The organism is Acinetobacter sp. 778_lipA (assembly GCF_058242985.1).
Window position 1 is genome coordinate 2,764,958 of record NZ_JBZAYT010000001.1, and the last position, 57,671, is coordinate 2,822,628.

General features: G+C 37.8%; 65 protein-coding genes and 1 tRNA gene (1 of these 66 cut by a window edge). 26 read left to right on the forward strand and 40 right to left on the reverse strand.

Annotated features, from left to right (window positions below; genetic code table 11):
* A protein-coding gene (locus AC4CUY_RS13205) for a hypothetical protein (protein ID WP_336953990.1) crosses the window boundary here: on the reverse strand, positions 1-144 show its 5' portion. Its footprint begins 597 nt before the window's first position; 144 of the gene's 741 nt are visible here — the first part of the coding sequence; the start codon lies at positions 142-144; the stop codon falls past the left edge of the window.
* Between the two features lie 492 nt (positions 145-636).
* Between AC4CUY_RS13205 and AC4CUY_RS13210 the strand changes: the two genes are divergently transcribed.
* Genes AC4CUY_RS13210 through ruvB form a run of 4 tightly spaced genes read left to right on the forward strand, consistent with a single transcriptional unit; the run spans position 637 to position 4,270 of the window.
* Positions 637-1,977, forward strand: a complete 1,341-nt coding sequence (locus AC4CUY_RS13210; RefSeq protein WP_490774224.1) for a deoxyguanosinetriphosphate triphosphohydrolase — start codon at positions 637-639, stop codon at positions 1,975-1,977.
* Positions 1,977-2,639 (forward strand): hypothetical protein, encoded by a 663-nt coding sequence (locus AC4CUY_RS13215; RefSeq protein WP_336953992.1) that lies wholly within the window; start codon positions 1,977-1,979, stop codon positions 2,637-2,639. The genes AC4CUY_RS13210 and AC4CUY_RS13215 overlap by 1 nt, the downstream gene beginning before the upstream one ends.
* A gap of 9 nt (positions 2,640-2,648) precedes the next feature.
* Positions 2,649-3,251, forward strand: coding sequence for a Holliday junction branch migration protein RuvA (ruvA, locus tag AC4CUY_RS13220; RefSeq protein ID WP_004724404.1), 603 nt, complete (start codon positions 2,649-2,651; stop codon positions 3,249-3,251).
* Between the two features lie 17 nt (positions 3,252-3,268).
* Positions 3,269-4,270 carry a Holliday junction branch migration DNA helicase RuvB gene (ruvB, locus tag AC4CUY_RS13225; RefSeq protein WP_262086242.1) on the forward strand — a complete coding sequence of 334 codons (1,002 nt, stop codon included), beginning with the start codon at positions 3,269-3,271 and terminating at the stop codon, positions 4,268-4,270.
* 224 nt (positions 4,271-4,494) lie between these two features.
* Here the strand turns inward: ruvB and AC4CUY_RS13230 are convergent, their stop codons facing one another.
* On the reverse strand, positions 4,495-6,684 hold the full coding sequence (locus AC4CUY_RS13230; RefSeq protein WP_490774225.1) for a TonB-dependent receptor domain-containing protein: 2,190 nt from the start codon (positions 6,682-6,684) through the stop codon (positions 4,495-4,497).
* Between the two features lie 920 nt (positions 6,685-7,604).
* Between AC4CUY_RS13230 and AC4CUY_RS13235 the strand changes: the two genes are divergently transcribed.
* A complete protein-coding gene (locus AC4CUY_RS13235) occupies positions 7,605-9,014 on the forward strand; it encodes a short-chain fatty acid transporter (protein WP_419327933.1) in 1,410 nt (469 codons plus the stop codon).
* A gap of 1,488 nt (positions 9,015-10,502) precedes the next feature.
* Here the strand turns inward: AC4CUY_RS13235 and AC4CUY_RS13240 are convergent.
* The 34 genes from AC4CUY_RS13240 to AC4CUY_RS13405 form a co-directional block, all read right to left on the reverse strand.
* A complete protein-coding gene (locus AC4CUY_RS13240) occupies positions 10,503-10,976 on the reverse strand; it encodes a hypothetical protein (RefSeq protein WP_490774226.1) in 474 nt (157 codons plus the stop codon).
* Complete coding sequence (locus AC4CUY_RS13245) at positions 10,973-11,413, reverse strand: lysozyme (RefSeq protein WP_419331756.1); 441 nt, start codon at positions 11,411-11,413, stop codon at positions 10,973-10,975. The genes AC4CUY_RS13240 and AC4CUY_RS13245 overlap by 4 nt, the downstream gene beginning before the upstream one ends.
* A complete protein-coding gene (locus tag AC4CUY_RS13250) occupies positions 11,400-11,693 on the reverse strand; it encodes a phage holin family protein (RefSeq protein ID WP_004817412.1) in 294 nt (97 codons plus the stop codon). Before AC4CUY_RS13250 ends, AC4CUY_RS13245 begins: the two co-directional genes overlap by 14 nt.
* Positions 11,694-11,797: 104 nt before the next feature.
* Positions 11,798-12,802 (reverse strand): acyltransferase family protein, encoded by a 1,005-nt coding sequence (locus tag AC4CUY_RS13255; protein ID WP_490774227.1) that lies wholly within the window; start codon positions 12,800-12,802, stop codon positions 11,798-11,800.
* A 241-nt stretch (positions 12,803-13,043) separates the two neighbouring features.
* Positions 13,044-15,173: a hypothetical protein gene (locus AC4CUY_RS13260; RefSeq protein ID WP_490774228.1), complete on the reverse strand. Its 2,130-nt coding sequence runs from the start codon at positions 15,171-15,173 to the stop codon at positions 13,044-13,046.
* Positions 15,174-15,250: 77 nt separating this feature from the next.
* Positions 15,251-17,758 (reverse strand): hypothetical protein, encoded by a 2,508-nt coding sequence (locus AC4CUY_RS13265; RefSeq protein WP_490774229.1) that lies wholly within the window; start codon positions 17,756-17,758, stop codon positions 15,251-15,253.
* A gap of 135 nt (positions 17,759-17,893) precedes the next feature.
* Positions 17,894-18,154 carry a hypothetical protein gene (locus tag AC4CUY_RS13270; protein ID WP_490774230.1) on the reverse strand — a complete coding sequence of 87 codons (261 nt, stop codon included), beginning with the start codon at positions 18,152-18,154 and terminating at the stop codon, positions 17,894-17,896.
* Positions 18,155-18,194: 40 nt separating this feature from the next.
* Positions 18,195-19,502, reverse strand: a complete 1,308-nt coding sequence (locus AC4CUY_RS13275) for a hypothetical protein (protein WP_490774231.1) — start codon at positions 19,500-19,502, stop codon at positions 18,195-18,197.
* 8 nt (positions 19,503-19,510) lie between these two features.
* Complete coding sequence (locus AC4CUY_RS13280) at positions 19,511-20,152, reverse strand: hypothetical protein (RefSeq protein WP_490774232.1); 642 nt, start codon at positions 20,150-20,152, stop codon at positions 19,511-19,513.
* Position 20,153: 1 nt separating this feature from the next.
* The gene (locus tag AC4CUY_RS13285) at positions 20,154-20,609 is read right to left on the reverse strand and encodes a GNAT family N-acetyltransferase (RefSeq protein ID WP_490774233.1); all 456 of its coding nucleotides are present in this window, start codon (positions 20,607-20,609) and stop codon (positions 20,154-20,156) included.
* On the reverse strand, positions 20,606-21,181 hold the full coding sequence (locus AC4CUY_RS13290) for an aspartyl/asparaginyl beta-hydroxylase domain-containing protein (RefSeq protein WP_490774234.1): 576 nt from the start codon (positions 21,179-21,181) through the stop codon (positions 20,606-20,608). Before AC4CUY_RS13290 ends, AC4CUY_RS13285 begins: the two co-directional genes overlap by 4 nt.
* Positions 21,181-21,516: a hypothetical protein gene (locus AC4CUY_RS13295; RefSeq protein ID WP_490774235.1), complete on the reverse strand. Its 336-nt coding sequence runs from the start codon at positions 21,514-21,516 to the stop codon at positions 21,181-21,183. Before AC4CUY_RS13295 ends, AC4CUY_RS13290 begins: the two co-directional genes overlap by 1 nt.
* The gene (locus AC4CUY_RS13300; RefSeq protein WP_490774236.1) at positions 21,517-21,885 is read right to left on the reverse strand and encodes a hypothetical protein; all 369 of its coding nucleotides are present in this window, start codon (positions 21,883-21,885) and stop codon (positions 21,517-21,519) included.
* Positions 21,886-23,283 (reverse strand): packaged DNA stabilization protein, encoded by a 1,398-nt coding sequence (locus AC4CUY_RS13305; protein WP_490774237.1) that lies wholly within the window; start codon positions 23,281-23,283, stop codon positions 21,886-21,888.
* 2 nt (positions 23,284-23,285) lie between these two features.
* Positions 23,286-23,738, reverse strand: a complete 453-nt coding sequence (locus AC4CUY_RS13310; RefSeq protein WP_490774238.1) for a hypothetical protein — start codon at positions 23,736-23,738, stop codon at positions 23,286-23,288.
* On the reverse strand, positions 23,731-24,213 hold the full coding sequence (locus tag AC4CUY_RS13315) for a packaged DNA stabilization gp4 family protein (protein WP_490774239.1): 483 nt from the start codon (positions 24,211-24,213) through the stop codon (positions 23,731-23,733). Before AC4CUY_RS13315 ends, AC4CUY_RS13310 begins: the two co-directional genes overlap by 8 nt.
* 183 nt (positions 24,214-24,396) lie before the next feature.
* Positions 24,397-24,846, reverse strand: a complete 450-nt coding sequence (locus AC4CUY_RS13320; protein WP_490774240.1) for a hypothetical protein — start codon at positions 24,844-24,846, stop codon at positions 24,397-24,399.
* On the reverse strand, positions 24,846-25,100 hold the full coding sequence (locus AC4CUY_RS13325; protein WP_490774241.1) for a hypothetical protein: 255 nt from the start codon (positions 25,098-25,100) through the stop codon (positions 24,846-24,848). Before AC4CUY_RS13325 ends, AC4CUY_RS13320 begins: the two co-directional genes overlap by 1 nt.
* Positions 25,101-25,163: 63 nt before the next feature.
* On the reverse strand, positions 25,164-26,438 hold the full coding sequence (locus AC4CUY_RS13330; protein WP_490774242.1) for a P22 phage major capsid protein family protein: 1,275 nt from the start codon (positions 26,436-26,438) through the stop codon (positions 25,164-25,166).
* A 12-nt stretch (positions 26,439-26,450) separates the two neighbouring features.
* A complete protein-coding gene (locus AC4CUY_RS13335; RefSeq protein ID WP_490774243.1) occupies positions 26,451-27,326 on the reverse strand; it encodes a hypothetical protein in 876 nt (291 codons plus the stop codon).
* The gene (locus AC4CUY_RS13340; RefSeq protein ID WP_490774244.1) at positions 27,319-29,382 is read right to left on the reverse strand and encodes a portal protein; all 2,064 of its coding nucleotides are present in this window, start codon (positions 29,380-29,382) and stop codon (positions 27,319-27,321) included. The genes AC4CUY_RS13335 and AC4CUY_RS13340 overlap by 8 nt, the downstream gene beginning before the upstream one ends.
* A gap of 16 nt (positions 29,383-29,398) precedes the next feature.
* Complete coding sequence (locus AC4CUY_RS13345; RefSeq protein WP_490774245.1) at positions 29,399-30,937, reverse strand: terminase; 1,539 nt, start codon at positions 30,935-30,937, stop codon at positions 29,399-29,401.
* A gap of 4 nt (positions 30,938-30,941) precedes the next feature.
* Complete coding sequence (locus AC4CUY_RS13350; protein ID WP_419335332.1) at positions 30,942-31,697, reverse strand: terminase small subunit; 756 nt, start codon at positions 31,695-31,697, stop codon at positions 30,942-30,944.
* Between the two features lie 298 nt (positions 31,698-31,995).
* A complete protein-coding gene (locus tag AC4CUY_RS13355; RefSeq protein ID WP_004725001.1) occupies positions 31,996-32,220 on the reverse strand; it encodes a hypothetical protein in 225 nt (74 codons plus the stop codon).
* A 55-nt stretch (positions 32,221-32,275) separates the two neighbouring features.
* Entirely contained in the window at positions 32,276-32,446 is a 171-nt protein-coding gene (locus AC4CUY_RS13360) for a hypothetical protein (protein WP_490774246.1), read from the reverse strand.
* Positions 32,447-32,743, reverse strand: coding sequence for a hypothetical protein (locus AC4CUY_RS13365; RefSeq protein ID WP_490774247.1), 297 nt, complete (start codon positions 32,741-32,743; stop codon positions 32,447-32,449). It lies immediately after the preceding gene.
* Positions 32,744-33,161: 418 nt separating this feature from the next.
* On the reverse strand, positions 33,162-33,434 hold the full coding sequence (locus AC4CUY_RS13370; RefSeq protein ID WP_490774248.1) for a hypothetical protein: 273 nt from the start codon (positions 33,432-33,434) through the stop codon (positions 33,162-33,164).
* A 104-nt stretch (positions 33,435-33,538) separates the two neighbouring features.
* Positions 33,539-33,615, reverse strand: a tRNA-Arg gene (locus AC4CUY_RS13375).
* Positions 33,616-33,929: 314 nt separating this feature from the next.
* Positions 33,930-34,442, reverse strand: coding sequence for a hypothetical protein (locus AC4CUY_RS13380; RefSeq protein WP_419318449.1), 513 nt, complete (start codon positions 34,440-34,442; stop codon positions 33,930-33,932).
* A gap of 381 nt (positions 34,443-34,823) precedes the next feature.
* Positions 34,824-35,264 (reverse strand): hypothetical protein, encoded by a 441-nt coding sequence (locus AC4CUY_RS13385; protein ID WP_490774249.1) that lies wholly within the window; start codon positions 35,262-35,264, stop codon positions 34,824-34,826.
* Between the two features lie 2 nt (positions 35,265-35,266).
* Positions 35,267-36,712, reverse strand: a complete 1,446-nt coding sequence (locus AC4CUY_RS13390) for a replicative DNA helicase (RefSeq protein WP_490774250.1) — start codon at positions 36,710-36,712, stop codon at positions 35,267-35,269.
* On the reverse strand, positions 36,709-37,590 hold the full coding sequence (locus tag AC4CUY_RS13395) for a hypothetical protein (RefSeq protein ID WP_490774251.1): 882 nt from the start codon (positions 37,588-37,590) through the stop codon (positions 36,709-36,711). Before AC4CUY_RS13395 ends, AC4CUY_RS13390 begins: the two co-directional genes overlap by 4 nt.
* Positions 37,591-37,656: 66 nt before the next feature.
* Positions 37,657-37,932, reverse strand: coding sequence for a hypothetical protein (locus AC4CUY_RS13400; RefSeq protein WP_490774252.1), 276 nt, complete (start codon positions 37,930-37,932; stop codon positions 37,657-37,659).
* 50 nt (positions 37,933-37,982) lie between these two features.
* Entirely contained in the window at positions 37,983-38,234 is a 252-nt protein-coding gene (locus tag AC4CUY_RS13405) for a Cro/CI family transcriptional regulator (RefSeq protein WP_314340173.1), read from the reverse strand.
* A 107-nt stretch (positions 38,235-38,341) separates the two neighbouring features.
* Between AC4CUY_RS13405 and AC4CUY_RS13410 the strand changes: the two genes are divergently transcribed.
* The 9 genes from AC4CUY_RS13410 (at position 38,342) to AC4CUY_RS13450 (ending at position 43,801) form a co-directional block, all read left to right on the forward strand.
* Complete coding sequence (locus AC4CUY_RS13410) at positions 38,342-39,124, forward strand: S24 family peptidase (RefSeq protein WP_314340171.1); 783 nt, start codon at positions 38,342-38,344, stop codon at positions 39,122-39,124.
* A 276-nt stretch (positions 39,125-39,400) separates the two neighbouring features.
* Positions 39,401-40,129, forward strand: a complete 729-nt coding sequence (locus AC4CUY_RS13415) for a hypothetical protein (RefSeq protein WP_490774253.1) — start codon at positions 39,401-39,403, stop codon at positions 40,127-40,129.
* A 235-nt stretch (positions 40,130-40,364) separates the two neighbouring features.
* Entirely contained in the window at positions 40,365-40,946 is a 582-nt protein-coding gene (locus AC4CUY_RS13420) for a hypothetical protein (protein WP_490774254.1), read from the forward strand.
* Entirely contained in the window at positions 40,946-41,185 is a 240-nt protein-coding gene (locus tag AC4CUY_RS13425; RefSeq protein ID WP_296277764.1) for a hypothetical protein, read from the forward strand. The genes AC4CUY_RS13420 and AC4CUY_RS13425 overlap by 1 nt, the downstream gene beginning before the upstream one ends.
* Position 41,186: 1 nt before the next feature.
* Entirely contained in the window at positions 41,187-41,789 is a 603-nt protein-coding gene (locus AC4CUY_RS13430; RefSeq protein WP_490774255.1) for an HNH endonuclease signature motif containing protein, read from the forward strand.
* Positions 41,786-42,448, forward strand: a complete 663-nt coding sequence (locus AC4CUY_RS13435) for a hypothetical protein (RefSeq protein ID WP_490774256.1) — start codon at positions 41,786-41,788, stop codon at positions 42,446-42,448. The genes AC4CUY_RS13430 and AC4CUY_RS13435 overlap by 4 nt, the downstream gene beginning before the upstream one ends.
* Positions 42,445-43,254 (forward strand): ORF6N domain-containing protein, encoded by an 810-nt coding sequence (locus AC4CUY_RS13440; RefSeq protein WP_419259039.1) that lies wholly within the window; start codon positions 42,445-42,447, stop codon positions 43,252-43,254. Before AC4CUY_RS13435 ends, AC4CUY_RS13440 begins: the two co-directional genes overlap by 4 nt.
* Positions 43,255-43,256: 2 nt before the next feature.
* Complete coding sequence (locus AC4CUY_RS13445; RefSeq protein WP_419259040.1) at positions 43,257-43,544, forward strand: hypothetical protein; 288 nt, start codon at positions 43,257-43,259, stop codon at positions 43,542-43,544.
* Positions 43,541-43,801: a DNA-binding protein gene (locus tag AC4CUY_RS13450; RefSeq protein WP_419309991.1), complete on the forward strand. Its 261-nt coding sequence runs from the start codon at positions 43,541-43,543 to the stop codon at positions 43,799-43,801. Before AC4CUY_RS13445 ends, AC4CUY_RS13450 begins: the two co-directional genes overlap by 4 nt.
* A 14-nt stretch (positions 43,802-43,815) precedes the next feature.
* On the opposite strand, the gene AC4CUY_RS13455 is transcribed toward AC4CUY_RS13450, so the two are convergent.
* The gene (locus AC4CUY_RS13455; protein WP_490774257.1) at positions 43,816-45,045 is read right to left on the reverse strand and encodes a site-specific integrase; all 1,230 of its coding nucleotides are present in this window, start codon (positions 45,043-45,045) and stop codon (positions 43,816-43,818) included.
* A gap of 168 nt (positions 45,046-45,213) precedes the next feature.
* Here AC4CUY_RS13455 and ybgC point away from each other — a divergent pair, with 168 nt between their 5' ends.
* The 7 genes from ybgC to pal all read left to right on the forward strand — a co-directional run bounded on the left by ybgC (position 45,214) and on the right by pal (position 50,928).
* On the forward strand, positions 45,214-45,621 hold the full coding sequence (ybgC, locus tag AC4CUY_RS13460; RefSeq protein WP_004724526.1) for a tol-pal system-associated acyl-CoA thioesterase: 408 nt from the start codon (positions 45,214-45,216) through the stop codon (positions 45,619-45,621).
* A gap of 24 nt (positions 45,622-45,645) precedes the next feature.
* Complete coding sequence (tolQ, locus tag AC4CUY_RS13465; protein WP_336953995.1) at positions 45,646-46,344, forward strand: protein TolQ; 699 nt, start codon at positions 45,646-45,648, stop codon at positions 46,342-46,344.
* Complete coding sequence (gene tolR / locus AC4CUY_RS13470; protein ID WP_336953996.1) at positions 46,344-46,793, forward strand: protein TolR; 450 nt, start codon at positions 46,344-46,346, stop codon at positions 46,791-46,793. The genes tolQ and tolR overlap by 1 nt, the downstream gene beginning before the upstream one ends.
* 3 nt (positions 46,794-46,796) lie before the next feature.
* Positions 46,797-48,233: a cell envelope integrity protein TolA gene (gene tolA / locus AC4CUY_RS13475; RefSeq protein ID WP_336953997.1), complete on the forward strand. Its 1,437-nt coding sequence runs from the start codon at positions 46,797-46,799 to the stop codon at positions 48,231-48,233.
* A gap of 67 nt (positions 48,234-48,300) precedes the next feature.
* Positions 48,301-48,747, forward strand: a complete 447-nt coding sequence (locus AC4CUY_RS13480; RefSeq protein ID WP_490774258.1) for a hypothetical protein — start codon at positions 48,301-48,303, stop codon at positions 48,745-48,747.
* Between the two features lie 276 nt (positions 48,748-49,023).
* Positions 49,024-50,307, forward strand: a complete 1,284-nt coding sequence (tolB, locus tag AC4CUY_RS13485; RefSeq protein WP_004724537.1) for a Tol-Pal system beta propeller repeat protein TolB — start codon at positions 49,024-49,026, stop codon at positions 50,305-50,307.
* Positions 50,308-50,358: 51 nt separating this feature from the next.
* On the forward strand, positions 50,359-50,928 hold the full coding sequence (pal, locus tag AC4CUY_RS13490; protein WP_004822680.1) for a peptidoglycan-associated lipoprotein Pal: 570 nt from the start codon (positions 50,359-50,361) through the stop codon (positions 50,926-50,928).
* A gap of 163 nt (positions 50,929-51,091) precedes the next feature.
* Here pal and AC4CUY_RS13495 read toward each other — a convergent pair whose 3' ends face one another.
* Positions 51,092-51,697: an SMI1/KNR4 family protein gene (locus AC4CUY_RS13495; RefSeq protein WP_490774259.1), complete on the reverse strand. Its 606-nt coding sequence runs from the start codon at positions 51,695-51,697 to the stop codon at positions 51,092-51,094.
* 75 nt (positions 51,698-51,772) lie between these two features.
* On the reverse strand, positions 51,773-51,958 hold the full coding sequence (locus tag AC4CUY_RS13500; protein WP_004724542.1) for an NF038105 family protein: 186 nt from the start codon (positions 51,956-51,958) through the stop codon (positions 51,773-51,775).
* 175 nt (positions 51,959-52,133) lie between these two features.
* Between AC4CUY_RS13500 and AC4CUY_RS13505 the strand changes: the two genes are divergently transcribed.
* The 5 genes from AC4CUY_RS13505 (at position 52,134) to AC4CUY_RS13525 (ending at position 55,486) form a co-directional block, all read left to right on the forward strand.
* Positions 52,134-53,108 (forward strand): class 1 fructose-bisphosphatase, encoded by a 975-nt coding sequence (locus AC4CUY_RS13505; protein ID WP_004724544.1) that lies wholly within the window; start codon positions 52,134-52,136, stop codon positions 53,106-53,108.
* Between the two features lie 115 nt (positions 53,109-53,223).
* Positions 53,224-54,000, forward strand: a complete 777-nt coding sequence (locus tag AC4CUY_RS13510; RefSeq protein WP_336954000.1) for a TrmH family RNA methyltransferase — start codon at positions 53,224-53,226, stop codon at positions 53,998-54,000.
* 155 nt (positions 54,001-54,155) lie between these two features.
* A complete protein-coding gene (locus AC4CUY_RS13515) occupies positions 54,156-54,770 on the forward strand; it encodes an RNA polymerase sigma factor (protein WP_336954070.1) in 615 nt (204 codons plus the stop codon).
* Positions 54,763-55,089, forward strand: a complete 327-nt coding sequence (locus tag AC4CUY_RS13520; RefSeq protein ID WP_336954001.1) for a hypothetical protein — start codon at positions 54,763-54,765, stop codon at positions 55,087-55,089. The genes AC4CUY_RS13515 and AC4CUY_RS13520 overlap by 8 nt, the downstream gene beginning before the upstream one ends.
* Positions 55,079-55,486 (forward strand): DUF3106 domain-containing protein, encoded by a 408-nt coding sequence (locus AC4CUY_RS13525; protein ID WP_336954003.1) that lies wholly within the window; start codon positions 55,079-55,081, stop codon positions 55,484-55,486. Before AC4CUY_RS13520 ends, AC4CUY_RS13525 begins: the two co-directional genes overlap by 11 nt.
* 341 nt (positions 55,487-55,827) lie before the next feature.
* Here AC4CUY_RS13525 and glnA read toward each other — a convergent pair whose 3' ends face one another.
* On the reverse strand, positions 55,828-57,243 hold the full coding sequence (gene glnA / locus AC4CUY_RS13530; protein WP_336954004.1) for a type I glutamate--ammonia ligase: 1,416 nt from the start codon (positions 57,241-57,243) through the stop codon (positions 55,828-55,830).
* Positions 57,244-57,671 lie beyond the last annotated feature (428 nt).

Here is a 57,671-nt window from a genome sequence, read left to right on the forward strand (position 1 = left end):
AATGCTTTCTTCGATTTCAGCTTTGCTCGCTTCATTTTTTTTCTGAGTTTCGATTTCTTTGTTTTGATTGGATAGATTTTTATCAGTTGGGCTACACCCTGCAAATAGAATAATCATAGTTAATAAGAAGAAATTTTTATTCATGTGTACTCTATTTCTTAAGTGATACAAGGATAATGTTTATTCATTTTAACTGTTTATAGGGATAAACATATTAACTTTAATCATGGAAATTTTCCTAATGTTTGGACTATCTAGATTATAAATTGCTTTACAGATCATTCAAAAATTTACTGCTCAATATTTAGTGGATTGAAAAGATCAAAAATTAACAGGCGATTGTATTATTGGATAATTTTTAGATGATGGTGAACAGCTTTTAATTCGCCTTGATTCTGAAACACCTAATTATGGCTCTGTTGCTGTCGTGAATCCAATTACAGCGAGAGATGATTGGTTTAGTGTTGAAGCCAACTTTTATAACTTCATTATGAATTATTTTGGATATAAGGGTGAAAAATACTGGGAAAATATTTCTCAAATATAAACCGACCAAGACAACTTATGTCGCCCGCCCCTAGTACATTTTCAATAAATTTGGCATCATACGATTAACGAAAGAATGAATAATGATAAATGACTCAAATGCGTTGGTTAGAACTCCTTTCAACAGTTCGTTTAGGTAGTAAAAAGCAAAGTACAGAACAGGCACGAAGTCCATTTCATAAAGATTATGACCGCATTATATTTTCGCAAAGTTTTAGACAACTCAATCGTAAAACTCAAGTTCATCCACTGACCCAACATGATGGTATTCATACACGGCTCACGCACTCTTTAGAGGTGTCATGTATTGGCCGTTCTTTGGGAATGCTCGCTGCTGAAAAAATCAAAAATGAACTCCCCGTTTGGATCTCCCCAGCAGATGTAGGGGCAATTATTCAAGCTGCATGTTTGGCACATGATATTGGTAATCCACCCTTTGGGCATGCTGGTGAATATGCGATTCGTGAATGGTTTGATGATGCTGCACATACAAATTTTTTACAGAACCTCACTCCTGAACAACAAGCAGATGTACGACAGTTCGAAGGTAATGCCCAAGGTTTAAGACTGCTTACTAAAATTGACTATCATCCTCATGATGGAGGTATGCGTCTTACTTACGCAACGTTAGGAGCTTACTTAAAGTATCCTTGGCTTTCTAAGACCATCGAATCTCAAGGAAATACTCCTGCAAGCAAACGCGCTAAATTTGGCTGTTATCAAGCTGAAAAAGAAATTCTTAAACAGATTGCAGATCAACTCGGTTTAATTCAATTGGGTGAGTATCATTGGTGTCGTCATCCGCTGACGTATTTACTAGAAGCTGCTGATGACATTTGTTATGCCTTAATTGATTTAGAAGACGGCATTATTCTCAATATGCTCAGCTATGAAGAAGTTGAACCTATTTTTCTTGATTTGCTAGGAGATTATGGTGTTCCCGCTGAACTCAGTATGCCGTATATGACTTGGCAACAAAAAATTGCCGCTTTGCGTGGTCGTGTTATGAAACGTTTGGTCGATGAAGTAACCACTGCTTTCGCAAAACAACATTATCAAATTTTGTCAGGCCAGCTAAAAGGTTCATTACTGCAATACTGCGCTGAGGATATTGAGATTGGGATTGATCGAGCAAAAAACCTTGCCCGTGAAAAAATATTTGAACACCCGCAAAAATCAGGTTTGGAAATTATTGCCCATCAGAGTTTACAGCATATTTTAGATGCCTTTATTCCCCTTACCACACCGAATAAAACATTAAGTTTTAAAGATGGTCGTTTACTGTCTATATTAGAACGGTTTGGTGCACGCTTTAGTGATCATCACTATGACAATATTATGCAAGTCTTAGATATTGTGAGTAAATTTTCAGACCATCAAGCCTATAACTTAGCGCAAGAACTTCAAGGTAATAAGGTTGGTTTTTTCTGATGAAACGGTTTGTAGATGATGGAATCACATTGAATAAATTTTCTCGGCAACCTATTTTAGTAGAATGTCCATTTTGTTTAAAAAATGCCACCGTCTATACGAAAAAAATTGATGATGTTGATTTTGAGCAACCCTTTTTTAGTTGCCAAAATTGTTGTAAATCATTTGACCAAAAAGCCAAACAAGAAAATAACTTAGGCTATTTCTCTGGGGTTTATTTAGATATTGAAGAAACTTGTCGTTGTAAACGTGGAAAATTTCAGTTTCATCAATACTATGCAAAAAAGAGTTTTGTTCCTCAATTTATTGAATTGAATTGCAACTTTTGCCCAATTTCCAAACGGATCTATCCTAACCAATTTGATATACGCAAACAATTTAATCGCGGCTTCAATACAGATCCTTATTTTGGTTATTGCCTAACACTATGTGTAGCAACAAGAAATGGACTTGTTTTCGCCTATAATCAAGAACATATTAACTGTTTAAAAGATTATATTTCTGCAAACCTTAGACAAAGAACTTATTTAAATACCAATAAAACCTATTTTAATCGTTTACCTGCTTGGATAAAATCTGCCCGAAATCGCAAAGAAATTCTTAAAGCAATTTTGCGTTTAGAGCAAATGGCATCTACTATTCAACCATTAACAAATAAGTGAACAAACTCAATGATCGGATGTCTTATTGGTGAAGTCTTAGCTTTAGAAGCACCTACCGTACTTTTAAATGTAAATGGCGTAGGTTATGAGATCGACACGCCACTCTCAACATTTTGCCAATTACAAAAAGGTCAAAAAGTTACCTTATGGACACATTTAGCCGTACGTGAAGATGCTCAATTGCTATATGGCTTCTCTAACGCTCAAGAAAAAACCATCTTTCGCACCCTGCTAAAAGTGAATGGTGTCGGTCCTAAAATGGCTTTAGGCATTCTCTCTACACTGAGTGTGGAAATGTTGGTACATACTGTTGAGAATGGTGATGTGAAAACTTTAGTTAAAGTCCCTGGCGTTGGTGCAAAAACAGCCGAACGTTTAATGATCGAGCTGCGTGATCGCTTTAAAGCCTTTGCTACAGGTACCACACCGAGTAATTCGACTTCAACTCAAATACAATTTACGGGCAATTCTGCTGTTGCTGAAGCTGAAGCGGCATTGCAATCTTTAGGTTATAAACCTTTGGAAGCACAAAAACTGATTAATGCCGTGAAAGCAGACTATACTGAAGCAAGCGACATTATCCGTGCTGCACTTAAATCCATGAATAAATAAGATAGATTAAGACACTCATGCAAGACCGTTTAATCAGTGGGGCTGAAAAACCCGAAGATCATTTTGATCGTGCCATTCGTCCAACCTCTTTGGATGATTATATAGGCCAACCTGTTGTACGAGAGCAAATGGAAATCTTCATTGGTGCTGCTCGTGGTCGTGGTGAAGCACTTGATCATACCTTGATCTTTGGCCCACCCGGTTTAGGTAAAACCACATTGGCCAATATTATTGCCCGTGAAATGGGGGGGAATCTTAAATCTACCTCTGGTCCTGTCCTAGAACGCGCAGGTGATTTAGCTGCAATGCTGACCAATCTTGAAGAAGGGGATGTGTTATTTATCGATGAAATTCATCGCCTCTCTCCAGTAATTGAAGAAATTCTTTATCCCGCGATGGAAGATTACCAACTCGACATCATGATTGGTGAAGGCCCTGGTGCACGTTCGATAAAATTAGACTTACCACCATTTACCTTGGTTGCTGCGACAACGCGTGCAGGTCTACTCACCTCACCTTTGCGTGATCGCTTTGGAATTGTGCAACGTTTAGAGTTTTATTCAGTAGAAGATTTAACTCATATTGTGGCGCGTTCAGCAACATTAATGAATGTTCCCACAACAGCAGATGGGGCAAAAGAAATAGCTCGTCGTGCACGTGGTACTCCCCGTATTGCTAACCGTTTGTTACGTCGTGTCCGTGACTATGCACAAGTTAAAGGTACTGGTGAAGTCACTCAACACATGGCACAACGTGCATTGGATATGTTAAATGTTGATAAAGATGGTTTAGATACTTTAGACCGTCGTTATTTATCGATGTTATTAGAACGTTTTGATGGCGGCCCTGCTGGTGTTGAAGCTTTAGCCGCAGCAATGGCTGAAGATTCAGGCACCTTAGAAGATGTGATTGAACCTTATTTGATTCAGCAGGGTTATGCTATGCGTACCGCTCGTGGGCGTATTGCAACCAACCAAGCCTATTTACAGTTTGGGATGACACCACCTGAGCCAAAATAATCAATAAATGGGAATATTCAATATTCCCATGTTCTTCTTATTTTTTCTAAAAGGCTTTAAGTTTTATAGAGAAATCTCTTCTCGTATATTTTTAGCATCTAACCCCTAACAATCTGTGTCGATTTATGTAAATATTTTTATAAAAATTAAATACATAAAAGAAGCTACATACAAAAACCCTATAAAAATAGGGCTTTTGTATTGCTACTCTAAGCTGAGATTTATTAGAATTTAAATGTTGTACTCAATTGAACACGACGCCCCTCTTGAGTATTGCTATATTGATTGTAATAAAGTGAACCTACTTTCTCATAATCAATAAAGTTTTTATCAAAAATATTATATAAAGCAACGCCAATATCCCACGCATCATTCACATTAAAATTTGACCCTATATGCATCAAACTATATGCCTTAAAATCACCCAATGCATCATAGACCCCTTTTTCTGTTGCAGACAAATTATTATATGTAGCGGCGTAACGAGCACGTTCACTACGATATTCACCACGAGCCCATAATTGGATATTATCATCAGCTTGCCATTTTAACGACGCGTTAACAATATGTTTAGGCGTATCGTTTAAAGGCGGATTACCCAGTGCATTATCCTGAATTTCTGTTTCGGTCCACGTATAGTTCAAACCAAATTTCCAAGTCGGTATAAATTCCCAATTTAAGCCTGTTTCAATACCATAGATATTTGCTTTTTGAGCATTGGTCGGACGTCTTACACTCCAGGCACGGGAGCCAGTATCTCCAGGTTGCATTAACCAAGGCGTACCCACACTTGCCATAAAATCTTCACAAGCTTTTTTGTCTTTAGAATCCTTGGCATCACATGTTCTTTCAATTGGGCCAGTGACTATTTTATCCTTCACCTGACTATAAAATGCTGTGATATTAGCATCAAAATTAGAATCATTATTAAAATAAGTACCTAATTCAAAGTTATTACTTGTTTCAGGTTTTAAATCTGGGTTACCAAAAAGAGGGGTTCGTCCTTGCCCACCTACGTTATAAATTCCATGGGTCAGGCGTTCTAAGCGAGGTGCTTTATAGCCTTCACTATAGCCACCTTTAAACGTCCAATTGTCATTTGCGTTCCAAACTAGATATGCTCTAGGGGTCCAAAACGTACCAAATGTATCATGATCATCAAATCGTAAACCCACCGTTAAAGCTAAATCAGGGCTAAGCGCCCATGTGTCTTCAGCGAAAAGACCCAATTGCTTAAACGAAACTTCTTTATTCACTCTTAATCCATCTTTAATGCTCGCATCCCACCATTGTCCACCAAAGGTAATATTGTGCCCATCAAGATATTGGGTTGCGAATTTAGTATCAAAAATCGTGTCTTCGCTTTCTAAACGACGGGGAGTCATCACATTTAAACCAGCTTGAGCACGTGATGAAATAAGGCGACCAACTGTTTCAGTTTGAGTATTACTAATACTGGATTCCAAGCTTCCTAATTTATTACGCCATGTATGTGCAAGCGTGAGTCGATCTCTATTATATTCTTGTGCATTATCATAGCCACCATTGGCCCCAAGCGTACCAAGTTGCCCTTTACTATTGTCATACCATTGCTCAGTTTTTTCATACTCTACGGAGAGATCATGTTGCTTAGTTGGTGTGAATGTTATGCGAGCCCCTATAGTTTCTAAATCCGATTTGGTTGGATTATTTCCCATACTCAGTTCTACTGAATTATTATTGTTATCAAGATAGCCTACATTGGATTGACTACGTTGCGCTTTTCGAGCACGAAGTTGTACTCCCAACAAATCTTGAACAATCGGACCGGTAATAAATGCATCAGCAGCACGTTGATTGCCAAAACTTGAGCTACTAGGGAGTAAAGTGCCTTCTAATGTTATTGAGCCTGTCCATTCATTTGAAACTTTTTTTGTAATGATATTGACGACGCCACCCATTGCATCAGAACCGTACAATGTAGAAGCTGGTCCACGAATAATCTCAATTCGTTCAATTGCTGAAATTGGAGGAATAAAACTGTTATTTGATTCACCAAAACCATTTGGTGTGATGTCTCCTGTGCTGTTCTGACGACGACCATCAATCAAAACCAGAGAGTATTCAGAGTCCATCCCTCGAATACGTATATTTAAACCACCTGTTTTCCCAGCGCTAGGGCTAATATCGACACCCTCAACATCAGTTAAAGCGTCTGCAATTGAGTTTATTCGTTTGTCTTTTAAGTCTTTTTCTGTAATCACAGTAATACTTGCTGGTGCATCTTTAAGTTTTTGCTCATAACCCGCAGCAGAAACAACAATTGTAGCAAGTTGTTGTGGATCTGCAGATTCAGTATTGCGTTCAGCGAAAGCTGAAGTTGTTGTAATTCCTAAAAATGCAATTGAGATTGGATAAAGGTTAAACTTACTCATAAATAGAATTCCAATAGATGGACGAGATAAATAATTGACAAAATAAAAACAAATAACACAAATACTAATGATAAGAATTATCATTAGTAATAAAAAGCATACAAAAAATAACCTTCCCAGTAAAGACTTATTACACTTAAAATTAACTAAAACTTAATAAAATATTTATTGGTTTTCACAAAGCGATTTAACGACACAGATCCAATTAAAAATTTTACTATTTTATAAAATTCATCTTCGATAAGTCATTTTTACACAGCGCTAAATATAAACTTCTACTGTCAGATTAAATCTTCAAACAAGTCTTTTCTTAATTTCCATAACATGTTGTAAGGCTTATCAAAAACTTTAATGATTTAAATATATACTTATTGGTTATTTTAAAGAATTTCTTATTAATATTTTTAGAAAAATATAGTGTATCTTAATATTAGGCACTTATAAGTAGGCAAAAATAAAGGATCATATATATAACTTTTTTTAAACAATCAGAAAAAATATTTCAGGAATGAGCTGACAGTGTTGATAGTTGGAAAATATGGCATATACATTAGGTGCTCAAACGTTACTGCCTATAACCCGCTATTACAAATAAATATAAGCAAGCCATTTTGATTAATGAGTTTTTCTTATTGTATGTTTAAAAATTTAAATTTATAAAAAAGCTAATTCAATGTTAATAATTTAATAAAAGGATAGTTGAAGATTTTGACTGAGTAACACAAAAAGGGAATCAAATTAAGTGAACTTGCATGGAATGTAAGTTTAGAAAAATTTTAACAGTGCATATATCTAAAGCTCATCCGAGAGTCTTTTATACAAATATTCAAACTCACTGATAGTGATGGTTATCGCCCGAAAATCAATATTTTCAACATGGATGTGCTCGTTTCATAATCAAATAAATAGGATATTTAAATATGGATAACACCCAGAATATATTACAAAAATTTGCAATAAAAGTCAGTGATTGGTCAGAAAAATGGTTTCCTGATTCCTATATCTTTGCCCTGTTAGGTGTCATCATTGTCGCCATAGCTGCGATTGGAATAGGAGCATCTGTTCAAGATGTCGCAATTTCATTTGGCAATGGTTTCTGGAGCTTGATTCCATTTACGATGCAAATGTGTATGTTGATTGTCGTTGGTTATGTGGTTTCAGTATCTAAACCCGTCGAAATGCTCATTCAAAAAATGGCTCAGATTCCAACATCTGGAAGGAATGCTATTGTTTTTGTAGCGACGGTCAGCCTCTTTATTTCACTGGTTAATTGGGCCATGAGTACAGTTTTAACTGCCCTTTTGGTGATTGCACTATCCAAGCGTAAAGAGCTGAATATGGATTATCGTGCAGCTGCCGCAGCCGCTATTATTGGTATGGGAGCAACTTGGGCACTTGGCATTAGTTCTTCCGCTGCTCAGTTACAGGCAAACAAGGCGAGCTTACCAGAACCACTTTATAACTTAACTGGTATTATTCCTTTTACTGAAACGATCTTTTTACCACAGTCTATGATTATGACTGCAGTATTGATTATTGTGTCAATTGCCATTGCATTCTGGTCTGCACCTAAAGGCAATAGTATAAAAACCATTGATGAATTTGATATTCATTTTGAAGATAAAGAGACCGAAGTTCAAAGCAAAAAACGCCCAGGTGACTGGCTGGAAAACTCTCCAATTCTCAGTATCTTAATTGTAGTTTTAGGCCTGATCTGGATGTTTAATGAGTTTACAAAAAGCAATCCGATTATTGCGATTTCCAGTTTAAACACTTACAACTTTATCTTCTTAATGCTGGGGATTGCTTTACACGGAACGCCTCGAAATTTTTTAAATGCAGTATCTAAAGCTGTCCCTGCGGTTTCTGGCGTACTGATTCAGTTTCCACTCTATGGAAGTATTGCTTTTATTATGACAAGTGCAATGAACGCACAAGATTTATCTCTATCTCATTATATTGCTGAATTTTTTGTATCAATTGCATCTAAGGAAACTTTCGCAATTGTCATGGGGCTGTATTCAGCTATTTTAGGTTTCTTCATTCCTTCTGGTGGTGGTAAGTGGATTATTGAAGCACCTTATGTCATGCAGGCTGCACACGATCTGAAAGTACATTTGGGCTGGTCTGTTCAGATTTATAATGCAGCAGAAGCTTTACCTAACTTAATTAATCCCTTTTTTATGTTACCCATGCTGGGAATTTTAAAATTAAAAGCCAAAGATGTTATTGGATTTACAGTTACTCAGCTTGTCTTCCATTTACCCTTAGTTTTATTCTTATTGTGGATTCTTGGTCGTACTTTAACCTATATGCCACCTACTTTTTAGAATGTAATATCTTTTCCTTGCCCTCCTTCTAACTTTAAGCGTTTAGGGCAAGGATATCACTAAGCTATTGATATAAATAATCTAAAATTGCGTATAGTTGTAGTATGTTAATTTCAGGGAATATTATAGATTACTTATTATTTTCATAAATTTGCCCTCTATATTTATTATTCATGTTTAAATTTAAGCTCCAAATTATAATGGATAATTTCGTATCGCTCTCTTATTTAATATAAATTTTATTTAGATGAGCTAAAACACTAAAGTTCTCTCTATTCGATTTAATATAATGGTCATTATATGAAATACTTCTCACTCAATCTTTCTGCATCAACTACTTTATCATTGCGTGATATTCTATAATTTAACTTTTGAGTATGACAGTGAGGGTAATACAGTACTCACTGATGCCACTTCATTCAAAGAATCCTCAAGCTAATCTCTGTCAGCCCTTCTTAGCACATTCGGATTGTAATCTTGTGCCATTTGAGAAAGCATGCCTTGTGCTAAAATTCGCGCCAAAGTCAGTGTTAAACTCTTGTGCAAATTTATAAGTGGGTCAAATCGATTTAATTTTTCTACTATATAGCCTCTAAAGGCTATATACACGTACTGTTTAATCAACCAGGCCTCTGTTCATGTAGATTTCCGTTTCTCTCAAAAGATCTCACAGATGCTTTTGGCATAGTTGATAGGTTCCCTTATAAGTATTGTAAAATTCAATGAAGCAATCAGATCAGCGATATAAAGCTCATCTTCTTCCAACTGAATCATTTTAAATTGAAACAGCACAAGTGAATACTGGCAAGCAATTGATAGATATGCAATAAACAACACAGGAATGCATAGCAACATGAGTAATAAATTCGAATTCCAAATTCTAAAACTTATATGAAATGTAGCAATAATAAGCAATAATAGAAAACAACAACCATGCAATCATTTATTCATAATCAAACACTTATAAATATTAAACTTTAATAAGCAATATTAAGAAATAATTAGCAGTCTATTTATGGTCTACTATGGGTCTACTTTTAAAAACTCAGATTTGTAGACCAGTCTAAATATAAGCAGCTAAAAATCCAACTATGGTGATTTCCCCAATGGTTGAATGTGGTACTCAAATTGTGAGTATCAGGTGTTGTGATTTCCACAACCCTTTTAGTGTAGTCATAAAACTGCATGACTAGTTTTAAACTAGGGTTGTAAAAGGTTGGGACGAAATTCGTACTTAGCCCAATTCTTTCTTTACTAATCCCTTCACATCTTCCAATTAACTAACAAGCCCTAACTAGGTCAGTGGTTTTTCTTAAATTACCAAAAAACTCATTTTTATATACATGATACGCAAGTTTTATTGTTGTTTTAGCAAAATTGTCATTACATTTAAGTATGTACTTAATAGTTTAAAACATATTTAAATACACTCTGATTTTTGCTTTTTTGATAGTTTTTATTCCAAAATTATTCCTAAGAATAAAGCCCTCAATCTGAGGGCCATGCATCCCTCAATCTTTCTGCATCAGCTGCGTGTCCATCAGCGGCTTTTGCCACTTCTTGATATTCTGTGATGCACTTTTCGAGTATGTCACTGTTGGTATTGGTGTACTCAATGATGGTTTCTTTGGAAGCACTGGACAAACGGCTGTTTGCAACTTTGAGTTGCTTTGACAAGCTGTCAGCGCTGGCATTAGCAATGCGACTATCAGACTCAATTTGTTTAATTTTAGCATTATAGTTTTGCTCCGCTTTTAACTGTTGTTCAGACCATAGTTTTTCTTTGATTGCTGAGTCTGCTTTGGCCTTTGCATTTTCAGCTTGCAGAATAATTTCAGTCTGCTTGAATTTATCGATCTGCCCTGCTTTCAGGTTCAACAAGGCAAGGCAAACAATCAATAAAAAAGCGAGAAGTCCGATTAAGATTTCTCGCCATTTTGAGATGATTAGGAATAATGTCATTTTAAAAATAACTCCATTTCAATTTTTCTGCGTTTTACAAGACCATTCAAAACTCGACCACCAGCTTTGTTCCACTTTGGAAATTCAGCTGCAGCACCTTTATAGTCCTTTGCATTGAGCTTTTTAAGCAAAGTAGATTTGCTAAGATTGCCTTCGCCTAAGTTATAAGTGAATGAGGCTAAAGCATCGAATTGGTTTTGACTGAGTGGAACTTTCACCAAACGATTGATAGCATTTTCAAATACAACCAAGTCATTACGCAGATATTCTTCTGCCTGAGATTCAGTGCATACATCGCCTTTTTTAACTCTTACACCATTGGGGTATTTGATTGTGCCAAATCCAATGGTCCAAATGCCCACACCATCATCATAGGCTTTCAAGCGTTTGCCTTCAAAACCTTTGATTAAGTCTACTCCTTGATTACTTGTCTTCATTTGATTTCACCTTATCTTTCACAAATTTCTCAGCTTGTGATTCAACAAATTGACTGCCCAATGTTCCTAAAAATGCACCCAAGCCAAGAATGGCAAGCATGTTTAAGTCAGATATCCAGATGAGTGCACCACCTGCACCAAGTGTTGTGAAGCCGTTCAAGATCGCTCGACCAAGAACAACTCGCCATGTTAGTTTTTCAGTGCTTACGAGTACTTTTGCCATAGCAATTACTACTCCCATTAGAATTAATTGAAGTGCCACTTTTTCATGCTCTTGCATGTAACCCCCTATTTTTGGCAATAAAAAACCCTGTCTTAATTAAAAGGCAGGGTTTGATGTGGTTTGTTGGTTTTTCAGAAAAATTTATGGAATATTTTACCCTATTATTGCAAACTAGTTTCGTTCTTTAACCTAGGTGTTAAATTTTTAGGGGCATAAAATGGGCGCTCTATAAACAAATATGAAGCAATAGAAAAAATAGTTGTTAATACAAAGACTATCGGAAGTGATAAATATAAGCTTTTTATATCATTTAAATTAAAAAAATCAAAAACAGTAAAAAGATAAAACAAGACAATTCCATGCAACAAGTAGGTGCTATAGCTAACATCACCAAGTATTTTTAACCCCTTATTGTTTAATAAGCCAAAAAAGTCACACCCATTAACTATTAAGATAAAAATTACTGTTAGTGTCATCATCTGTGGAGGATAGTAGCTTCTCATAAAGCACATGGCAACAACAAAAAGAAGAAGAAGAATACAGCTAACAGTTACATTGTTTCTCTTAATTATATCTTTAAATTTTCCATCCAATTTTACACTTAAAAATGACAGTATGAATAAAATGTACATAAATTTGTTAGTATTTAACAGTATAAGAAAAAAAATTATTGTTGCTGGAATTAAAAACCTTAAATCCTTTTTCTTTTTCATTACTAAATAAACTATAGGTAAGGCAAAGTAAAACCCCCACTCATACAGTAGTGACCATTGAACTCCAGCATTAATTAACATGCTTGGATAGTCTTTAAACCCCTCACTTTTAAAAACAATGTATCCACTAGCCCATCTTAACAGCTCATTCAAAGAGTAACTTTGCTGAACAAACAAAATCGTTGTAAAAACAATTATTACAACAGTGAATATGTACAGAGGCATTATTCGCCTAATGCGAGAAATATATAATTTTTTCCAGTCGATATCTTCACTTTTAATTAGCTTACTTAAAAATAAGTACCCAGTAATTAGGAAAAATAGTGACACAGGGACAGAACCAAAATTATTGATTAATTTATTGTCATAAGGATCCCAATTTCCTGTAGTTTTCCATAAATATGTACAGTAAAAATGATGCAACAGTACTGAAAAAGCTAGTATTCCACGCAAACCATCTATCGCTGACCCCCTGTTTATTGAATCAAAACTAGAATAATATACGTTTGGTATTTTGCTTAATAGAAGCGATGTACAGACCATACACACAAAAAATATTGTTATTAGGCTTAGAATAATCAACTAAATTCTCTTGCAAATTTTTTAATAAAAATACACTATTTGCCTACATTAAACCAATAATTAATTAGCGAAATAAAAAAAAGGGCACCCCCTTTTTTTTATTTATTGGATGTTAATCTGACTCAAGCCTTACAAGTGCACCACTGCATACATCACTGAAAGACCTCCCTGAACTATACGTCGTTAAAGTTGCACTCATATTGTAACCAGTAGGTATTGATGTTCCATCCAATCCATTGAAGTTAAAATTTTTCAAAATTAACTTATGATATCCATTCTGTATATCACTATTATCAACTGATAAAACTGGAGTTTTTGAAACAGTAACAAGATCAAGGAAAGTATTCATTTTCGTACCACTACCATTTATCACGGTCTTGTCTGCTTGCACAACTGAGACGAGAGTTGCGAAACAATAAAGTTGTCTTGGTATTGAAGTATCGCTATCAGATTGCTGAGTTTTAGTTAGCGCATTCATCAATGCTCCATTTATCCTTAATGCAATATAGCCGATTGAAACAGTTGAGTTCATAATTTCAATTTTTATATCAAGATCAAAGGTGCATCCAAGTGTTTGTTTTGCGTATTGCTGAATTAAATTTGTTTTAAGAATTGGTAGTTGTAAATCACCCCCACTCATTTTGAATGTTGGTAAATTTAGCCAATCTCTATACCAATAAGATACTTTGTTTTGATTGTGCAAAAATGGTTGTGGCGGGAATCCTAAATCGCTTAAGGATTGAGAATATCCTGTTTGATTGTTCATGTGACGCACAAAAGAATCTTTATTAAATAAATAATATGCAGTAGTCCAACAATCGCGGACTGTTATTCTCCCGACATGTTGTGTGATCATATTATTTGGCTTTGTGTCATAAACTATCTTGATATCTTGCCAATCTTTATCTGCTGTAAAAACATTCCCACAAGTTAAATTACTTATATAGCCTGTTAAGTTGAAGTGATAATCTGGAGTTAAAAGAATGTTACATTTGTTATTAGCTGCACCAAAAGTAATATTAGACTCAAGATATGGCCCGTCAATTTTAAGAGCATAAACATTCGATGCTCGAAGTAATAAGCCACCACCTTCATGCATACCATCATTGATTCTAAGCGACTGAATGCGTGATTTAATCACAGTACCACTTGAATTGGTGTAATCTTTAAAGTTTAGTAGATCACCACAACCCTCGCATTGCACATTATTCCATTCAACATTAAAAGCTGCATAACCATCAATCGCATGATCGCATTCAGACATTTTACCGCCCAAAAACTGCACAGATTGTATGTACGGAATATTCTCAACGCTTTTCAAAATTGAGCTATACCCAACTGCACCGATTTTATAGTAAGTGTTTGAACATGATGTAAAATTATAAATACGATCTAAGTTAAAAATTTTAGAATTTGCAATTGTTGAGCTAAAGTTAATGCCATCTGTATAAACTTTTCCACAAAACAAGTTTTCTGTAGAGTTTGGATTGCTTAAACTCGCTTTGCTTGTAAACACTGGTGTAGTGCTGTTTGCAACAACTTTAGTTTTCCCTGTGCCTGTTAGGCGAATGTCATTGTCACCGTAGTTTGAAACATATGGTAAACCAACAACTGAAGTTAGAAGAAAATTACCATCGCCCAGATTCACTGCATTGAATGCATCATAAGCTTTTTGCAATGCTGGGCCAATGTCACTTATTCCTGTATTATCAGCCCCAAACCATTCTGCATATACTCCACCTGAATACTGTCGCTCCCATCCATTAAAGATAGTGCCACCATCATTCTCAGATTGTCTTTGATTTTTATACTTAAACAAGCCTTTCTGCAAGCCACTATTTTGTACAGTTCGACCTTCCCATGTTTCAAGGGATAATAATTCTGCAATACTATCTACATACGTTACAGTGGATTTGATTTTTTTATTAATCCCATCAACAGTAAAACTCAAATCCGCATTCAAATCAGTCCAGATGATTGTCTTTCTTTTATTCTTGATAGTTACAGAGCATTTTTCATTTGCGATGTAAAGCTTTGCTGGTTTTCCGCTTTGAGAAATATAGCCATTTCTGGTGCGGATTGGTTGAGGCGCAGGGATAGACAAGTTTTCATCAAAAAATACAGGAACCGGGTAAACTTCTGGGTTCTTACCCACCTCACCAATGTACATATATCCAGCATCCAATGGATCTCCATCTACATCATTAAAAATTGGGTATGGAGATATAACTTTACTACTCATTCGCATAACTCCTTGGAGTTTATAGGATTTAGAAATTAAAAACCCAGCACTTGGCTGGGTTTGTATTTGAGTTTAATTTAAGGTCGTGATTGATTTGGGTTTAGTGCTTTTTGCACTCTTGCACGCACTTTGTTGTCCTTGATGTGTTTTGTTGCTAGACGAAGCGCTGACGCCACTGGTGCTGGGAATCCTGACATTCCTGACAAGGCGATATCCATAGCAGCTGTTAGTGTTGCTGCAGTATTGCTATGGTTAATTGCCGAAGATGTAGGAACAGTAAATAGAGTCTTGGATATTTCATTTACTGCCCGTAGTTTTTCAGCACCTTGTTTGCCAAAAATAAAGTCCAACTTACCACTTTTATCCAGCTTATTAATTGCTGTATTTAAAGCTGCTGGACTTATCATTTGATTTCCACGTGCATCAGGCGCCACACCTTTTGTTGCTTCCAATTTGATTTCTTGAAGTGTTTGACCTTGAATATCTCGCCAAGCCTGCTTACCCTCTTCACCTGATGTTAAAAGGGTGCGTTTAGCAAACCTCATGTCATCAAGTGAGCCATCATGAATAATTCGCTTCTGTACGTCTTCAAGCGCAACTCTTCTGTCACTACTACCAGTTTTATTGGTTGTAAGATCCTTAATGATTGCTCGATTTTCCCAGTGATCAGCCATCCGTTTTCTCTCAACACGAGCAGCTCGATAAAGTGGTCCAGCAACAGGATCAACATGTTGGTCAATCAAACTTTTCAGTATTGCGGTTTGACGTACATTGGTAGGCTCAAGGTTTGTGTTTTGATTAATCTCCGATCTCCATTTCTCCATTTGTTGAACTGTAGGGCTAGCAGGAATTAAATCCCCATTACTATCTTTATTCGCAATGCCTAACTTAGTGGCTATGGATTTTGCATCAGAAATAATAGGGGTTGATTTAAGGTCTGGTTGAGAGTTTAGATAATCAAGTACAGTTAAGGTGTCATTTCCATTTCTAACTGGCTGTGTCAGATCTACAGGTAATTGAGCTTCATTTGATTTGTCAGCTTTAGCATATGCAACACGGACACGATTCTTATCAGCTTTCATTTGTTTTTGAAGTGCACTATCAACAGACAAACCAACTTCACGCATATTAGTTGCTTGCGCACCTGTATCATCAATAAAAGCTTCTAGATTTTGTTGCATAACCTCATGCTGTTCTTCATAACGCTGGCGAATTGGTGTGCCAAGATTGGGATTCTTAGCAGTTTCAGTTTCAAATTTTAATTGACCAGGATCACGAGTTAATTGGCCTTGAGTCAATTGGGGAGGGTAAGGTAAATCTTGTGCTAAAGCATCACGAATAGTCGCTTGATCAACTTGGGCCGCACCAATGTTTGCTGGTGCTGGATTTGTGCCAGTATCGCGATTCAAGCCTACTGCATCCTTAAGACCATCAACTCCCGATCTAATTGCATTAGTGGTGGCTTGAATGGGTCTTTGGATGGCTTGATTTGTAGCTTGACCAGCACGAATGGCTTGTCCTTGAATTACTGGTGCTGCACTTCTTGCTGCTTGAGCAGCTAAACCTATTTCAGCAGTTGCAGGAATGAATGCGGCTAAAGGTTCAGTAACTTCACCAATTTTTTGTACATATTCTTGACCTGTTTGGGTTCTAGGCGCGTAGGTAAAATTTGCCGCCCCTTCAGATGCGCTTTGCTCAATCTGTCGTGCGCCTTCAGGTGTTCCAAATGTTCCAGAATCAACTGCACGACCAAAACCTCCTAAAGCTCCATCAACAAACCCAACTGCACCTGTTGTCATACCAGTCACCGTGGACAATGCAGCCTCACCTGCTCCTTTCAAACGATCTGTAAAGGTTAGTTCGGGTTTAACTTCAGTTGGCGGTTGTTCATGAGTAATGTTGCCATTCGCATCAAAATCTGGAAGACCTTGGGGTTGGGTGGCATTTGCTTGTTGTTTCTTTTCATCGAAAGCTTTAAGTAGGCGATTCATTTTACTTTCATTGCTTTCTGTGTTTGTTGGCGCTGATTTAGCAGCTTGCCGCTTATCATATTCAGCTAATAATTTCTTAGACTTTTCGCGATAATCTTGTCTTGCTGTGTTTACTACTTCACCACCTAATTGAGCATAATAATTATCCCTATTGGTGTGTCCAGATTTATACTCTGGATCATTAAAGCGCCATTTAATATAGTTGGTGCCTAGAACCTGAGCTGCTGTTTTATAATCTACATCAGGATTATCTAGAAATACATTTTTTGTTTGTTTGTATTCGGGATTGGTTCGCATTTCATTAAGCGAATATCTTGCCATTAAATCAAGAGATTCTTGACCTTGTTTAATTTTCCCATTTTCAATTAATCCATTTTTTGTCAATGATCTAACTAATGGAATCTCCCTCCCATTTTGCCAAGATAGCATGCCAATATTTGTTTTCTTATTTTTATCATCAACGTGTGAACCAAAGAGATTTTCAGGCAAAAATGATCCTTCTCGCCCAACTTCTGCGGTAATTATTCTAGCTTGATTATCATTTAACCCAGCATTTTTAAAAGCTTGAAAAACTTGTTTTTGCCAGTTAGCCATAATTTTTCCTCAGAAAATAAAAAACCACCCGAAGGTGGTTTGTGTAAAACGTTTAATTTTAAAAACTTTAAAGATTCTATATACCAATTAAAAAATCCAGATCATGTGAATTATTTTCAGTTTTTACTCGAAAAATTAATCCAAATCATCAATAATACTTTTTTGATAAGGCTTCTCTAACTGAAATAGTCTTTCATTTAAATCTATGATTCTTTCCTTAAGAACTAAAATTTCATCATCTTTATTATCATTAAGCAATTCCAATTCCTGCGATCTATACTCAAGATTTTCAATCCTAATCAGAAAATTCATGAAATTTTCATTCATTTTCTTATCATGCTGGTGTGCAGTCCACCAAAAAATAAAACCAGCAACAATCCAGCCAAGAATTTCCATAATTCTCTCCTTACGAATAAAGAGAGAATATCATATATTTTTACAATCCTAGATCATTAGCAATCTTTTGCATTTCAGCTGGTGTTACACCTCTTTGATCGGCAGCCTCTTTAATAAACTTTGAGTAACCATATCCCTTTGTAGAATACATTTGAGCATTCTTGTTTGCAGCCTGAGCTACACTGTTTGCAGATTTTGCAATAGCTGAGAGTTGCATAGCTACCTGCTTTGTATTTTGACTCAAATCCAAATTACCAAGTGCATCAGTCACCTTTTTACCCTCCATCTCTGTCATAGCGCCTAACCCCTTAAGGCTTTGTGCACCAATAAGGAAGGCTTGGCTCTTAAGGGTCTCAACACGACGAGCAAAATCATATTCAGCAGTACCTGGTATATTTCGCATCGCAGCATTCCAAACACCCGCACCACTCGCATCTGATAATTTTTTATAATCATTGATTAATTCTGCTGCCAACTTAGCTGTACCTGATGCATTTACCGCAGTAGAAGCGTAACTTTGCGCCTTCTCTAGTCTTTCAACTCTTTGAGTGGTCGTTTCGTTTTTCACCGCTCTAAGTTTATCTGCTGCAATTTTATAATCTTTGTCTAAGCCAGCATAAAATTGAGTTTGATCTTGATCCAGCTTGTCATAGTTAAACTGGTTATCGTATTCAATTTTATTCCCTTGGTTTATGACTCCTTGGGCTCGATCAGCTGCAGCAAGTGGAATATCACCAGCTTCCGCATTGATTTTTGCTGTTTCTGCTTCAGTTTTAGCCATCTCAAGAGGTTGCATTTCACTGGCACGACTTTCGTCACCAAGTTTTCCATAAATATCAGCAAATTTATCTGGATTGGTAGAAGCCATTAACATTCCAATTGAAGTTCGTGCCGCATTTGGATTGTTTTCAACCATTTTTGCATAACCACGCAAAACACCTGCATCCTTCGTCTGCCCAGAATTTTCATAAGCCGTTGCAGCATCATTTAATACCTGTTTTGCTACTTCAGGTTGATTGTTCATGAGTGCTGCATACGATTGAGATGCAAGGCTAAGAGTTGTTTTCTTTTTCCCGTCGTCCATTGTTTCATATGAACGCTTAAGGTTTTCTGAAAGTTGAGGGTAAAGAGTCATCACTTTTGAATAGTTTTCAGGGCTTGGGTTACTCGCAAGATACTGCAAGTCACTGTTCATCTTAGACTGTTGAGCTTTCTGAATAGCAACTTGCTCACGTTGCTGCTGTGCCTTATCAACACTAGCAGCCATATTAAAACCATTAGCCATACTTTGACTTACCGTGTCAACAGGATTTGGAATATCCAGCATGTAGTTATAAGGTTGCGCCATGATTCACCTCAGAAACCTTTATTGTATAAGTAAGCACCACCAACATTACCTATGGCACTGTTGACACTATTCCACATATTTGCATTTGCTTGACCTTGAGCTAATGCACTTCCTGCTTGGGCTTGTCCAACAGATTGCATTAAATTGGAAATATTATTTGCTGATTGCATTCCAGCATTACCTACGCCTGCGGCTGCATTCTGCCCAAGTGAGGTTAATCCACCTAGATTTTGATATTGTTGATTTACTAATTGATTGAGTAATTGTGGTCTAAATTGGCCTAATGCAGATTGAGTGTTTCCACCACGCAAACCACCCGTAGCTGATGCATTCTGCAAAATCGCATTCTCACCTTGTTGCATATAGGTTTGCATAGCTGAGCTATTATTAATCGCATCAATAGCTGCTTGTTGTTTATCAGCACCATTCAAGCCAAGTAAATCTTGTTGACCACCTAAACCTTGTGCACCAGCATTTACATAGGGCTTCATTAGCGCCTGGATTGCATCAAACTGACGTCTTTGCTCATCAATTCCAGCTTGACTTGATTCTGATTGAGCTGATGCTGCACTTTTTGCTGCCTTCTTTTGTGCTTGACTTGACATAACGCCACCAACAACAGCACTACCAACGACTGCGGCTGCTACCATATTAATCTCCCAACCAAGTTGAATAATATGTCTCTACAGGAGCATATCCTAGTTTTTCGAACAACCAAGAGGCATCTTTGTGCATCTTGGAGCCCACAAACATGCGCTGAACGCCACGTTTCTTTAATTGCTGCTCCACATACTTGAACAGCTGAAAGCCTGCGCCACCACCACGATGTTCAGGCAAGACATAAAAGATATCCATTTGACATGTTAGGCAAGTTGAGTAGTGTAATGCTGGTGCAACAAATCCAATAAAATATCCAACAATCTCGCCCGCATTCCTTAAAGCAACAAAAAGTAATTCACCGCGGTTTTCAGCATCAATATACCGATCGAATTGTGGAGATAATGGAACTTTATCCTGATTTAAAGCTAATTCCTTGTAATGAATTGGCAGTAACGGCTTAAGATAATCTAAATTGGATTGAAAGCTTTCGACATGTGTTGTAATCATTTTTTCACCTTGATGTCCACTACCATTGAGATACGATCAAAAGCAGAATTATTCACAACCTCATGCTCAAGCTTATTGTTAAACCAAAAAACATCACCTGTTTTCATTTCAAGCTGCTCATCACCAGCTCGCAAATAACAGCCAACAGATGACTGCAAAACCACATGAAATCTTGTGTAGTAATCTGTGTGTTCAGGTGAATCTGCATGGGGGTAGATTTTCCCACCTGGTTTGATCTTATTGATCATTACTCGACCCAAACGTTCGCCTTGCACAAGCGACATCAAACCGAAAACAATAGCACGAGCTTCTGTGAGAACCGCAAAAGATGGATAATCAATACTTTCATGTTGATCAAATTGACTTTCACCACGCTTATATTTTTCAAGTTCTTCTTCTTGTTCAAAAACACGCTTTTCAGGAAAACGAAGCATGATGCTTTCGATTTCACCAAATGGACCTTGCTGATAATCTCTTAGAAAAGTATCTTCTTTCCAAAATTCAGGATGTCGCTTTATATTTAACATCAAGCCGTTTACATCAGCAGTTGTAATAATATGGAAATTGTTCACTACACCACCTCACGACCAGAAATTCGCAAAACCAGTGCACTTGCGGTATCCGATATGGTGCTAATAGAGCTACCTGATTCAAGGACATGCCCAACAACTTCAGGGCATAAATATACATTTCCAGCTGCAACAGATTGATCTTTAATGATTAGATTTGAAGTCCCAGCTGAACCGGTTAACACCAAATTAATGCTAAATTTTGCTGCACTTGCAGTTACATTGGTAATAGTGCATTTATCAATCAATGCTTTGCCATTCTGAGCTGTATATTGGGTTGTTTGAGAGTTTTCGATAAATTTAGATGTGACTAAATTTTTTGCGGTTACAGTTGCCATTTATGTGATCTCAAAATTTGGATTTGAACATTCAATTTGCTGATAGATTGGATACAAATAATCTGATGTAATTTGCTCTTGAGTAGGATTAATTCCTAAAGAGTTATCAATGATTTGTGCAAATGCTGGCTGTAAAGCCATGAAATTAATCAAATACTCGAAACTAGTTAAAAATGAACCTGCGAAATTAGCTTGAGTTGAAGCATTGTCTGCAGAAATCTGCGCACTAGACACATCATCACTACCCCTATTTAATTCACTTGGAATTAATTCAAATAGCTTTTCAAATGCTTTGACAAGACGCTGATCTCCACCACACATTCTTTCTAAATCTTTTCTTGGTGGTGTTTTTGGATCCACTAAAGCCATTTAAACCCCCAGTGGTTCAACTTGAACCTCTAATCGAGCAACCGAAATCCTGCTTTCTGAAGTCCCTTTGAATCTCTGTATTCGCCAATTACGCATGTGGCCCTGCTGAAACCAAACAAGTCGCTTGTCTCTCTGCCCAATTGTTCCAGCTCCAATATACCGCTCCAATGACCAAGTCTCTCCATCAAGTGAATATTGAGTGCAAATTGTTGGATTATGACTAAATAACGTTCTTCCTGTTAAAGCCACTAATTCAACTTGATGAAATATTGCGCCAAAAGAATCATTGTAAATAATTGAAGTATCAAATGACCATTCAACAACATTAGTCCAATGCTCACCCTCTTTACTGGTTAAGATGCCAAGTTTATTTTCCTTGGGATGCCCAACAATCCATTTGTCATAACACCACACATGGTTTTGCGCTAAATACTGCACCTCACCAAATCCAGAGCATAAAAAAAACCAGACTTGCTGGTTTGTTGCTGTGGATGCTGCCGCATCATAAACAATAGTCTTATCAGGTAAATGAAAATATAGCCACTGGTGAGAATCAACCATTCTAGACTCTAAAAGACAGTGGGATAACTCATCCTCAGTATAGGCCCTAAGAATTTGGTCAATTTCTCTCGTGGCAATCCTTTGAGTTGTGCCGTTAGCAGATAAATAAATAGAAATTGGCTCGTTTTTATCACTCCCTACAAACGCTATTGTTTCTAGAAATTTGCAACATGTGCTTGGGCTCAATGTGCCTCGTGTTGCCATAGCCCCATCAATTCGACTAAATGGGAAATTTTCACCGCCAACATTGTCAAAAACTTCAATTGTATAGCGGTTGAGGGCGTAGATTTCATTACGAAGTTTGAATAGTGCATTTATTGGATCTGGATCAACTTCAGATGAACCATATTTAAGCGGATTAACTTCAAAAGGATTGTTTAGTTCAGTGATAACTAGAAACTCACCATCAGTTGTCATGAAATAACCATCAACCCATACAACATCCTTAACCACACCTAAATCACCATCTATGATTTGTTTTAGAATGCCATCTTTGTAAAGATAGAGATTATCCCCACTATTGACAGCCAAATAATCAAAAGAGTAATCAAAGTTGCAATAACCTGTGCCACCAACATAGCCAAGCTGGACCACTGAGCCATCACTATTTACTTTTACAAGTTGATCGCCACAAACACGATAACAAATACCATTCCAGTTAATCCCTCCCCGGTCTACACCCAACAAATCACAAAACTGCAAGATTCCTTCTGCCGGGCGAAGATATCCGTTTGCTAATCCGTTTTCTTTCGGCACAGGGGTTAAGTTTCTAGGGTAGGATGAGCGAAAATCCGAGTTTTCATCAGTATAAATTCCGCTAAGGATTGGTATTTGCATGTTTACCCCACTCGATACCATGTATGCGATAAATCATCGTACTTCATCTTAAAAAAACCTGTGGCATTGATTGCATTAGGCTCACCAATTACTGCTTTATCGCCGCCATCAATAGTTAGATTATTGATTTGCTCAGAGCAACTAACAATTACCTCATAACCATCTGTCGCGGTATCAACTGATGGCAGATTAATCCAACCTGAATCTATAGCTATAGAAGGATTAATAACCAAATAAGTACCCACTTCGTTTTTATCAACATCAACCGTGAAGTTATCATTTGGGTTAAATCTTTGAAGCTCAGGTGTTTTAAAGTCTGGTTTCGGAATTAAATCAAGTATTTCTTTAACCAAAATATCAAATGGCAATGCTCTAAAATCAGTGCAATTGCCACGATACATAACAAGTTGGTCACCCATCATCAAAGAATCAGTAGTATTTAATCGTTTAGTCATTAAAGAGCTCCACATCTTGATTTGGTGATAAAATGTTATTGTCTTGCTTGTTGATAATAAATTTATCACATCGGTGTTTATGCCCTGCGCCACTTGGAAGCGCACAGCTATATTTCATCTGAGGTGGGTTTTTGACTGCCATTGTTAGCAGGTCGTTGTATGCACCTTTTGCAGTAATGCGAATATCAGGTGAGATTTGTTTACCATGACTTGGTGCAATTCGAATTGCTAAATTAAATGCAAGTGCATCGATGGCGTAATCAGGTACATTCGTGTCTTGATCTAAATCACTTGAGTCGGCCTCGCTTGGTAATGGGTAGCCAATTTGAATAGTCTTAGATGACCATCCTGCAACCATTGAATCAAGTTTCCGTCTGGCACTTTCGACCTGCTCAGGCTGTAAGTCAAAGACATAAGCAGCCAAACCTATTTCTTCATAAGCACGTTCAATAATCTGACGCTTAGTCCATGACATAAGCACCTCAACTTTTTGGTAAATTTTCAGTTAATTCACGCTCATCAAAAGCATTGTGAACATAAACACCATCTTCATAGCTGCAATTACATATGCAATCATGAGTGTAGGTGTGTTTCTTAAGGTCGTTGATGGGAATGACATGGATTAGATTGAGGAAATTTCTCACTTCCCAACACATGATTACTCAACTTCTTCCGGGTAAACCGCAGCAATGACCAAACCAACCAGTACATCTTTGCCATCACGTGAACCATATTTAACTTCTTTGGAATCAAGAATTTCTTTAAGTTCTGTTGCATCCATGGCATTGAATTTCAGGATTGAGTTTTCTTTTTGGAGCTCATTCACTTTTAAAATGTATTCAGATTGAGCGGTTTGAAGTTGCTCTTCATACCATTCATTCTTTTTTAATGCTTCAAGAAGTTCTGTTTTGACTTGGTCTGGTTCTTCTTTTGTATTTGAAACAGAGCCTGAAGCAACACCAACCGATTGGCTGAACTCTGGTAATTCAGAATAGTTTTTATAGCCGTTTTCACGAAGCTCTTCTTCTTGCTCAACATTTTGAGCAATCAGGCTTTCAAAGTTTTTCTGATTACCTTTGTGTAGGGCTTTTGGGTATTCGTGTGACATTATGCTACCTCGTAAGTTGCTTCAAAAATATCAGGCTTACATGGATAAAACTCACCCTTTACGCCCTTGATGATGTAGTCGCCTTTTTGGCCAATCATGTTGCCTTCAAGCGTTGGAATAATGATATTTCCAGTACCTTGCTCGTATTCCCAGTCAACCGTGTAGTGCTCACCAAGAAAGTTGTTCGCTGTTGTAGCATCCCCATCCCAAATGATTACATCTATGACCACAGGTTTTTTGCGATATTTAGCCATTTCTACGCTCCTAAAGTGACGACGCCCGCATATAGCGAGCATTTGTCGTCAAAGTGTTATGGTTTAAGTTTGGTTGAACAATTGAATGCCTGCAAACTCTGTATTAAGCAAACCAACACCGTAATCAATATCCCAGCGATACTTCACTGAGAAATCATTGATATTGCCCTGACGAGCATATGTGATGCCAATACCTTGATCGGTTGTGGCACGCATTACTTGCCAACCATCCTGCGGATCAACCGCAAAAGAGCCCGGAATAAGCACTAACGAATCTTTCACAAAGAATGGGTTGATTGCTGCTGTCGCAGTATTCAAGAAAGTTACTACAGCGCCATTTGCTGGCGCGGCAGTCACGTTTTTGTACTGTAACTCTGCACGAGTAGGTGAGCTGTCAGCAGCGATTAATGGCGGGGTAATCGCAATGGTACCTGTTCCGCCTGCGCCAGTTACAATACCTGTTACACGGAACGTTTTTAATTGTCCTGTATCTTGTTTGGTAATGTGATGCACTGAGTTTACTCCAGCAATTGTAAACGCATCACCAACCTTTAATGTGCCACTAGTTACAGTCACATTGATATTTTGCCAACGGTTATCAATATTTGTCGTATTGCCTGCCGCATCTTTGGTTGACCCAACTGGCACATAGCGCTGACCAGCGCCATTAATTGTCACACCAGTTGCAGCTGCAGCTGGTAAACGAATGGTTTGGTCGTTCTTATATGTGTCGAATCCAGCAATATCACCCACATAAGCCTTTTCATAGGCTGCCTGCACTTTACCTTGTACGGTTTGGCGCTTAGCTAAATCACCAGCCATTTTGTTGTAATCACGTGGACTGTAGAATGCAACACGATCTTGCAATGGCACACCAATTTCTGTCAATTGGGCATCAATTTGAGCAACATCATCATAACCAGTGGCATTTGTTGTCACCTTTGAAACAATAGAACCTTGCATTGCAACTGTCATAAATAATGAATAGTTAATATCGCTTGCCAGCTTCTTCTTGGCCGCTTGTCCATATCGCTGCAACTGAACTGGATCACGTAAATCTTTTGAGTTCATAGAACCTGGTGCAGATTTATGAATACCAAGGCCAACAGGTACAGACAATTGGGTAATGTCACCAAAATTTGCAGTCTGATCAATGCCATCATATGTTACTGCACCATAAGGCTGTGGCAACCACAAACGATCAGATTGTCGTTCGCTTTGTTGATCTGAGCCTAAACTTAAATTGTCAGCAGCACGTGAAATAACAAGTAGATCATCAAAATCTTCTAAGACTTTATCAAATGCTACGCGCTCTTCTTTTGAAAAGTTATTAGCCATATTTGGCTCTCCTTATTTCTTCAATGATTTTTTGTATGCAATTACTTTTGAGCGATCACCTGTTCGATCAGCTTCTTTTTCTAGAGCTTCAAGTTTTGAATCAATTACACTGGATAGAGAAGCGGATCCGCTAGGTTTTCGTTCAGGGTTTGTTTGTGGTTTTCGAGTTTGCACTTTGATTTGAGCATCGATGTTTGCAGCAGCAAATGCGAATTGAATAGGATCTTTAATACCTGCCAATTCTTTCGCTTTTTCTGGGTTTTTACCTAAGTGGTAAATGATCAGTTCAGGATTTTTAGCGCCATGAATTAAAATGCCTTGCTGGGTTTCATTTAACACATCTCGTGCTAATTCTTCAGCTTCATCAAAGTCTCTCACTTTGGTTTTTACTGCATTTTTTTTAACTTCATAGTCTGACAATCTTTCTTGCCAAGCTTTAGTTGCATTTTCCTGTTCAGCTTGTTTTTTGCGTTCTTGATCATCATGTGAGCGCTTTTGCTCATACCATTCAGCAAGCTTTGTTTCGTATTCCTCTGAATCCCAACCAACGCTTTCAAGTGTGGGCTTCTCACCCAGCACTACCTCTTGTGGTTTTTGATTCTGAGATAATTGAGATTCAAGCTCTTTGATTCGTCGCTCACCTTCTTTGGTTTTACGACGAAGATCTTTCACCCATTGTGGTGCTGGCTGACCATTGAATTCATCATCATTTGATTCGTTCTTTGGCTCTTCATCACCGTAAGTCACAACAAATTCTTCAACTTCTTGATTTTGTTCCTCAGTATTAGGTTGTGCTGCATCATCTCGATGCTCGCTACCTTCTTCCTGATTACCTAAATCTTGATTTTCAGCATCTAAATTTTGTTGCTCTTGCTCATAATCAGACATTTTGAACTCCCTCACTCATTTCAGGCTGAGCGGATACCGTTGTGGCTTGGTTGATTTGCTGAACCATATCTAATACAGCTTGTTGATCCTCTCGATTCATACGAGCTAATGTCTCCGCGGTTTTCGCTCTCGTTTCTTCCGCTTTAACACTTACCAGAACTGTGTCAGCTTTTGCTTTTTGCGCCTTGGCAGAAGCTTCTTCTGCTGCAGCTTGTAAATACAATGAATTTGGATCAGGTTGTTGGTTTTGCGCTTCGGCTTGAAGTTGCTGTTGCTCTTCTTCAGTTGGCTTGACAACACCTAAGCGTAGTAATTTCTGACGATAATAATCACGTACATCACCAATGCCTTCACCTTCCATGTTCAACATGATCATTGAAGACAATACCTGTTGGTCGTTTTGATCAGTGACCATTGGAAGCATGGCAGTTAATGCACGAACTGTTGCGGAACGACGACTTGATGAAGTTGGACCAACATCGACAGCTACATCAAACTTTGCCTTTGACAAGTCATTTGCATATGTTTGCTCACCATCGATTATTTTTGGTTGAACTAAATCAATGCTGTCAATTTCATCTTGTTCACCAACAGTCTTCATTTTTCGACCATCTTCAACATAGATTTCTGAGGCCATTGAAAGCCAAATCTCACCTGATCTCTTGATAGCCTTAGCCATGTTTGATACATAGATATAGGCTTGCATGCCTAACTGTGTCTGAACCATATCAATAGCTTCTGCGCTAATGTTAGAAGCTATTTTTTCACCCTGTTCTTGATTTCCAAGAAGCTCTTTAATATCAATATCTGATATTTGCATTAGTGCCGCCATTGCTGGAGGGATTTGCGGTGGCTTGGTATATGAAATAGGCCCTTGAGCGATAATATTGCCATTGGCATCTGTAAGAGGGCTAGCGAGTAAGTAGGGGTTGTTCACTAAATTATCGTTAGCCCACATTTGTTCTAACCCAGCAACCTGCTCAGGTGCCATGATTGGCTTTTCAACAGCTGATAAGGCGCTAATTTCACCCAACTTACTAAGCTGCATGTTCTTCAAGCGTTGTGCATCTTTACTTAGACGAACATGTCCCATGCAACGCTCAATGTTGTCAATAAACCAACGTTTGCCGTAAACAGGAACAATTGGGATGTGTTTGCCTGCGATAATTCCGCAGTCTTCAAGCACTTTGCTACCAGATAAGATGTATTTATGAACTTTGCGCTTTGAGACTGTTTTAATTCTGAATTCTTGAGCGCCTGTAGCATCAAGTCTAACTTTTAGGTCTGGATTTTCTTCCAGTTCCTTTTCACTGTGACGTTCCTGTGTGCCATCAATCAGCTCAAAAATATGAATCTTTTCTTTCACAGTTTCGATTTTGTAGTATTCAGCAACATAAACCACGTCACCTGAACACCAATCAAACTCTGTATTGTTGATTGACTTATCCCATGTTGAAGGGTCTTCATCATATTCGTCTTTGAACGCATCAACTGTCATTGAAGATAGAACAAAGCAAAATTTTGCATCTGCCTTGTCTTGTCTTTTTGCATCTAAATCAAAGAAAACACATGAATCAGCATCGAAAATAGGCTCAATCACGATACGCTGATAGTCGTTTTTGTCATCTTCTTCATCTTCGAGACAAGCACGTAAACGCCATGCACCCATACCACCGCCAACAGCCTCTTCAAAGCCATTGTCGTAAGCTTCCTCAGCGCAAGAATCCTGCTCATCTGCACGATAAAGACCGTTGCAAGTCTCAGCTAGATCATCATTCTTTGATCCATCTTTGCTAATGAAATCAACGCTAATTCTATTGTTACGATACTCATTAATGATGCGAATAACAGCTAAGTGAATTTTATTTACTTCGAACTTAGGTTTGTTTTCAAACTGTTCACCAAGCTTGCCTTCCCATTGAGCACCCGCAATTGAATAGAAACGACGATCTTCTAGGCACTGTTGACGTTCTTCACGTACAGCGCTTTGAATCTTATCGAATTGTGTTTTTGCTTGAGTGAGAATGTTGGCAAGTTGTTCATTTGATTTAGCCACAACTTGACCTCTTAATTTACCAGTGATGTGCAGTGGGGATTACTGTTACTTTTGGTTTTTTAATAACACCAATCAAATCTCTTGATTGTGCAAATTGCCTGAAAGCATCAGCTGCTTCTGAGTTGCCATCAGTTTTTACTGGTTCGCTGGAATATGATTGGGCTTGCTTATTAAATTTTCTTGTATAGTTTTCCAAGTGAATCAAGCCTTCTTTACAGTTAACCTCATCAAACCAAACATCATTTACTAGTGATTCTCTAGTTTTGGTAATTCCATGAATTAACTCAGCTACACGTGGCACAATTTGAATATTTTGCAAACCTAAATTTTTTAGCATTTGTTGTGGGGATAAATTAGCACTTTCACCTTGTCTTGCATGAGCACCATCATGTGGTAGGTAGTGCGTACCCCATATCCAGCCACGCTTTTGCATGCGCTCAACAAAATATGCGTAAGGTTCACCCCAACCCTCATCAAATGATATGAATAGATCTTGCATTCTAACTCTTTGATGAAACCAAATTGCTGTGCCGTCTGAGTTACCAATATCCCAGAAAGTATTAACAGGGACACCCTCACGATATGGAACTGAACAAATCCGCCCTTCTTTTCTGATCCGGGTAAATTGTTCTGTGTACCAGCAGCCTTCCTTAGACTTTTTAAAGGCTTCTTTAGGAGTTGATGGGTACTCTTGCCACATCAACTGTGACTCGCCACTAAAATCAGTATCACGAGTTGCACACCACCATGCGCGCTGTTCAATCGAAAGTGTTACACCACACTCTTGCTCAATTGAATCAAAATAGGCGTGATCTTTCTCAGTAATAACAATGCCAAATGGATCGAGAGCATATTCTTTTGCCCCAAACCATGGGTAAAAGTGAAACTTATAGTCTTTCTTCGATAAATCCTTATTAGATTCTTTATTCTTACGTGCGGTTTCAGACATGTCATAAAACGCACCGCTTTCACCCTCTGCAGTTGATTCAATAACTATGATTCCATTTGGAGATACAGCAGGAATTGAACCTGTTAAGACCTCTTTAGCCTTATCGGGAAATTTTGCACAAATCTTTCCAAATTCAGATACATGCAAGTACTGCAAAGTACCAGAACGCATTGATGTTCCAACTTTTATAGAGCTATTGTTGTGAGCAAACAATAATTCACTTGCACTATCTCGACCTAACGGGAATCTTTCTTTAATCTCAGGAGGTAAATTTTCGTATGCAAACTTAACTTTGTCTCGAAATAGACTTTCTGCTGCTAGTCTATCTTGCGCAATCATCCCTGCGCGAGTATCGCCTTCACCAAACAGACAGCAATCCAAGTAATAGATTGCAATCATTGTTGTAAAGCCAAGCTGACGAGCCTTAAGGATTACATTTCTATAGTGAAGGTTTTCAATGAAGTTGATTTGATGTTCATTTGGTATGAATGAAGCTTTAAGACCTTCTGTATCTTCATCACCCTTAATAAGTATCTGATATAAAAAACCACTTGTTAGACGCCACCACGGATCAGACAAGTTTTTTTCAAGCTCATCTGGTGTCATGGTTTTATCCTTTAGGTTTTAATGTATTTCCACTTGCTCTAATCAATAGTTCTTTGAGTGGATCTGAAATATCATGCTCAATTTTTTCTTTAAATAGGCCCATGTGTTGACCTACCAACTTCAAAGCAGCCATTTGATCATGCATTTTGATTTCTACACCTTCTTTTGTTTGCTTTGCGCCTGCATACAATAATTGAGCTGACTCACTTAAAGTTGAAGTATCTTCAAGATGTAAATAGCCCTTGCCCTCGCCATCACATGACGGGCATTCAGGATGAGGCGGCTTGGTTCTGCGAAATCCATACCCACCAACATCGGTTGGATAATTGGCCGAATAAGCTGGATCTTCTTTTTGAATTTCTTTTTCTTCGGCTATCGTTTGCTGTAAAGCATTCTCAAATTCTGCTTCATCACGCCACTGGTATTGATGATCTTCACCCCAACAGAAACGACAATTAACTAATTTGTGTTTAACCAGTTCTCTTGGATCAGCCGTACCAATAGCCCAAAGCCTTTGAAGAACATCTATCTGCTCAATGTGTAATTGCTTTGCTCGCTCTGATTTAAGAAACTCAATTCTTTGTTTTACTTCTGGTCTACTAAATACAACAAAGCCATGCTGTTTTGCTGATTTTTCACTATATTTAGCTCTAATTGCGGCTTTAGTAATGTTTAAATCAAATAGATACTCATTGCAGAACAATTCATGTTGATTGTTTTTTAAGGGCTCACTCCCTTTCGGAAGGTCAATATCTTCCATAAATGAATCTCCCAATTGATTAACTTCAAATCAAAACTTATAATTATTAATGCAGGAGCAAGGACTTCCCGATGGCTTGATGATTCAATGCACAGGGTTCCTGCCGTTAGGTAAGTTTTTGAACTCCTATTGACAGAAGCAGTAACCAGCCTGTAGTCAATCGAAAGAACGAAGGACGCCACCCAAAAAGAATCACGGCAACTGTGAAGTCTTTATTAGAAGCCCAATTGATGGGCTTTTATTTTTTCTGCATTACTTTCATCACCCAATAAAAAACCTCCCGAAGGAGGTTTAGTTATTAACCAACTAACTGCTTACGAAAGGATTTATGGATCATCTCTTTTATGTCATCTTCTAAGTTGGCTTCAAATATAAGAATAATACTTGCAGATTCAAATTCAAAAGACGACTTATCATATTCTTGACCAGATAGATAAAGTTCTAGATTCCCGCTATTACTTATATCTGAGAATCCAAATTTATCTCCACAAATATTTACTAAGATATATTGTTTTGATTTCATTATTATCTCTATAATTAATTTAGAAACAATAAATTATCAAATTATCCAAGTAAGATCAATCACTCAACATACTTCTAATTGCTTTTGTTCTTTCTTTTAACTGACTAATCTTTCGATCAATGACAATCATTTCATCACGAGTCATCAGTCCACGAGATAAGCTTTGATATTTACTGATCTCTGATTCATATCGCTTGAGATTTGTTAGTGCTTCCTGTTTATCCATTTACACATCCTTTAAAGTTCTCTCAGCAACACAAAGCGAAACATAACAATCAAATTTTGCTCGACCATTCGTTATGAATTCATCTTTCATTTGATTCAGTGCATTTATTTCTTCTTGGTACATATTCAATAGGAAATCATTTACATCATTTTCTTGTTTTAGATTATCCAACTCTTGCTTTGCTTCTTTTAGCATTCGATCACAAAAAAGCTTTCGTGATTCTTCAGTATTGTTCTTATAGAAATCATACTTAAAATCTTCAGGTCCAGAGTGATAAATCATTTCAAAGAAGTTCATCCCACTTTCCTCTAGGCATTAAAAAACCACCGTTGAGGTGGTTAAAGGTTTCGAATTCGAAAGGTTTAAAATGGTGTGATTACACCTAATTAAGGGTGACATTTGATGTCATCCCCCTTAAACATACATTTACCCTGCTACACGTTTTGCGCTTATCAGCTATTCGGAATTCCCGAATAGTTCAATTTTAAAGATGAAGTGACCGATTAGAATTGCCTGATCCGCTATACAGCATAAATCACTTCTCTTTAAAATCTAAATAGGCCTAACCTTCCCACACTTCCGACACTCTCTCACTGTAAAGAAATCTGAATATTCCCAAACATGTCGGCAGAGGATTTGTTTGATTCGGAGCATGTTTTTCTCCTGAAATGCAAAACCCACCAAAGTGGGTCGTATGCTTGAGGATCTCTTGTAATTAATTTTTTTCAAGATACCTTGTTAATCCTTTCTCCAGCTCTTCAACTTCATCCCCAATAAGTGGGCCATTGAAATAAATGAGATAACGTATCTCATCACGGTCAATATGATGAATATATCTTGAATCTTCACCAACTCTACCTATGGAAACATTTTTACCAGTTTCATCGATACAATTTGGGTAAGAAGGCTGTACACCTAAGCTTTCTTCAAAAACCAAATTAAAACTACCATTTAGATGTTTAAATGCTTCTACGAGAATAATTTTCACTATTAACTCCATGTTAATCAATAATATTGATTTTAAATGAAATTAATACTTTTAACAGTCTGCACAAACTACAAATAAGCGAGTACAATTCGCGCGATTTAAACTGGCACGCCATGTAGGGCTCGAACCCACAACCATTGGTATAGAAAACCCATGCTCTATCCGGTTGAGCTAATGACGCAAAAAAGGCGCTGTTACGCACCTTTTAATTTTATTATGACCTGCAGTCTTATTTAACCTAAACCATAGCCATCTTTCATGACCTTTCTCCCATTATACGCTTGTGCACGTCACAAGCACCTTTATAAAATTTTAGACAAAAAAATACCCACGTATTGGAATAGATGGGTATGGAAATCAAAAACTTTGATGCACTGTATTAATTCTATACACTGCGTTAACTATAACACGAATATGCCATATACCCTGTACAGGGTCAAGAGATCAACTAAATTTATTTGCATATTTTTCAATAATCTTTTGTTCTTCCTTTGCTTACTTGTATCTAATGAATGAATATCGACTATGCAGAGCAGCTAGACCGCACTTAACATCGGACCGCGCATCCATTTCTGAACGAATGATTGTAGGGTTATCAGCTTGCCCGACCTTGATCACCATGTTGGGCCATGAATTGCCATAGAAATACCGATCAATTATCGCATCTAGCCACTCATCTAAAATGCTTGATGTGCCTTGAATATCAAGAATTAAGCGCTGTACAGCTCTTGCTTCATTATCTGATATCTCGCAACAATACTTGTTTTTTTTAGGGGTTGAGGCTTTCGAATCATCATTGATCCAGTCAGCAATAATTTGCTCCTTACTGGTAATCTTCTTTGCTTTGCGCTTAACAACAGCCTCATCCATAGCCACAGCGATTGGATTTATGCTTCTTCCACAAGTACCTGTATTGGAATGTTGCCATGCTCCAAATTGATAAAGCCACTCTTCTAAACTGTATTTATTCCAGTCCACTGATTGCATAATCGTTACTTTAGAATTCATTAAACACCCCATACCGTCACACAAGTCAGAAAGCCAAAAAAACAAAAAATGAGAAAACCTAAAAATATTAACGCTGCCTGAAAATCTGTCATTTAGTCACCACCGGAATTTGTTGGAAATCACAACGTGTCTTCTTCCCATGTTGCTCGTGATTTTTTCTTTGCTTTTCACAAATGGATTGTGTTGCATACTGAAGCTGGTAATACGCCCTTAAATTATCGGTTCGATTGTATGATTCACTATTAAAACTCACTGTCAAAACCCAAACTGTCACCCATGTAATCACTATCAGTCACCCCGCTAAAAACTTGGTAATAGCTTCTTGAAACATGGAAGCCAAAACAAAAATGGTTAAGCAAACATATAAAACTGAATCACTATTCATTGCGCACCTCGTAAGGCTTTTTCTAAATCTCGAATAATGTAATCCGTTACAACTCGAACACCTTTGTCGTACAGATCCATTTCTTTAAAGTTGGTCATTGATTCTTTTAGATCAATCAATACCTGCTCAACTGCTTTAACTTTTTTACGTTCAAGTAAATACAGGTCTTCGATTGATTCGCTAACCATCTTGTATTCATCAATATCGGCCTGCAGGTATTTCCAGCACTGATACCAAATGACCCATTTATTATTAAACTCAACTAGATATTCAGCTTCCACCTTTGAATTTAAAGCTTCATACAAGCCAAATTCGCCAATCTCACTTTTAAAAACAACGTCAGCTTTAAAAACTCCAATCCAAAACCTATTTTTCTCAAACGCCTTTCTGCATTCATCCATTAAGCCAGCATTTAAATTTTGGTCATTATTTGTCATGTTCATATCCCTGCCATCCCAGATTTAAATTTTGACTTTTGGTCCACGTTGGTTAGTTGCTTTTGGAAATACTCCAGGTTCTCATTTGAAACATTTGAGAAGCGACTGTATTGCAACTCAGAAAATAGGAATGTTTCGCCTGTTTCACCATCACGTACCTTTGAGGCAATAACCTCAAGCATCCCTTTAAACTGGGATTTGTCTTTGTTGTAATACTCATCACGATAAAGAAATAGGATTACATCTGCGTCTTGTTCAATCGCTCCTGAACCACGTAAATCAGACATTACAGGTCTTTTGTTTGGGCGCTTGTCAACATCGCGGCTTAATTGGCTAAGAGCAAATACAGGGCAATCAAATTCCATGGCAATATTCTTTAAGCCTTTGGAAATTGCAGTTAAACGTTCGTGTTCGGATATGTTCGGGTTCAAGTGAGGTGTTGCTATCAATTGTAGATAATCAACGAAAATAGCGCCTAATGAGCCAAATTTCGCTTTGGTTTTTCTAGCATGACGCCTAATATCAACCAACGTGACCACACCATCTTTGATGTCAAATGGTGCTTGCTGCATAAGCTTTACCGCATCTGCAAACCCCGTCCAATCATCTGGCTCCATGGTACCGTTTTGCATTCTTTTTAATTCAACACTGCCCATCGCTGCGGTAATACGTCTTGAGATTTTTTTCTTTTTCATCTCAATTGATTCAAATAAAACAGGCTTAACAAGATTGGTTGTAATATGGGTTGATATATTTTGGGCAAATGCGGTTTTCCCCATACTTGGCCGTGCTGCAACAATGACTAAATCACCGTTTTGAATTTCACCGATTTTATTATCCAAGGCAATGAAACCAGTATTTACACCTCGTACAGCATAAGTTCCTTCCATCTTCTCAGTCTGGATCTTATTGACCTCGTCATAGAGATCAACCAATGAGTTAATTAATGGCTCTGGATCATCATCATTGGTTCCTGTACCAATATCACTCAAAACACTATTTGCCTTTGCGATTGCATCATCTGCTGTGCCATTACTCAAATCATTGGCAATTTTTTGAATGCGGTTACCTGCATCTCTAAGATTTCTGCGAGTTGCCAAGTCTTGCAATGTTTTCAAGTAAGACGAAACATTGTTGCTTAGGGTGACTGGTGCATTCTGGAATAAATCCAAAATGTATTTTTCGTTTACACCCTGTTTTTCAGTGCCTAATGTTTTCAAGGAAGTCATGATTGTGACTTCGTCAATCGGTTCACCCTTTTCGTGAAGTTTTTTCATAGCACGAAATAAAACAACATGGGTTTGGATGGTGAAAATTGACTCGTTTGTCTGTGAAATAAACTCGCAGCATTCCTTGTATGTGAACATTGAAACCAAGAGAGCTAATTCACAAGCTGGATCGGACAACTGGTCCTCAGCCACTCCCAAAATATTAAATTGGGTATTCACTTACCACCTCCCAGACCTTGGCCATACTTCACCGGTATTGGTTTGATTTCGGGTGGTGGGGTTGTGTCCTCTTGCTCGATCTGTTGTTCATCAGGCGTTTGGATGTACAGACGTGGATCTCGCTTAACCCATTTCACAAAATTCGAATACATCTGATTTGATCTAATTGATCCAGATTCAAGTTTGGTTTGGTAGTAAGCGTTTATCTCAGGCAAGATTTGATTAATCAATTCAGGTGTCATTGGCATCAAGCCAGATTGTTTTAACCAGTCGTTGAGTTGTTTCACATCAGGTGTCCAGACTTTTAAAACTTGATCAAGAGAATTTTCAGCGTTTGCGCTTTGCTCTTGCTCTTGTTTCTGCTCCTGTTCTTTTTCCTGTTCCTGCTCTTGTTCCTGCTCTTGGCTTGCAAGGGGCTTAGAAGGGGCTTGTAATTTAGTGGTTATTTTTGAAGAGCTATCACGTTTTTGAGTCATGCAGAATGCTTTACTGTATCTATCGTAAAAGCTTGCTAGATAAGGGTTTGATGGCAATGAGTTATATTCATTTTGAACACCAATACTGCGCTTATCTGTGGGTTTAAGTTGATCAGCAATTTGAAATCTTGCCATCTCATAAACCCATACAGTCTCAGTATCATCATCATAACTACAAAATCCCGCACTTTCAGCCCATCGAAGCCCCTTTGAAGCCCCTTGTATGCCTAATCCTGTTTCATGGGCAATATATAAAAGTGGAACATAAAAAAGCCCCAACATATTGGCGTGTGGGCATGTAATCAAATACATAGATACAATTAATGACTCTGGGCACTTTCGTAATTCTTTGCCAGTTTTCCCAGCCCAGAAGTTAGGGGATATTTTGGCGTAATCACGCATGATTTAACTCCTTTAAAGGGGCTTGCAAGGGGCTTAGAAGAGGTTTAGTTAACTTAAATTTGATGATCATAGCTTTCCTTTCGCTTCAATCATTTTTCTGTGTGCTGACTTAAATCGATTAAGCAATCCAAACTCGGCCCTGTTTCTTTCCAGATCCTCAAGGATGTCACCAATGAAAGCGCCCTCACCTGGTTTGCATTTTCTCACCACACCTAATGCCTTCTGTAACTCAACTTCGATTGAGCGAAATTCCTTAAGTGCATCTGCATAGGCATCATGATCAACCCACCATTGGTCATCATTTGCATTGTCTAAATCTTGTGCTAATATCGGTTTATTCATTTTGGTTTACTCCAAATGTAAAACCGCCTCTGCTGGAACAGATGGCGGTTTTATTTTTTTGATGAGTCAAAATTAACTAACTCACTCTCAGATGATCTCAATTCAATCCAAATATCTTGATATGTAGCAGGAAAGAGTTCTTTTCTTGTACATACCCCCATATCTTCTGCTATGACTGCAAGCCTGATTTTTCGATCAACAGGTATTGCGCTCCACCCAGATACAGATGCAGGTGTAATACCTAGGAATCTTGCAACAGCGTTAACTCCACCTAAATTTTTAATAAGTTGAACGTCATTCATTAAACTCTCCTTACATCTTGATCATTATTAGGCATACCTAATATTAAATCAATAGGTACACCTAATTAAATTTATGTTAGGATTACCTAACTTTGTGAGGATGGTTTATGAATACTCTTGCTGAACGTCTAAGATATGCTATGGAAGTTTTACCAACTAAAAAAATTAAAGGTATTGATTTAGCACGCGCTGTTGGTGTTAAACCACCTTCTGTAAGTGACTGGCTTTCTGGAAAATCCAAAACTATGGAAGGCGAAAATCTTCTAAAAGCCGCTGACTTTTTAAAAGTCAATCCAACTTGGTTGGCTACTGGATCTGGATCACCAAACGAAAATCTAAACCCTATTTTAAGCAACCCAGAATCACAATTTAAAATTTTAAATATTGAAGCTTTCAAAAAGCAATACAACATTCCAGATAGCGAAGATGCTGTTTTATTTTCGCAGAAGATTGAAAAGCCACTTCCTACCAGAAAGAGATGGGTTCCAGTTAAGGCTTACAGCAAAATGGGAATGGATGGATTCTTCACGGATATGGGTTATGAGGGTAATGGTGGTGATGGATATATTCCTACCCGTTCCGCCGGTGATAAATCATACGGGATAAAAGGAACTGGCGATTCCATGTACCCTGCTATCCGTAATGGGTGGTATGTGGTTTGCGATCCAGATGCAGAATTAACCCCAACTGAATTTGTCCAAGTTTGCTTAAAAGATGGTCGTTGCACGATTAAAGAATTGATTGGTATTAATAACAATGTCCTAAATTTACTTGCTGTAAATGGAGGGGAAAGAATTACATTTGATATGGATGATGTAGAGAGCATTACTGCAATTACGGACATTATCCCGCCAAGCCAACATAAACAAGACCACCCCGACTCCATATGATAAACAAGATTTTCTTTAGCTAAAATTTAGTTCATTAAGAAAAAGGATACTACTAATCAATTTCTAACAACCTGCTTTCAGCAGGTTTTTTTGTACTAAAAATTAGGCATACTAAAATAATTAGGAATACCTATTGACAATAAAGTTAGGTACACCTAATATTTATAACAAGAAACACAAAAAGCCCCACACTGTGGAGCTGAATTTAAATCTTAATGCTTTTCTCTGTCTTCGACCAAAATTTCAGAGATGCATTGCTATAACTGGTGATTCATTATGAACCAAAACACAAATATTAGTCAAGTTGGCAAAAGCAACAACTTAAACGAGCGATTGGAAAGCTGGTTAAAAAATGAAGAGTCATGCCACTTCTTCGCTATTCAAATTAAAGGTGGTGAGGTATATCCATTTGGTTTTAAAGATCGCCCTTTTTACACGTTAGATCAAGCTAAAACTTATTTGGAACACCTTAGATTAAAAAATCCAGATATTGAATATGGCATCTGCTCTGGTGGGGTTGATGTTGATGCTATTGATTTTGAAAATCTTGATGCACCTATGTGGCATCGAGTATGGATGAATCAACATCAAGTGCGCTTAATTAAATTGCAAATGGCGAAAAAGTCGGAAAAGGAATTATCTAAATTAATTCAAAATTATGATGAAGTTGTTGCTTGGCAAGCTGCCAATAATAAAACTGAATTTTGTCACTATTACTTTGTTCAGTCTTGTGATAACGAATCAATTGCGACCAGTTCATCACACACGCCAGATATATTTGAAGCATTAACTACAAAAGTTTGCTTCGAAAAAACAATGCCAGGTAGAAGCTTTAAGATTAGTCGCGGTCTAATTTCTACAGACTCATTATTGTCAATGGATGGTCGCACAGCGGATTTTTTTCAAGGATTCATTGATTACCACAAGGAAAGAATTGCAGATCTCGATCCTGAATATATGGTAGATCGTGAAATTGTCACCGAAACAAGAACAGCAAAACGGTGATTCCAATGACTGACCTTTCTAACTTACCAATCAAAACTAAGCAACTGGCTTTTGTTTTGTGGCTTCACAAGATTGGCTATAAAGGCGTTATTCGCCCATGTGGAACTTTCGAGTTTCAATGCCACGTTATAAATAAAAGATTCCCTAGGAACGTGAAAATCGTTCCGAACTGGGGATTCAACAAACCAGCTAAGCAGTTGTATGCAGAATTTTTAGAGCATTTGAGGGCCCCAGAATGAAAAGATTAGTTTTGCCGTGGATCTTACTGCAATCAGCTTCAATTTGTTCAGCTAAAAATGACCCACGTAAATATCTAAATGGTGTCACTTTAATTGATGGTCATGTTGTGGCTACAGATGCAGAACGTGTTTTTTACTGCAAATATGATGAATTACCAAAACTGAAAAAGCCTTTAACTATCCCACTCAAGGCAATTAAAAACCTTGAGAAAAAACTAGATAAAACACGCTCAAGTTGTTTTGTTGAAGTTGTGCATCATTCCGATGGTTTGGCTTTGAATGTAATTGATATTGATCCAGAGGTATTTACCCCTGTTGAATCTATATTCCCTACTGAATGGCACCACATGATCCCTCAAGATGATGGAATGCAATACAAAGGCGCATCACCTCATTTTCAATGGAAGCACATGGTTGATTTTCAGAAGATAAATAAGCTTTTGGGTGCAATTAATCCAGATGACACATATTTAAAACCAACAGGTTTAGATACCCCTGCCCATGTTTATTTTTATGGCAACGATTATTCAGGTGCCAAGGGTTTGATTATGCCGATTGTTGAGAGGAGTGTTGCGTGATGAGCACATTAAAAGATTTAAACAAACATTTATTTGAGCAGTTAGATCGCTTATCTAACGCAAAAAGTGAAAACCTCGATATAGAAGTTCAACGTGCAACAACCATGCAAGTAATTAGTGCTGAAATCATCAAAGCACACAACACTCAATTGGAGGCTGTCAAGTTAGTTGCTCAATACAAAGGCTTAAACCCAAACCAAGAAGCACCAAAAATCGAAACTGGAAATATTGAGGTGTAATATGACTAGAGGCGCTCCATTGAAATATAGTCAAGCGCAGTTAGATTTTATTAGATCAAATTGTGCCTTAGGGCGAAAAGAGTTAACAGCGCTCGTAAACGCTAAATTTTCAAGCCAATACACTGTTGATCAAATTAAGAATTTATGTTCTCGCAACAAATGGACCACAGGTCGCTACGGCCTTTTTGAAAAAGGTCATAAGACTTGGAATAAAGGTAAAACTGGCTATATGGGATCAAATGTCACCAGTTTTAGAAAAGGTAATACTCCACACAATACAAGACCTTTATTTAGTGAGCGATTGTCTAAAAAGGATGGGTTTATTTTTATTAAAGTTCGTGAATCGCACCCTCAATTTGTACCTAAGCACCGCTGGTTGTGGGAAAAAGCTAATGGCCCAATTCCTGAGGGGCATAACGTTGTTTTCATCAATCAAGATAAGACTGATTTTCGAATTGAAAACTTAATGCTTGCAAGTAATGCAGAGCTTGGATCTAGGAATAAAAGATATTCCAAAATCGCAAACGCTGAAACAAACGAAACGTGCTTATTGCTGGCCAAACTCAATATAGCCGCAAGAAAAAGAATAGGAGCAAATCAATGAACACTAAAACTATCAAATTTAACGTCGATCAATTGTTTGCTTGCTTGCCTCATATTGATCAAGAACATGAAAGCGAATTGTGTCGTAATGCATACATTGGTGATGGCTATATTTGTGCAACTGACAAAATCACTTTTATCAAATTGGAAGATCAAGAACTCAAAGGTTGTGATTTCTTAATTCCAGTTGAACAAATTCAAGAACTCGCTCATTTCAGATTTGGGCAAAATTACAACTTTGTAGAAATTACACTCAAAGTCATCGAGGACAATAAAGCGGTATTTGAGCTAGAAGGTTTCAAAGATGAATTCAAAGTTTTTGACTTGCCGAAACTCAATACAAAAGGGTTCACCAATTTTCAAATCAAGCGTCCAACGTGCATCAATGTTGAAACCCCATTGGTGAATCCTGAATTACTTGTTCGATTCCAAAGCTCACTTGAGTACCTTACTGGCGTGAAAGGTTTAGGTGTTCGCATGCTTCCTGCTGGTCCAAATGACCCAATTTATGTTCAAGCTTTTAAGGATGTTTATGGGTTGGTTATGCCAATGTCACAGGATTATTTTTTTGAGCTTATTGACTTGATAGCAAAATGCAAAGCTATAGATAGCTTGGAGTGGGAAAGCAAGTACGGAAGTGGTGAGGAGATCAAGTCATGAACGCATTAGTTAAACCAGCAATTCAGATTGCTAACAAACAAACCGCAGTCATTGAGTATAACGCTGTGCCAGTAATGACAACTGCTCAACTTGCTGATTTCTATGGCGCACAACCTAGAAATATTACTGATAATTTCTCAAACAACATTGAGCGATTTGAAGAAGGAAAACACTACTTCAAAGTTGAAGGTGATGAATTAAAAGGTTTGAAGGACTGCACCGATGATATCGGTTCAGTTCAAATTAGCAAAAATACTCGATCCCTAATTCTATGGACAGAAAAAGGTGCTTCACGACATGCAAAAATTCTAGATACAGACCAAGCATGGAATGTATTTGAACAACTTGAAGATTGTTACTTTGCTACAAAATCACAGGCTGGCTTTGAATTAGCAATTCCTCAAAACCTGCCTAGCGCATTACGTGCCTATGCGGATCAAGTTGAGCAGAATCTAATTATTGCCAAAGAACGTGACCATGCAATTGCCACCAAAGCGGAAATTGGCGAACGGCGTGAAGCTACAGCAATGGCAACTGCATCTAAGTTTAAGCGTGAGAATGAGAGCTTAAAACAGAAATTAGGTGAATCCACAACCTTTGCAGCAGTAGCAACAATCAACTCAAAACTAAAAACCAGCTTTGGAAACAAAGAAGGTCGCCAGCTTTCTAAATATAGCCGAGAGCATGGTTTGGAAATTAAAAAAGCCACTGTGCAAGATCAGCGTTTTTCAGAGGTGAATTCATATCACCGAGATGCTTGGCTCGCACTTTTCAATATCAACTTAAATTCAGTCTTTGGAGTATAAACATGAAACAGCCATCTAAACTTATGTGTCAACTTGCCTCATTAACTCGTGGGCTGGATAAAGAAGGTTCTGAGGCTAAGCCAAAACCACGCCACAAACTTGCTTTAAAACTCCGCAAGGTGGTGAAAAGCGCAGAAAAATTAGAAGAACAGGAGTTCGAGTGGTTCTGTCGTATCAATGGTGCAAGAGATATAGCATTAGATCTCATGGATGGACTAGGGCTTAAAAGTGGTGCTGAGATTGAAAAGCAATTAATTCATATTCTTGAAGCATTGGATGGTGTGGAATGAGCAGACAAACAAAACTTTCTAAAATGACAGAGGAAGAAAAAATTCTGGCCACAAAGATATTCTGGGAATCTCCAAGTGATGCGACATTCCCTCCAACCACGGTGGCCTTAGTTTTTAATGTATCAATTCAATGGCTACAGTTAAAACGCTGTGAAGGTGGAGGAATTCCTTTTACCAAAGGTTTACGTAAAATTTCATACACCAAAGGTGATGTTGTTAAATATTTTGAAGGCCAAAAACTCACAAATACAATCTAAATTAAAAAGGAGGTCTATCCTCCTTTTTTATATCCCTCAAAAACAATATCCTCAACTTCCTGCATGGCCAACCTCAACTTTTTATCACTAATCTGGATATAACCCTCAGTTACATCACCAGATATAGTGTGGTTTAAAAGTCTTTTAATCGTGTATTGGCCATAATCTAGATTTTCAGCAATGGTCCCAAATGTACGTCTGAGATCATGAAAGGTAAATTGAATGCCTGTTTCATCAATTATTTTTTGTTTAGCTTGAAATAAATTCGTTGTATACCCTTTTTTCTTAGCTTTAGGAGAGGAAAAAACATATTCATTAAACTTTTGCTCATCTCTTTTTTTCATTATCTCCCAAAGGCGCTCTCCCATTGGTAAAGTATGCACTTCACCGTTTTTAGGATCATTCGATGTTATCCAGCCATACTTTAAATCAACAGCATCCCATTTAAGCGTTTGACATTCATCACGGCGAAACCCGGTAAGAATCAGTGTTATTAGAAAATCTCTAACTGTATTACGCTCTTGTCTTAAGGCGGTAAAACTCATCACAGCATTAATCCAATCAGGCAACTGTTCTTGTTTCACGTAACCTTTTCGACGTTTAATTTTATTCCAAGTTCTTTTTGCTTTGAGAGTTGCTACTGGATTCACTGCAGTAATTATTGACTCATCTTTAGCATCAAGAAAATGCTCTACAGAAAAATTGAAAATAGCCCTGAAAACTGCCATTGCTAGATTTGCTTGAGCTGGGCTTTTTTCTGTTAATTCAGTGTATTTTGCTTGAACCTGAATTCTGGATATATCACCAATTTTAAACTTTTTCCAATCAGCTAAATATTCATTAACAACCTTGTCATAATCTTTAAGTGTTCTAGGTTTTAATGCTCTATTTTTAAGATATTCACTATAAGCAATATCAAGAGTGGGATGTTGCCTTGATACGTTTAAAATATGCTCATTTTGCTCACGTTCAGCCTTCTTTTCTTCATTTGGATTGTAACCTTGTGCCATTTGAGAAAGCAGACCTTGTGCTAAAATTCGCGCCTGTGATAGTGTTAAATTGCCATGTAGACCAATAGTAGACCGTATTGCTTTGCCTTTGACCTTTTTTTCAACAATATAGGTCTTACAAGTTGAATTAACTCGTACAGCAAATCCAATAAGCTCACTATCTCTGTATATACCTGGTTCGCTTAGGGCATCAATTGCAGTTTTAGTGAATTTTATGCGTTTTGAACTAGACATTGTTTAACCCCTATTAAGCAATAACTAACACTAGTAAGCAGTATACATTCTAGTCTACTATGCGTCTACTTTATGATATTTTTAATTAAATTAAACTTTTCATGAACAATTTAAAATCACTAACTAATTGATAGATATGCAATAAACAACACAGGAATGCATAGCAACATGAGTAATAAATTCGAATTCCAAATCCGTGTATATATCGAAGATACAGATGCTGGCGGTATCGTATACCATGCCAATCATATCCGCTTTATGGAACGTGCACGGACAGAATGGCTACGTGCATCTGGTATTGACCACTATTGGCATCAAAAAGATTACAATTTTGTCGTGCATAAAATTGCATTGAAATATTCTCGCCCTATACTCATGGACGATCTTATTACTGTTACAGCAAGTGTAGTTTCATGTAAAGCTTCGTCATTTGTGTTGCAACAGAATATATATCGTGGTGAAATCATGCTTGCTTCTGGCGAGGTAGAGTTGGCATGTTTAAGTACAGATATGAAACCTCGTAGAATTCCTGACGAAATCCGTGATTTAATTCTTCGAGAATTAGCTCACGAATAAAAAATACTTTTGGCACATGTAACTATGGCAACACAACTAGAATCTTCTTTACACATCTCTGATTTAATTTTACAAGCGAGCCCTGTGGTTCAATTGGTGATGCTAATCTTAGTACTCGCATCCGTTTTTAGTTGGTATTTGATTGCCAAGTTGCATATGGGCTATAAGAAAGCACATCAAGGCGATGAGCATTTCCAAAAAATCTTCTGGTCTGGTGCTGAACTCAATACCTTATATAACAATGCTCAGCTTAATTCTAAGCGAAACGGTTTAGAAGATATTTTCTATCAAGGTTTAAGTGAGTTTTTAAAACTTAAAAAACGCCATGCAGAAACTGCATCGATGATTGAAGGTACTGAACGTATCTTGCGTGTAGGACTCAGTCGTGATCAAGGCCGTTTAGAGCAAGGCTTAAGCTCTCTCGCCAGTATCGGCTCTGTCGCACCTTATATTGGTTTATTTGGTACTGTTTGGGGCATTATGAGTGCATTCATTGGCTTAGCTCAGGTTGAACAAGTTACCTTAGCCACTGTTGCACCAGGTATTGCTGAAGCATTAATTGCAACTGCGATTGGTTTATTCGCTGCAATACCAGCGGTATTAGCATTTAACCATTACACAGCAAAAGGCGAAGAAATTTATTCAGATCGAGCATTATTTGCAGAAGAAATGGTGGCGCTATTACAACGTCAGTCTGTGGGAACTACACAGGAAGATGAATAATGACAATCCAACGTTCTGGGCGTTTTGAACGCGTCAAAAAACCTTTAAAAAGTGATATGAATGTCGTTCCATATATCGATGTCATGTTGGTTTTATTGGTTATTTTTATGGTGACAGCACCCATGATTACCACGGGTGTTAAAGTTGACCTACCTCAAGCAAACAATAATCCGATTCAATCTGAAGACCGACCAGCCATCGTAACTTTAGAAGCAGATGGTTCGATTAAACTTGAAGACAAAAACCATAAAAATGAGGTTTTAACTTTAGATGAGTTGAAAACCGTACTTACAGAAAATCAGCAACAAGCTCAAGCAAATAACAAGCAATTGAGTGTCTTGATCAATGGTAGTGAATCACGCCCTTATGGTGAAGTCATGAAACTCATGTCTACACTGCAAGATGCTGGTTTAAGCCAAGTGGGTTTACTGACAGAGTCTGTAAAGTAAGTTATGAAAAATATTCAAAAGCCACAATCTAAAGAAAAAGCGATTGCACTTGGATTTACCCTAGGTATTCATGTGGTGGCGATTACTGGCTTACTTTTTCTCGGTTTAAGTCAACCACCTGAGCCACCCAAGCAAATTAAAACCATTTTAATTAAGCCTGAAGATTTACCACCACCTGAGCCCAAGCCCTTAGTCGAAACTGATGCCACTGAAACGGCAGATAGCAAGGTTGCAGAAAATACTCAGCAAACAGCAGAACCTGATCAAACAGCACCAGAAATTCCAACTGAAGCAAATAATCCCCCTGATACAAAGGCTATAGAAGCACAAAAAGCTGCCGAACAGGCCAAGGCAGCTGCATTAGAACAGCAATTGGCTATGGTAGCGGCTAAAGCAGCACAAGAAAAAGCCTTAAAACTTTCTCAAGCTAAAGCAGATGCTGCGGAAAAAGCCAAACATGAGGCAGCTGAAAAAGTAAAGCAGGCTAAAAATGCTGCTGAGAAAGCTAAGGCTGAGGCTGAAGCAAGATCTAAAGCAGATGCAGCAGCTAAGGCCAAGCAAGAGGCGCTTCAAAAAGCCAAAGCCGATGCTGCTGAAAAAGCCAGACTCGCAAGACTCAATGCCGAAGCAAAAAGCAAAGCAGAAGCCGCTGAAAAAGTCAGAAAAGAAGCCGCAGATAAGGCCCAACAGGCTAAAGTCGATGCTGCTGCAAAAGCCAAGGCAGATGCTGCTGAAAAAACCAGAGCGGATGCTAATGCAAAAGCTAAAGCAGACGCTGCTGCAAAGGCTAAAGCGGATGCTAATGCAAAAGCCAAAGCGGACGCTGCTGCAAAGGCTAAAGCGGATGCCAATGCAAAAGCCAAAGCGGACGCTGCTGCAAAGGCTAAAGCGGAGGCTAATGCAAAAGCCAAGGCAGATGCTGCTGAAAAAGCCAAGGCAGATGCCGCTGCAAAAGCCAAAGCGGATGCTAATGCAAAAGCCAAGGCAGATGCTGCTGCAAAAGCTAAAGCGGATGCTAATGCAAAAGCCAAGGCAGATGCCGCGGCAAAAGCCAAAGCGGATGCGGACGCAAAACGTAAAGCTGATCTAGCACGCGAATTAGATGAAGAAAAAGCCTCTGCTGCTGAAAAAGCCAAAGAAGCTGCTGCAAATAAAAAGGCAGAAGCGAGAAAAGTTGCATCTTCTGCGAAAAAGGACTTCGAAAGTAAAGTTCGGAATGCTTGGCGTATGCCTGCTGGCTCAACGGGTCAAAAGGCTACAGCTCGTGTCACGCTAACAGATAGCGGTTCTATAGCCTCTGTCTTTGTTAATGCATCAGACCCAGATGTAAAAGCAAGTGTGGAACAAGCAGTTCGCAATGCTGCACCTTTCCCAATGCCATCTGATCCAGATGCCAGACGCGAAGCACGAAGTTTTAGTGCAAATTTTACTGTGAAATAATCTTAAAATTACACCCTGTCTTGGCAGGGTGTAATTTAATGCAAAAACAATCACTCGGAAAAATCAAATGCGAGTTAAACCCATATTTGTAGCAATTTCATTATTTTTTCCAACCGCGTTATTATTTGCAAAAAATCTCGAGCAAGAAAAAATACTTGAAGTAAATACGCAACAATACCCACCTTCTGCGTCATACGAAAAAAACCCGTCTGTAGCAACAACGGAAGCATTACTTCTACAAAGTCAAATGGCTCAGCGGATAAATACCGCTAGAGTCAATCGTATTGTTAAAAAGTTGAGAAATTTAACAATCATCCAAGAAAATGCCGATGTTATTATTTACTTAGATGACAGTGGGAATGTAAAAGATATTTTAATCACAGAACAGGACGGCGAAACGTTTTCAAACGCAATCAAAACGGCGATTCAGCAAACAGCACCTTTTGAGATGTCTAAACAGTCATCGCTCAATCAATTATTAAAAGTGATTCGCATCAAATTCCGTGTTGAATAAGTCTCTATTCAACACGAGATAATATATTTTAATGGCAGCAACAATGACATTGTTGTCAAATCTATAAAAAAGTAATTTTTAAAGCTGCAACATTTACAATGCCCAAAGATCAAGCTGAAATTCATTAGTGTAATAAATTTGAATTTAATTTTTTAGTAAATCTGTTCAATGATAATCTTTTGTTCACAATTACATGCTTTATATAGATTAAAATCATGTCTTTGTGCTACAAAGCTAAGCATAGTTAAAAATTGATATTTGAGTACATGAAGTCCAATGAAAATCATGCCTAAACATCTATTAGGATTCGCAATTATTGTTGCATTTAGTCCAGCATTGATCACAACATCATATGCACAATTGCAATTAGAAATTGCCAAAGCACCTGAATCTGCACCTAAAATTGCCATCATTCCATTTAGTAATGATCAATCTATCTACCCTATTGTTGAACAAGATTTAAATCGCTCTGGGCGCTTTACCAGTTCATCAAAAAATCTTCCTGCAACTGCAAACATAAACAATATAAATGCAGAAGCATGGAAAGCGGCTGGGGTTCCTTATGTGGTTTTAGGTGACTCTAAAACCAATGCAGATGGTTCATTGGCAGTACATTACCAACTCTATGATGTTGAAAAGCAGAAATTCCTATTAAATGAATTGCTCTCAATCCCAGCATCACGTGTACGTTCTGCGGCACATATGATCAGTGACGCAATTTATCAAGCGCTTACAGGGATTCAAGGTGACTTCACAGGACGTATTGCTTATGTGTTACGTAACCCTGCAACACCAGAGACTCGTTATACCTTACAAATTGCAGATACTGATGGTGAGCAACCTAAAACAGTATTAAGTTCAAGAGACCCGATTCTCTCACCTGCTTGGACGCCAGATGCGAAAAAAATTGCATATGTTTCATTTGAAACCAAGCGCCCTGCTATTTATATCCAAGATTTAGCCACTGGTGCACGAGAAAAACTCGCTGCATTTCGCGGTTTAAATGGTGCACCAAGTTTCTCTCCTGATGGGAAATCAATGCTGTTTACTGCATCTATGCATGGAAATCCTGAAGTTTATCAAATGGATTTAGATTCACGTCAAGTGAAGCGCATGACCAACGATAGCGCAATTGACACTGAAGCACGTTATGCTCCAGATGGAAAATCATTTATTTTCACATCTGACCGTGGTGGATCAGCACAAATTTACCGTTATAGTTTTGATGATGGCTCAACCAAGCGTTTAACTTTCCGTGGTGCATTTAATGCACGCGGTACATTAAGTGCCGATGGTAAATATGTGGCATTGGTACACCGCCCTTCTGGTAGTAATTACAAAGTTGCCATTCAGGAAATTTCTACAGGTATCACCAATATTTTGACACCAACAAGTTTAGATGAATCACCAAGCTTTTCTCCAAATGGGCAAATGGTGGTTTATGCAACACGTGAGGGTAATCGTGGCTTATTGGCAATCATGTCTACAGATGGTCGCTTCCGCATGAACTTACCAAGCGAACAAGGTGAAGTACGTGAACCTGCTTGGGCACCTAAATAATTTAATCAAGATGTAAATCACTTATTTAAAATTGAAATACCGGAGATCAACATGAAGTCAATTCAATATCTAGCTTTACCCTTATTAGCAGCAAGCTTGGTGATGACAGGTTGTGCAAGCCGTAAACCTGCTGCCACTGTAGAATCAGGAACTAATCCAAATAGTGCGACTACAGTAAATACCAGTGGTTTAAGTGAAGATGCTGCTTTAAATGCACAAAACTTAAATGGTGCTTCATCTAAAGGCGTGACTGAAGCCAATAAAGCATTTTTAGCGAAACGTGTGGTACATTTTGATTATGACAGTAGTGATCTTTCCAATGATGACTACCAAACACTACAAGCACATGCGCAGTTCTTGATTGCCAATGCCAACTCTAAAGTGGCATTAACAGGTCATACAGATGAACGTGGTACGCGTGAGTACAACATGGCTTTAGGTGAGCGTCGTGCTAAAGCCGTTGAAAGCTACCTGATCACCAATGGTGTTAAAGCAAACCAATTAGAAGCGGTAAGCTACGGTAAAGAAATGCCAATCAATGCTGGTCATGATGAAGCTGCTTGGAAAGAAAACCGCCGTGTTGAAATCAACTACGAAGCCGTTCCTCCTCTTTTAAAATAATGCCAAAGTTGCATTATTAAAATAGCCCATAAAAAATGCCCAATTCAATTGGGCATTTTTTATTATAAGTTCTTCTTATTCAGCGCTTTCCCATTTCAAGATAAAGTCTTGATTTAGTAAAGTAAAATAAGAAACTGCTTAGCATGTTCAATGGTAATTTATATTAATAACGCCATTTCTTGAGTATTTGCTCATTAAATAACGCAATAAACCGTTCCTCTACCCATTCATCCACTTCATCTGGATGCGCTTCAGCAAAAAACTCAGACTGCACTAAAATCAAACAACCTTTAATATAGTCATCCACACAGTCCAGTATTCTACTTAAATAAGGCATGTCATCATGATCAAAGTAATAGATTTCTTTGCTGATATCATGAAAGCAAAACATATTGTCATTACCAAGATAATCACTAAATGTAATCAGATGAGGTAAAACTGCTAAATCAACCTGACTAAATTCAGGCACATATTGCGGCGCATTTGCCCAAATATCTTTTAAGTAGCCAATATCATCAAATTGCTGCAATTGTTCACCAATATCAGCAATCCCAAAGTGTTGATAGAAGATCTTTAAAGATTCAGGTAAGCGACAATTTAAACGCTGTTCAAGTTTTAAAATTTTCTCATCATCAATTGCAGGTGCAATCTCATCATTATTTAAATCAGCAAGAGATTCTAAAATTAGGTGAGTTTTAACATCCCACCCCGGTTCACCAATTTTATTAAACGGAATGATAATGTCTGTTTTGTGATCAATCTCTATCATGAAGATTTATTGTTCGGAATGAATATGAAATAAATAGAAAAAAGCGCTCATATCGCAATGAACGCTTTTTATTGATTAAGCCTTTGACTCATCTGGCTTGGGGCTTTGCATAGATTCAATCATGTCATGCTTATTGAATTCTTTGAATTCAGGCTTAGCTTCGTAATTCTTCCATGCTTCTTTCACTTTTTCAGCACTAATATCTTTTAAATCAATGCTTTCATTTGGAGTCGGAGTCGCTTCAAACTTTGTCGTTGTCATGTCAGTGCTCCTTTACGCTATTGTACGTATATTCAACATAACACTTTCTAAAATACTTTCAAGGGTAATTTCACGACAAATAACACAGGATAATTTCTATTTTGTGCTGAACTCATCTAAAATAGCCTCCATTATTTGGTTTGTAAAAATTTATCGCTTTTGGAGCACCTCTGATATGTCATATCGCACCCTATCCCAATATTTAGAACAACAACAAGGGAACTTAACATCTGAACTTGCCAATGTAATTGAAACAATTGCAAATACCTGCAAAACCATTGATCAGGCTTTACAGAAAGGTGCTTTAGCTGGTGTCTTGGGGAGTGCACAACATGAAAATGTACAAGGTGAAGAGCAAAAAAAACTTGATGTGATTTCAAATGATTATTTGATTGATGCTTTAAAAGCCAATCCAAATGTAGGTGGACTCGCATCTGAAGAATTAGATGAATTTACCCCAGCTCAAGAAAATGGCAAATATTTGGTTTTATTTGATCCATTAGATGGTTCAAGCAATATTGACATTAATATGTGTGTAGGAACAATTTTTTCTATCCTTCCTGCTCAAAATGCCGTAACGCAAGCTGAAGACTTCATGCAAGCAGGTATTCAACAAGTTTCAGCAGGTTATGTGCTTTATGGCCCATCGACAATGATGGCTTTGACCGTTGGCGCGGGTGTTGTATTTTTTACTTACGACCCTGAAGAAAAGCAATTCTTGCTCACTTCTGAAAATATTCAAGTTGCTGCAGATACCAAAGAGTTTGCGATTAACTCATCAAACCAACGTCATTGGGAAGCGCCTGTAAAACGTTATATCGATGAACTACAAGCGGGTAAAACATCTATACGTGAAAAAGATTTCAATATGCGTTGGGTGGCGTGTATGGTGGGTGATATTCATCGTATTTTATGTCGTAGCGGTATTTTCTTATATCCATACGATACTAAAGATCCTAAAAAAGCAGGTCGTCTACGTTTAATGTATGAAGCCAACCCAATGAGTATGTTAATGGAACAAGCTGGCGGCGCATCGACTACTGGTCGTACACGTATTTTAGAGATTCAACCGACTGAGTTACATCAACGTGTTCCTGTTATCATTGGTTCTAAGAATGAAGTTGAGCTTGTTACCAGCTACCACAACTAATTCTTCTCTTTTCTTTTCTTACTCTCTATTTAGGGAGTAACGCCAGCTAGGGTCTGTTGCAATTTCTTTATAGAATGATCACAGACCCTACTTAATTTTTTGGACGTACTCTCCCATGCCTACAATTTTCCTTGAATCAAAAGATAATCCCAAAATTAAACATCTCAGAGGTTTAATTGAACAAAATACTTACCGTAAAAAACAAGGACAAACTGTACTTGAGGGAACGCACCTTACGCTTGCATGGTTAGAAAAAGGTCGAAAAATTAATTCAATTTTCACCACTGAACATGCCTTAGATCATGAAGATTTAGGTAGTATCCTTGACCAATATCAAGGTATTGTGTTTGTGGTCGGTGAATCTTTATACAAGGATTTAAGTACCCTTGGAACCAGCCTTGCATGTCTAGCCATTGTGGATTTACCGAGTTCAACTCAGGCACTGAACTTTACTGAAGACACGCTAATTCTTGAAAATGTCCAAGACCCAGGCAATGTAGGTACATTACTCAGATCAGCGGCCGCTGCGGGTATTGAACAAATTGTCTGTACCAAAGGTTCCGCATCATTATGGTCACCACGGGTATTACGTGCTGGTATGGGGGCTCATTTTTCATTACAAACTTATGAAAACGTGATCCTTGAAGACTTACTCAAGCAATTTAAAATTCCTGTGTATGTCACCAGTTCACATCAGGCAGAGAGTCTTTACACTAAAAACCTACGCAAACAATGTGTTTGGATTTTAGGTAACGAAGGTCAAGGCGTTTCAGATTTCGCCCTTAAACGCGCAGAAGCCGTATCTATTCCACAACCTGGTGGTCAAGAATCACTCAATGTTGCCGTTGCTGGATCGATTTGTTTCTTTGAAATGGTTAGACAACGACTATAAGGTTAATTTATTTTAAATATTGCCCGTTATTGGAAAAAATCATTTAAACTGAAAAAAATAATTGATTTACATGTCAACCCAAACCATTTTTTTAACGTTATATAGGTATGAAGTTAAAATAATGGTGGGTACCCATGACGGGATTTTCCATCTCTATGGACTTAGCACCAAAGAAGTCACAGTCTGAAACAGCAAGTGCTCAAACGAGTACGAGTGAACAGCGCCTGCGTTTTTTCATGCAGGACGTGACGGGTCGTGCCTTAGTGATGATGGAAAATGCAACCCAAGGTCACAATGGGATTGCGATGGATTTGGTCCAGGAAGCGTTTATTTCCTTACATAAAGCTTATGCAGATAAATCTACTGAAGAATGGTATCCACTGTTCTATACAATTTTAAATAACAAATTACAAGATTGGCGACGTAAGGAAGCACGACGTGCTTCTCCATTTTCGTTATTTCGAAAAATTGATTTAGATTCTGATGATGAAGAGGCAATGGAAATTGTGGATGAATCCACACCCAATCCACTTCAATTTCTAGATCAAGATGTCACCGTTGAGGAAATTCAAGAAGCCATTAGCCGCCTCCCGGTACGCCAGCAACAAGCATTTATGTTACGCGCTTGGGAAGGATTTGATACTCAAACCACTGCATCTATTATGAACTGTACAGAAGGTAGTGTAAAAACTCATTATCACAGAGCTATTCAAGGACTAAGAACTTCGCTCTCACATTTAAATCCGTATGGAGGTTCATCACATGAATAATGATGATTTCACCAAACAAGTGACGGCAAAATTGGATGAGGTTGCACGTAATCACCGCAATAAAGCAGTGGTGATGAATAATGTGCTTGACCATATTCAAGACAAGCAAACGTCACGTTTTGGTCACTGGAAAATGACAGGCTTTGCACTTGCTGCAGCTATTACTGGTTTTGTTGTGATTCCAAACGCTTTTGATATATCACCAGAATCGCAAGCCCCACAACAAGTGGTTATTAGTCCTAAACTTTCACCCCAAATGATGGAAGATTTAGATATGTTGTCTGTATTTGGTGAGGATAAAAATTCTCATGGCAGCTAGAAAATTAGCTTTGGCATTTTGTGCTATTGGTTTTCTACAAACAAGTTTTGCTGGATTTGAACGTTTTTGGATATTTTCTAAAGATGCAACTAGTCAAGTTAACGAAACATGGGATGCCCTTTCTGAGGAAGAACAAAAGGCATTGATTAAGCGCTATCAAAATTTAAAAGAAATTCCCACTGATCAAAGTGCAGCACTGCAACAGCGCATGGATTGGTTTACTCAGCTTCCTGAACAAGAAAAACAAAAAATGCGTGAAGTATGGCAGCAAATGAGTACATCTGAACGTAATGAGATGCGCAAAAAAATGCAAAAAGCATCGACCACTGATGAGCGCAATGAAATTCGTGAACAATATATGGTGAAGTATCAACAAAGTATAACGGGTTCACATTAAGCATTCTTTTTTATATTTTATTCATCGCCAGTTAAAGTTTAACTGGCTTTTTACCCTTTAAAATCCTCCTCAATCTCTGAAAAGAGAGGCATCACCTTCGCAAATTTATTCAAACTTTCTAAGCAAATATGGCATTGCAAACTTTTTATAATCAAATAATTTAATTTCTTCACCAATTGATTTAATTAAAAAAATATTCATTAAGAGAAATTATATTCTTATGTATGTGTTTTTAACAGGTTGACTATTATCTGTTTACTAAAAACACTCCTATTTCTAATTTTCAGGCATAAAAAAACCTGCACAAGGCAGGTTTTTCATCACTTAAATTCGAAAACGAATTACAAGCTATAGTACATATCAAATTCAACTGGGTGAGTCGTTGTATTTAAACGACGTACATCTTCAGTTTTAAGTTCGATGTATGCATCCAACATTTCTTTTGTGAATACACCACCTTTAAGAAGGAACTCATGATCCGCTTGAAGTGCTTCAAGGGCCATATCAAGACTATGTGCAACTGTTGGGATTTTAGCTTCTTCTTCAGGAGGAAGATCATATAAGTTTTTATCAGCTGCTTCCCCTGGGTGGATCTTGTTTTGAATACCATCAAGACCAGCCATCAATAATGCCGCAAAACCTAAGTATGGGTTCATCATTGGATCTGGGAAACGTGCTTCAATACGTTTACCTTTAGGGCTAGAAACGTATGGAATACGAATCGAAGCAGAACGGTTACGTGCAGAATAAGCAAGCATAATTGGAGCTTCGAAGTGAGGAACCAAACGCTTATACGAGTTAGTAGAAGGGTTTGTGATCGCATTCAATGCACGAGCATGCTTGATGATACCACCGATAAAGTAAAGCGCCATTTCTGAAAGACCAGCATATTCATCACCAGCAAACAAGTTCTTGCCATCTTTAGAGATAGACATATGAACATGCATACCTGAACCGTTATCACCAACCATTGGTTTAGGCATAAACGTCGCAGTTTTTGCATATTGATGCGCAACGTTCCAAACAGCATATTTGAACTGTTGAACTTCGTCAGCTTTACGCACCATAGTATTGAAGCTTACACCAATTTCTAATTGGCAAGATGCAACTTCGTGATGGTGTACTTCTACACGGCCAGGGCCCATGATATCTTCAATACGAGCACACATTTCTGCACGCATATCTTGTGAAGAATCTACTGGAGGAACTGGGAAGTAACCACCTTTAACACGAGGACGGTGACCTGAGTTACCTGCTTCGTAGTCTTTACCTGTAGACCAAGCAGCCTCTTCAGCGATTAATGTATGGCGAGCGCCAGACATATCGATGTCCCATTTAACTTCATCAAAAACGAAGAATTCTGGCTCTGGACCAAAGAATGCAGTATCACCAATACCTGTTGATTTTAGGTATTCTTCCGCACGACGAGCAATCGAACGTGGATCACGGTCATAACCTTGACCAGTAGACGGTTCAATAACATCACAAGTAACGACGATGGTTGCTTCAGCAAAGAACGGATCAAGGAAAGCAGTTTCAGGATCTGGACGTAAAATCATGTCAGATGCTTCAATGCCTTTCCAACCAGCAATTGAAGAACCATCAAACATTTTACCATCTTCAAAAGTATCTTCATCGATAGTATCTGATGGGTAGCTTACGTGCTGCTCTTTACCCTTAGTATCAGTAAAGCGAAAATCGACCCATTTTGCGCCACTTTCTTGTATGAGTTGAAGGACCTTGTTCGCCATGCTCATTTTGCTCCAATGAATTTTTGTTGCACTTGTGAAGTGCGTGTTAGTAGTTGGTATTTATATAGCAAGTAGCATACCAACTTTTAAAATAATTGCTAAAATATTGAATTTCTTATCAGAAAATAAGCTTAGCAATACTTAAATTCCGTCTATTATACTGAGTGCAAATAGAATTGCACCATATTCAAACATACTTCTCATTTTAAAATTATTACGCACAATTTAAACGCACTATTTTCGTGCAAACTAAATAAAATGTTTTATCTTGGTGCTTATATTGCGCGAACAACGCTTTTTATCGACTATTTTTTAAGATGATGACAATTTTTTATTTCAAAAGCATTAAAATAAGGCATATAAGGTAGCAATACGCCTTTAACATTTATCTATATCTCCCTCTATACAGCGATGTAATTATATTAACTACGATC

Coding starts and splice junctions, on each gene's coding strand:
- AC4CUY_RS13210 (WP_490774224.1), top strand. CDS start 637: ATGACTCAAATGCGTTGGTTAGAACTCCTTTCAACAGTTCGTTTAGGT.
- AC4CUY_RS13215 (WP_336953992.1), top strand. CDS start 1,977: ATGAAACGGTTTGTAGATGATGGAATCACATTGAATAAATTTTCTCGG.
- ruvA (WP_004724404.1), top strand. CDS start 2,649: ATGATCGGATGTCTTATTGGTGAAGTCTTAGCTTTAGAAGCACCTACC.
- ruvB (WP_262086242.1), top strand. CDS start 3,269: ATGCAAGACCGTTTAATCAGTGGGGCTGAAAAACCCGAAGATCATTTT.
- AC4CUY_RS13230 (WP_490774225.1), bottom strand. CDS start 6,684: ATGAGTAAGTTTAACCTTTATCCAATCTCAATTGCATTTTTAGGAATT.
- AC4CUY_RS13235 (WP_419327933.1), top strand. CDS start 7,605: ATGGATAACACCCAGAATATATTACAAAAATTTGCAATAAAAGTCAGT.
- AC4CUY_RS13240 (WP_490774226.1), bottom strand. CDS start 10,976: ATGACATTATTCCTAATCATCTCAAAATGGCGAGAAATCTTAATCGGA.
- AC4CUY_RS13245 (WP_419331756.1), bottom strand. CDS start 11,413: ATGAAGACAAGTAATCAAGGAGTAGACTTAATCAAAGGTTTTGAAGGC.
- AC4CUY_RS13250 (WP_004817412.1), bottom strand. CDS start 11,693: ATGCAAGAGCATGAAAAAGTGGCACTTCAATTAATTCTAATGGGAGTA.
- AC4CUY_RS13260 (WP_490774228.1), bottom strand. CDS start 15,173: ATGAGTAGTAAAGTTATATCTCCATACCCAATTTTTAATGATGTAGAT.
- AC4CUY_RS13265 (WP_490774229.1), bottom strand. CDS start 17,758: ATGGCTAACTGGCAAAAACAAGTTTTTCAAGCTTTTAAAAATGCTGGG.
- AC4CUY_RS13270 (WP_490774230.1), bottom strand. CDS start 18,154: ATGGAAATTCTTGGCTGGATTGTTGCTGGTTTTATTTTTTGGTGGACT.
- AC4CUY_RS13275 (WP_490774231.1), bottom strand. CDS start 19,502: ATGGCGCAACCTTATAACTACATGCTGGATATTCCAAATCCTGTTGAC.
- AC4CUY_RS13280 (WP_490774232.1), bottom strand. CDS start 20,152: ATGGTAGCAGCCGCAGTCGTTGGTAGTGCTGTTGTTGGTGGCGTTATG.
- AC4CUY_RS13285 (WP_490774233.1), bottom strand. CDS start 20,609: ATGATTACAACACATGTCGAAAGCTTTCAATCCAATTTAGATTATCTT.
- AC4CUY_RS13295 (WP_490774235.1), bottom strand. CDS start 21,516: ATGGCAACTGTAACCGCAAAAAATTTAGTCACATCTAAATTTATCGAA.
- AC4CUY_RS13300 (WP_490774236.1), bottom strand. CDS start 21,885: ATGGCTTTAGTGGATCCAAAAACACCACCAAGAAAAGATTTAGAAAGA.
- AC4CUY_RS13305 (WP_490774237.1), bottom strand. CDS start 23,283: ATGCAAATACCAATCCTTAGCGGAATTTATACTGATGAAAACTCGGAT.
- AC4CUY_RS13310 (WP_490774238.1), bottom strand. CDS start 23,738: ATGACTAAACGATTAAATACTACTGATTCTTTGATGATGGGTGACCAA.
- AC4CUY_RS13315 (WP_490774239.1), bottom strand. CDS start 24,213: ATGTCATGGACTAAGCGTCAGATTATTGAACGTGCTTATGAAGAAATA.
- AC4CUY_RS13320 (WP_490774240.1), bottom strand. CDS start 24,846: ATGTCACACGAATACCCAAAAGCCCTACACAAAGGTAATCAGAAAAAC.
- AC4CUY_RS13325 (WP_490774241.1), bottom strand. CDS start 25,100: ATGGCTAAATATCGCAAAAAACCTGTGGTCATAGATGTAATCATTTGG.
- AC4CUY_RS13330 (WP_490774242.1), bottom strand. CDS start 26,438: ATGGCTAATAACTTTTCAAAAGAAGAGCGCGTAGCATTTGATAAAGTC.
- AC4CUY_RS13335 (WP_490774243.1), bottom strand. CDS start 27,326: ATGTCTGATTATGAGCAAGAGCAACAAAATTTAGATGCTGAAAATCAA.
- AC4CUY_RS13345 (WP_490774245.1), bottom strand. CDS start 30,937: ATGACACCAGATGAGCTTGAAAAAAACTTGTCTGATCCGTGGTGGCGT.
- AC4CUY_RS13350 (WP_419335332.1), bottom strand. CDS start 31,697: ATGGAAGATATTGACCTTCCGAAAGGGAGTGAGCCCTTAAAAAACAAT.
- AC4CUY_RS13355 (WP_004725001.1), bottom strand. CDS start 32,220: ATGAAATCAAAACAATATATCTTAGTAAATATTTGTGGAGATAAATTT.
- AC4CUY_RS13360 (WP_490774246.1), bottom strand. CDS start 32,446: ATGGATAAACAGGAAGCACTAACAAATCTCAAGCGATATGAATCAGAG.
- AC4CUY_RS13365 (WP_490774247.1), bottom strand. CDS start 32,743: ATGAACTTCTTTGAAATGATTTATCACTCTGGACCTGAAGATTTTAAG.
- AC4CUY_RS13380 (WP_419318449.1), bottom strand. CDS start 34,442: ATGAATTCTAAAGTAACGATTATGCAATCAGTGGACTGGAATAAATAC.
- AC4CUY_RS13385 (WP_490774249.1), bottom strand. CDS start 35,264: ATGACAAATAATGACCAAAATTTAAATGCTGGCTTAATGGATGAATGC.
- AC4CUY_RS13395 (WP_490774251.1), bottom strand. CDS start 37,590: ATGCGTGATTACGCCAAAATATCCCCTAACTTCTGGGCTGGGAAAACT.
- AC4CUY_RS13400 (WP_490774252.1), bottom strand. CDS start 37,932: ATGAATAAACCGATATTAGCACAAGATTTAGACAATGCAAATGATGAC.
- AC4CUY_RS13405 (WP_314340173.1), bottom strand. CDS start 38,234: ATGAATGACGTTCAACTTATTAAAAATTTAGGTGGAGTTAACGCTGTT.
- AC4CUY_RS13410 (WP_314340171.1), top strand. CDS start 38,342: ATGAATACTCTTGCTGAACGTCTAAGATATGCTATGGAAGTTTTACCA.
- AC4CUY_RS13415 (WP_490774253.1), top strand. CDS start 39,401: ATGAACCAAAACACAAATATTAGTCAAGTTGGCAAAAGCAACAACTTA.
- AC4CUY_RS13420 (WP_490774254.1), top strand. CDS start 40,365: ATGAAAAGATTAGTTTTGCCGTGGATCTTACTGCAATCAGCTTCAATT.
- AC4CUY_RS13425 (WP_296277764.1), top strand. CDS start 40,946: ATGAGCACATTAAAAGATTTAAACAAACATTTATTTGAGCAGTTAGAT.
- AC4CUY_RS13430 (WP_490774255.1), top strand. CDS start 41,187: ATGACTAGAGGCGCTCCATTGAAATATAGTCAAGCGCAGTTAGATTTT.
- AC4CUY_RS13435 (WP_490774256.1), top strand. CDS start 41,786: ATGAACACTAAAACTATCAAATTTAACGTCGATCAATTGTTTGCTTGC.
- AC4CUY_RS13440 (WP_419259039.1), top strand. CDS start 42,445: ATGAACGCATTAGTTAAACCAGCAATTCAGATTGCTAACAAACAAACC.
- AC4CUY_RS13445 (WP_419259040.1), top strand. CDS start 43,257: ATGAAACAGCCATCTAAACTTATGTGTCAACTTGCCTCATTAACTCGT.
- AC4CUY_RS13450 (WP_419309991.1), top strand. CDS start 43,541: ATGAGCAGACAAACAAAACTTTCTAAAATGACAGAGGAAGAAAAAATT.
- AC4CUY_RS13455 (WP_490774257.1), bottom strand. CDS start 45,045: ATGTCTAGTTCAAAACGCATAAAATTCACTAAAACTGCAATTGATGCC.
- ybgC (WP_004724526.1), top strand. CDS start 45,214: ATGAGTAATAAATTCGAATTCCAAATCCGTGTATATATCGAAGATACA.
- tolQ (WP_336953995.1), top strand. CDS start 45,646: ATGGCAACACAACTAGAATCTTCTTTACACATCTCTGATTTAATTTTA.
- tolR (WP_336953996.1), top strand. CDS start 46,344: ATGACAATCCAACGTTCTGGGCGTTTTGAACGCGTCAAAAAACCTTTA.
- tolA (WP_336953997.1), top strand. CDS start 46,797: ATGAAAAATATTCAAAAGCCACAATCTAAAGAAAAAGCGATTGCACTT.
- AC4CUY_RS13480 (WP_490774258.1), top strand. CDS start 48,301: ATGCGAGTTAAACCCATATTTGTAGCAATTTCATTATTTTTTCCAACC.
- tolB (WP_004724537.1), top strand. CDS start 49,024: ATGAAAATCATGCCTAAACATCTATTAGGATTCGCAATTATTGTTGCA.
- pal (WP_004822680.1), top strand. CDS start 50,359: ATGAAGTCAATTCAATATCTAGCTTTACCCTTATTAGCAGCAAGCTTG.
- AC4CUY_RS13495 (WP_490774259.1), bottom strand. CDS start 51,697: ATGATAGAGATTGATCACAAAACAGACATTATCATTCCGTTTAATAAA.
- AC4CUY_RS13500 (WP_004724542.1), bottom strand. CDS start 51,958: ATGACAACGACAAAGTTTGAAGCGACTCCGACTCCAAATGAAAGCATT.
- AC4CUY_RS13505 (WP_004724544.1), top strand. CDS start 52,134: ATGTCATATCGCACCCTATCCCAATATTTAGAACAACAACAAGGGAAC.
- AC4CUY_RS13510 (WP_336954000.1), top strand. CDS start 53,224: ATGCCTACAATTTTCCTTGAATCAAAAGATAATCCCAAAATTAAACAT.
- AC4CUY_RS13515 (WP_336954070.1), top strand. CDS start 54,156: ATGGACTTAGCACCAAAGAAGTCACAGTCTGAAACAGCAAGTGCTCAA.
- AC4CUY_RS13520 (WP_336954001.1), top strand. CDS start 54,763: ATGAATAATGATGATTTCACCAAACAAGTGACGGCAAAATTGGATGAG.
- AC4CUY_RS13525 (WP_336954003.1), top strand. CDS start 55,079: ATGGCAGCTAGAAAATTAGCTTTGGCATTTTGTGCTATTGGTTTTCTA.
- glnA (WP_336954004.1), bottom strand. CDS start 57,243: ATGAGCATGGCGAACAAGGTCCTTCAACTCATACAAGAAAGTGGCGCA.